This window comes from Nonomuraea longispora (genome assembly GCF_004348345.1).
GTDB lineage: Bacteria > Actinomycetota > Actinomycetes > Streptosporangiales > Streptosporangiaceae > Nonomuraea > Nonomuraea longispora.
Window position 1 is genome coordinate 1 of record NZ_SMJZ01000020.1, and the last position, 57,204, is coordinate 57,204.

Here is a 57,204-nt window from a genome sequence, read left to right on the forward strand (position 1 = left end):
ACCGCGATCTTCGTCGCGCCCCACCCTGGCCTGCTCGCCATGGCGCTGCCCAAGTTCTCCAGGATCGCCTCGGTGTGCCTGTTCATGGTGGCGCTGTCCGGGCTGATCACAGGGCTCGGCACGATGGCGCTCACGCCCGGGGTGAGGCTCCCCGACGCGCTCCTGACCAGCGACTACGGTCTCCTGGTCGTGGCCAAGGCGGCGCTGGTGACCCTGCTGGTGCCGCTGGCGGCGCACATCCGCTTCCGCCTGCTGCCCGCCGTGCGCAAGGGCCGGGCCACCGCCCTCGTGGGATGGGCGGCGGCCGAGGTCGGCGTGATGGGGCTGGCGTACGGCGTGGCGGTGGCGCTCACCCGCGCCTCGATCGTCTGACCGGCGACGCCGCCCCGCCGGGCGCCACAAGGGTAGGGCGGACGCGCTAGTGGGTGGCGGGAGCGATCACGGGTGAGGCGGCTCGGCCCGGGCTCGCGCGGCGCCTGTGTGCCAGCCATTCGACCGCCAGCCAGGCGGCCAGCAGGCCGAGCCCCGACCAGACGGCCGACGACGTGACGAGCGGGGGTGCGCCGAGCAGGCCCTGCCGGCCGATGAGCAGGTCGTACACACCGCCCATGACCGCGTTCTGGGCCGCGAGCGCGGCGTACGCGCCGGCCGTCGCGACCGCGGCGCCGAGCAGGGCGCGCAGGGCGGGCGGCCGCACCAGGAACGCGACGTCCACCAGCAGCCCGGCGATCACGAGGAAGAACGGCACCGCCGACGGCGGGAACCCGGTGTAGGTCAGCAGCGGCCAGATGAGCGTGCGCACCCCGACGTAGGCGACGGCCACCAGCGTGGCGGCGCCGAACCTGCCGATCAAAGTCCTCGCCACCACCAGCACCGAGACTCCGACGACCACCGCGTAGACGGGGTAGAGGAAGTCGGGCACGGGCAGAGCGAACCCGGTCATCATCGTGCGGTCGATCGGCCGCCCCATCTGGTCGGCGGCGAACTGCAGCAGGATCGGCTCGGCGTAGACGGCGCCGTTGTCCCAGGCGCCGATCGACAGGATGCCGTATTCCTGGTGCTGCTCGGGGAAGTGCACGTTCTCCAGGAAGAAGGCGAGGAACGCGCCGAGCACGACCACGCGCTCCCTGCCGGGCGGCGCTCCCATGAACCAGCCACGGATCACGCCCGCGATCATGAAGAACGTTCCAAGGTAGAGCATGAGGTGGGACGGGCTCCACGAGGTGATGTCGAGCCCGTTGACGCGGTGGTTGATCAGGTCGAGCGGGACCGCGACGAGGAAGATGCCGGTGCCCCACTGGATCAGGCGCAGCGCGGCCTTGTCGACGCCGTAGCCGGTGTAGCCGTGGATGATGGTGAGGGCCAGGGCGAGGGCGGTGCCCGCGGAGTTGAGCACGTGGGGCGGGGCGAGATCGTCACGCAGCCACTTGAAGTGCCACGAGACGTCCCACGCCGACCCGAGCAGCTTGAGCGTGAACGCCGCCAGCCATCCGAAGTAGAGCACCCTGAACAGGTCGTGCGGCGTCTCGCGCCCCGCCTGGCCTCTGGTCCAATAGGGCAAGGCCCACTGCGCGGCCTTTTTGATCGACGCTGGAGACTTCACGGAAGCAAATCTTACGGTCACCGTTCCCGGTCAGTCGCCGGGAGTGGCCGCCGGTGAGGGTTCGCCGGCGGCGCAGGCGCGCAGGGAGTACATGAGGGGCAGCCTGGGGGCGCCGCCGGGGACGCGATACGTGCCGCCGGCGGCCTCCAGCGTCGAGAAGCGCTGGAAGAGCGTGAAGTCGTGCTCGTGGAGGAACTCCACCCGCAGCCCCGCCGCGCCCACCGCGCTCACGACGTCGCCGAGGCCGTGCAGGAACTGCACGGACGTCTGGTGTTCGAGCTCCTCGCCGCCGGTGTAGGTGTGCGGTTCGACCCAGACCTGCGGCTCGCGGTCGAAGTAGTCGTGCGTGACGGTGGTGCCCGTGGCTTCGTCCAGGATGTCGGGGAAGGGGTGAAACTCGGCGAGATAGAGGAAGCCGCCCGGTTTGAGCAGCGCGGCCACGGTCTGCGCCCACCGTGTCAGGTCGGGCAGCCAGACCAGCGCTCCCACGCCGGTGTAGACGATGTCGTACGCGGCCCGGCCGAGCTTCTCGGCGGCGTCGTACACGTCGGCCGTGACGAACCTCGCCGGCAGGCCGCACTCGGCGGCGATGCCCTCCGCCTGGGCGACGGCGGCCGCGGAGAAGTCGAGGCCGGTCACCTCCGCCCCGAGGCGGGCCCAGGCGAGGGTGTCGAGCCCGATGTGGCACTGCAGGTGGGCCAGGCGGCGGCCGGACACGTCGCCGACCTCCTCACGCTCGAACGGCCGCAGCGGGCTCCGGCCGGCGACGAAGCCCTCGACGTCGTAGAAGTCGCTGCCGACGTGGACGGGCACCCTGGAGTTCCAGTTGGCCCTGTTGGTCTCCAGATAGTCCATGGTGTCCGAGCGTAGAGGCGGACGGGCCGTCTCAGCGATCTCTCAGGTGTGGTCAGTAGGCTCGCCGCATGAAGCGTGTGGCCGCGTCTGCGGCGGCGCTCGCCCTCATCGCCGTGACGACGTGGCTGGTGTGGCCGTCGGGTGCCGAGGTGCGGGGCCAGGATCAGACCATCACCGTCGTCGACGGACCAGCCGACGACCAGCGGGTCCAGCTCGACACGACGTTCTTCCCGCCTCCGGGCGGAGGGAAGGCGCCTGCCGTGCTGCTCGGCCACGGTTTCGGCGGCAGCAAGCGGAGCGTCAGGGATGAGGCTGTCCGCATCGCCAAGGAGGGCTACGCCGTACTGACGTGGTCGGCGCGCGGTTTCGGCCGCTCGACCGGCGAGATCGCGCTCAACTCGCCCGACTACGAGGTCAAGGACGTCAAGCAGCTCATCGACTGGCTGGCCGAGCGCCCAGAGGTCCTGCTCGACGCGCCGAGCGACCCACGCGTGGGCATCGCGGGCGGCTCGTACGGCGGCGCCATCGCGCTGATGACGGCGGCCCATGACCAGCGCGTCGACGCCATCGTCCCGCGGATCACCTGGTCCGACCTGGCCGACGCGCTCTTCCCCAACACGGCGGCCCCGCTTTCCGCGACCGGCGACGCCGGCACCTCCGCCGCCGACGGCCTGCCGGAGGCGGAGAACGGTGTGTTCAAGCGCATGTGGGCGGGCATCTTCTTCGGCCAGGGCGTCTCGCTCGACAGCCTCGCCCTGGGCGGACGGCCCGAGGCCACCCGCCCGCTCACGCCCGAGCAGGCCAGGTGCGGCAGGTTCCGTCCCGAGATCTGCAACGTGTACGAACAGGTCGCCAAGACGGGCAGGCCCACGCAGGAGGCCGTCGACCTGCTGCGCAAGTCGAGCCCGATCACCGTGGCGGGCCGGATCAAGGCGCCGGCCCTGCTCATCCAGGGCCAGCGCGACTCGTTGTTCCCCCTCAGCCACGCCGACGCCAACGCCAGGGCGATCGCCGCCGGCGGCACGCCGGTCAGCCTGGCCTGGTTCGACGGGGGGCACGACGGCGGCGACGGCGAGGTCGACTGGGTGTTCGAGCAGTCGTCGGCCTGGTTCGCCCGCTACCTGAAGGGCGAGGGGGCCGGACAGGCGGCGCCGCCGGTCAGCGGGTTCACGGTGACCCGCGACGGCGGCCGCGACCCCGGCACCCGCCAGCGCGTGCGCCTGCACCCGGAGACCGGCTCCTACCCCGGTCTCGGCGGCACCGCCACCAGCGCCGTCGAACTGTCGGGCCCCGCCCAGAACATCGCCAACCCGCCCGGCGGCGCACCCGCCTCGATCTCGTCGGTGCCCGGCGTCGGCGGCCTGCTCGGCGGCCAGAACACGCCCGGCGTCGCGATCGACATGCCCGGCCAGAGCGCCGCGTTCGAGTCCCGGCCGCTCACCGAGCCGCTGCAGCTCACCGGCAGCTCGACGGCCACGATCAGGGTGTCGGGGCAGGGCGGGACCGAGGCGACCCTGTTCGCCAAGCTCTACGACGTGGCCGACAGCGTCCAGCCGCCTTCCCTGCCCGCCGGGCTGGTGGCGCCGATCCGGGTGGCCATCCCCGAGGGCGCGACCAGCGCGGAGGTCGCGGTCACACTGCCCGCCGTCGACCACAACTTCGCCGTCGGCCACCGGCTGCGGCTGGTGCTGACGACGACGGACATGGGATTCGCGACGCCCGCCGAGCCCGCCACGTACCAGGTGTCGCTGGTCTCCCCCAAACTGACCGTCCCGACGGTCGGCACGCTGGCCGCCGCCCCTGGCGGGGTGGCGTGGTGGGTGTGGGCGATGCCGCTGGCCGCCGTCGTGGCCGCGGCGGCGCTGCTGGTGACCGGCCGCACCCGGGGCCGCCGCCCCACGGCTGTGCCGGCGGGCGACGGGCCGGCGGGCGAGGCGCCCGGCCCGGCCGTGCCGCTGGAGATCAGCGGGCTGACCAAGGCGTACAGGAACGGCGAGCTCGCCGTCGACGACCTGTCGTTCCGCGTCGAGCAGGGCCAGGTTCTGGGCCTGCTCGGGCCGAACGGCGCCGGCAAGACGACCACGATGCGGATGATGCTGGGGCTCATCCAGCCCGACGGCGGCGAGGTCCGCATCTTCGGCGAACGGGTGACGCCGGGCGCTCCCGTGCTGTCCCGGCTGGGGTCGTTCGTCGAAGGTCCGGGCTTCCTGCCGCACCTGTCGGGGCGGGACAACATCGAGCTCTACTGGGCCGCCACCGGCCGGCCGGCCGCCGACGCCCGCTTCGACGAGGCGCTGGAGATCGCCGATCTCGGCAAGGCGCTCGAACGGGCCGTACGCACCTATTCGCAGGGCATGCGCCAGCGGCTCGCCATCGCCCAGGCCATGCTCGGGCTGCCCGACCTGCTCGTGCTCGACGAACCCACGAACGGGCTCGACCCGCCCCAGATCCGGGAGATGCGCGAGGTGCTCAAGCGCTACGCGCGCGACGGCCGTACCGTGATCGTCTCCAGCCACCTGCTGGCCGAGGTCGAGCAGACCTGCAGCCACGTCGTGGTCATGCACCGCGGCAGGCTGGTCTCCACCGGCCCGGTGTCGCAGCTGCTCAGCGCGGCCCCACGACCGGCCAGCGCCGGCAACGGGCACGCCACGCGCCTGGAAGACGTGTTCCTCGACCTCATCGGAGACACCTCATGACCGCCGCGCCCGGTTACGCGCCCCGCCGTACGCTGCCGTTGCGGGTCGAGATCGTCAGGCAGTTCAAGCGCCGCCGCACGATCGTGATGTTCGGGCTGCTGCTCGCGCTGCCGTGGATCCTCGTGATCGCGTTCCAGTTCGGGCCGCAGGGCAACGACAACGGCCAGGCGCTGCGCATCTCCGACCTCGCGACCGAGAGCGGCCTCAACTTCGCGGCCTTCGCGCTGTCGGTGTCGGCCAGTTTCCTGCTGGTCGTCGCGGTGGCGCTGTTCTGCGGCGACACCGTGGCCGGGGAGGCCAACTGGTCGTCGCTGCGCTACCTGCTGGCCGCGCCGGTGCCCCGCGACCGGCTGCTGCGGCAGAAGCTGATCGTGGCGCTGGGCTATTCCGCGGCGGCCGTGATCTGCCTGCCCGTGATGGCGCTGCTGGCGGGCACGCTGGCGTTCGGCTGGAACGACATCCAGGTGCCCGGCACGGGCGAGAGCATCCCGGCGCTCGACGTGCTGCCGCGCTTCGGCATCGTGATCGCGTACGCCCTGGTCAGCCAGCTCGTCGTGGCGGCGCTGGCCTTCCTCGTCTCCACGATGACCGACTCCCCGCTGGGGGCGGTCGGCGGGGCCGTCGGCCTGTGGATCGTCTGCACCATCCTGCAGGCCGTCGAGGCGCTGGGGGTGCTGCGCGAGTTCCTGCCGACGTTCTGGAACAACGCCTGGCTCGACGCGCTCGCGCCCGAGCTCGAGTGGAGCGGCATGATCAAGGGCGCTTCCGTGTCGATCACGTACGCGGCGATCCTCGTCGCCGTGGCCTTCCGCCGGTTCCGCCGCAAGGACGTGGTCAGCTAGTCTCCGCCCAGTCGAACGCCTTGGTCACGGCCTTCTTCCAGCCCGCGAACCCCTTCTCCCGTTGCTCCTCGCTCCAGCCGGGCTCCCAGCGGCGGTCCTCCACCCAGTGGGCGCGCAGCTCGTCGGTGTCCTGCCAGAAGCCCACCGCCAGCCCCGCGGCGTAGGCCGCGCCGAGCGCGGTGGTCTCGGCGACGACCGGCCGGCTGACCGGCACGCCGAGGATGTCCGACTGGAGCTGCATGCACAGGTCGTTGGCGGTGACGCCGCCGTCCACCCGCAGCACGTCGAGCACCACGCCCGAGTCATGCTGCATGGCCTCCACGACGTCCCTGCTCTGGTAGCAGATGGCCTCCAGCGTGGCGCGGGCGAGGTGGGCGTCGGTGTTGTAGCGCGACATGCCGACGATGGCGCCGCGGGCGTCGGCCCGCCAGTAAGGGGCGAACAGGCCGGAGAAGGCCGGCACGAAGTACATGCCTCCCGAGTCCTCCACCTGCCTGGCCAGGGTCTCGCTCTGCGGCGCGGAGGTGATGATGTGCAGCTGGTCGCGCAGCCACTGCACCGCCGAGCCCGTCACGGCGATCGAGCCCTCCAGCGCGAACACGGCGGGCTGGTCGCCGAACTTGTACGCGACCGTGGTGAGCAGCCCGCTCTGCGAGCGCACCCGTTCGGTGCCGGTGTTGAGCAGCAGGAAGTTGCCGGTGCCGTAGGTGTTCTTGGCCTCGCCCGGCGAGAAGCAGACCTGCCCGACGGTCGCGGCCTGCTGGTCGCCCAGGATCGCGGTGATCGGCACCTCTCCCGCGGCCGCTCCGAACGGGGTCGTGACGCCGTAGGCGGCGGGGTCGGACGACGGCCGGATCTCGGGCAACATCGGGCGCGGGATGCCGAAGAAGGACAGCAGCTCGTCGTCCCAGTCGAGGGTGTCCAGGTCCATGAGCATCGTACGGCTGGCGTTGGTCACGTCAGTGGCGTGCACGCCGCCGTCGACGCCCCCGGTCAGGTTCCACAACGTCCAGGTGTCGGTGGTGCCGAAGACGGCCTCGCCCCGGTCGACCGCCTCGCGGACGCCGTCCACGTTCTCCAGGATCCACTGGATCTTGCCGCCGGAGAAGTACGCGTCCGGATGCAGCCCCGTACGGTCGCGGATGACCTGACCGCGGCCGTCCCGCTCCAGCGCGGCGGCGATCCTGTCGGTGCGCGTGTCCTGCCAGACGATCGCGTTGTAGTACGGACGGCCGGTGCGCCGGTTCCACACGACCGTGGTCTCGCGCTGGTTCGTGATGCCGATCGCGGCGAGGTCGGTGGGCTGGAGGCCGGCGCGCTGGAGGGTGCTCTGGATGACGGCGGCGGTCCGCGTCCTGATCTCGATGGGGTTGTGCTCGACCCAGCCCGCCCTGGGCAGGATCTGCTCGTGTTCGAGCTGGAACTTGGCGACCTCGCCTCCGTCGTGATCGAAGATCATGAAGCGGGTGCTCGTCGTGCCCTGGTCTACCGCCCCGACGAAATCGGGCATGTCATTCTCCTTCGTTCTTGTCAGGGTCCGCAGGTCTGACGATGTCACGATCCTCGGGCCGCGGCAGGAACCTGGAGATCAACGCCTGGTAGAGGCCCGCGCCGAGGAGGCCGCCGAGCAGGGGCCCGATGATCGGCACCCAGAAGTACAGGTCTCCGTACTGATCACGCCACGCGCCGTGGTAGCCGGTGAGGAAGCTCGCCAGGCGCGGCCCGAAGTCGCGCGCCGGGTTGATGGCGTATCCGGCGTTGGTGCCGAACGCCATGCCGATCGCGACGACGATCAGACCGATGACGAAGGGCCCCATGTTGGCGTCCGGCGCCATGTTCCGGGTGTCGATGAGCGCGAAGACCAGGAAGAGCAGGATCGCGGTGCCGATGATCTGGTCGCGGAACCCGCCCCACATGTCCACCGGCAGGGTGCCGTTGCCCGGCAGGGTGGAGAAGACGATCTGGGTCTTGAGCGTGTGCCCGGGGTCGGCCATCGCCAGGATCTCGGTGAAGTTCCAGCGTACGATCAGCGCGGCGACGAAGGCCCCCGCGGTCTGCGCGAGGACGTACGGCAGGACCTTCCGCCAGGGAAAGCCCTGGAAGACGGCGAACCCCAGCGTGACCGCGGGGTTGATGTGCCCGCCGGAGGTCCTGGCCGCGGTGTAGACGCCGAGCACCACGCCGAGCCCCCAGGCCCAGGCGATGCTGTCGTGGTCGCCGACCTCCGCGGCGACGACCGAGGCGACCACGCCGCAGCCGAACAGGATGAGCACCGCTGTCCCGGCGAACTCGGCGAGCAGCTCGCCGGCCAGCCCTCTGCGATCGAGACGCCCGGCCACGGCCATCCCCTTCCTCTCGCGTACCCGTTGTGTGCCATTCCCGTAATCAGGCAATGCATACGGTCTGTATATGACACATAACGCTAAGCGAGGGAAAGGTGCGCTTCAGGTCAGAGCGTGCGTACGAAGGCGACCAGGCTCGTCCCCGGGCCGTTGTGGCCGGGGACAGGGCCGCCGACCTCGAAGCCCATGCGGCGGTGGGAGGCGACGGAGCGCTGTTGACCGGTGCGGTGACGGCCCTGACGACGTGCCGGCCGTGGTCGCGGGCGATGCCGAAGAACCGCTCGTACACCGAGCGGGCGAGCCCGCTCTTCCTGGCGGCGGGCGCGACGCCGACGAAGTGGATGTACGCCTCGCGGGGCTGCGACGGCGAGACGAACCCGATCAGGAACCCCGCCATCCCCCCAGGGCCCTCGGCGACCAGGCTCGTCCGGTGGAAATGGTCGAGGAACAACCGGGGCAGCGAGGCGAGGATCGGCCGCCCCCACCAGTCGTCGACGACGGCGGCGATGGCGTCGTCGTCGCCGGGGGTGGCGGGGCGCAGCGCGTGGCCCGTTGTGTGGCCCGTTGTGTGGATCTTCTCGCGCTAGCCCCAGTGCGGCGGTCTGTTCTCGAGGTAGAAGGCGTCGGGGTCGTCGGAGCGCCACTCGCCCCAGCCCTCGTCGGTGTCGTCCGCCGTCTGGTCAGGTAGGAAATCTTTCACACCCGACATGCTATCCAGGCGTACAAACCCCTACCCGGCCTGTGCGCGGGCTTCGAGACAGGTGGGAGGCACGGCGGTACGATGCGTAGGCAGGTGTCGCCTACCCCCCGTGAGGCTGCCCATGGCCACCCCGACAGGTTGGCGGCGAGAAGGGAATCTGCCGGCGGAGCTCACCAGCTTCGTCGGCCGTACGCGCCTGCTCGCCAACCTCAAACGGCACCTCGCCGAGTCGCGCCTGGTGACCGTGACGGGCATCGGCGGTGTGGGCAAGTCGCGCACGGTGCTGCGGCTGGCGCACCAGGTGCGCGCCCACTACCCCGACGGGGTGTGGTTCGCCGACCTGGCCAGGCTGCAGGACGCGGGCATGGTCAAGCACACGATCTCCTCCGCCCTCGGCATCGCCGACCAGTCCTCGCGGGCGGAGTCGGAGTCGCTGTCGGAATGGGTGGGCGAGCGCGACATGCTGCTCATCATCGACACGTGCGAGCATCTGATCCAGGGGTGCGCCGAGCTCGTCCACGAGCTGCTGGAGGCCGCGCCCAACCTGAAGGTGCTGGCCACCAGCCGGCAGTCGCTGCACCTGCCGTACGAGCACGTGGTGCCCGTGCCGCCGCTGCAGGTGCCCGGCGAGGACCCCGCGGAGAGCCTGTTCACCAACGAGTCGGTGCAGCTGTTCGCCGTCAGGGCCGGGGCCAGCGTGCCCGACTTCCAGCTCGACGAGGACAACATCGAGGCCGTGGCCGAGCTCTGCCGGCGGCTCGACGGCATCCCGCTCGCCATCGAACTGGCGGCGGTGCGGCTGCGCGCCCTGTCGGTGGAGCAGATCCTCGGCCTGCTGACCGACCGCTTCAGCCTGCTGGCCGGGGCGAGCCGCACGGCCCTGCCCCGCCACCAGACGCTGCGGGCGGCCATCGGCTGGAGCCACGAGCTGTGCGAGCCGGCCGAACGCCTGCTGTGGGCGCGGCTGTCGGTCTTCGCCGGCGACTTCGAGCTCGACGCGGCCCGGTTCGTCTGCTCCGACGGGCGGCTGCCGGCGGAGGACATCACGGATCTGGTCACCGGGCTGGTGGAGAAGTCGATCCTGCTGATCAGGAGCAACCACGCCGGTGTGCGCTACAAACTCATCGACACCCTGGCCGAATACGGTGAGGAGTGGCTCGACAAGCTCGGCCAGTCCGAGCAGCTGCGGCGACGGCACTTCGACTACTATCTGAGCCTGGCCCAGCGCGGCGAGGACGCCTGGTCGGGTCCCCGACAGATCTACTGGTTCGTCCGCATGCGCCAGGAGCACGACAACGTCAGGGTGGCGCTGGAATACGCCCTCAAGACCCCGGGCAAGGAGCCGCTGGCGCTGGTCCTGCTGTCGTCGTTGTGGTTCATGTGGGTCTGCTGCGGGTTCGCCCGCGAAGGGCGCCTGTATCTCGAGCGGGCCCTCGAGGCCAACCCGATGCCGAGCAAGGAACGCTGCAAGGCGCTCTGGGTGCTGTCGTACCTGAAGAGCGCCCAGGGCGACAGCGTCGGTGCGCAGCGCACAGCCGAGATGTGCAGCACGGAAGCCGTCAGGGTGGGCGATTCCAGAGCGGTGATCCTGGCCTCCAAGATGCAAGGGACGGCGGCGCTGCTCCAGGGCGACCTGCAGAAGGCCAGCGCGCTCCTGGGCGTGGCGATCGAGTTCAACACCGACAACAAGGAACTGAACCCAGGTCTGCTGCCCGCCATCGTGGAGCTGGCGATCGTGTTGACCTCGCAGGGCGAGTTCTACGAGGCCGAGTCCCTGCTGCAGGACTGCCTGCAGGTGTGTACTGAACGAGGCGAGTTGTGGGTCAGCTCCTACGCACACTGGGCGCTGTCGGTGACCAGACTGCATACGACGCGGCTTGACCTGGCGCTGGACAACGCCCGGGAGAGCCTGCGAATCAAACGCCACTTCCACGACAAGCTGGGCACACTCATCACGCTGGAGACGTCCGCGAGAATCTACGCCGCGCAGAAGAAGGTGGAACTGGCAAGTCGGCTGCTCGGTGCGCTGCACCAGAACTGGAGGTCGGCAGGCCTGCCGATGTTGGGGGCTCCGTTCCTGACGGTCGACCATGAGAAGTGCGTCAAGGAGTGTGAGCGAAGCCTGGGCATCGACGCCTACAAACAGGCGTTCGTGCGTGGCACCGAGCTCGATCTTGACGAGGCGACCACGCTCGCGCTTGGCGACATGGACGCCCCGTCGTAGGCCACGGACGAGTGGATCAGGACGTCTGGAGCCACTGAGTGCCGCTCGGCCACGCGTGCACGTAGCGCGCGCTGCCGAGTGAGTATTCGATGTGGCCTCGCACCCAGTGTTCGAGACCCTGCACATAGGCGAGCACCGCCGGCGAACCCCATTCTTCGGCCGACTTGCGCAGTCGCACCATCTCCGCGACGGCGTGGTCGTGCATCGACGCCACCTCGTCGAGAGCCTCCTGCAGGGTGCATTCGCGGTGGGTGACGAGCACGTTCACCAAATTGTGCCGAGCCCTGTCGTGCTTACGTTCCTTTGCGTACGAGAAAAGGTCGTTGTCCCAGACCACTAGATCGTTGGCGTGCTCCGTGAGAGCTCTGACGTCGGGATGGTGCCATTCTTCGGGCGTGAGCCGCTGGCGCCCCGCGATGTCGATGAGGGCGTACACGGGATACATGGCGCCGGTACGCCGACGCATGAAGACGTAGTCCTCCGGCGTCGGCACCACATCCGACTCTCTGTTGGCGGCCTCCCAAACCTGAGCGAAGATGTACTCCTTCGTGGCGGTGCACCAGCGGTCGAGTTGGTCACGCTCGGCGTGGGCGGAGATGCGGTCCTTGAGCCCCTGCAGGGACTTGGCGAAAACGTTCGTCACGGGCTGCTCCCACTCAAGGTCGTGCAGGACCTTGAACATCTCCGGCAGCGCTCTGGCGATGAGAGCCGTGTGCTTGCTGAGGTCCTCGGACTCGCAGAACCCGTCGTCGAAGGCGAAGAGCCAGATGCACCAGTCCATGAGCAGCTTGAGCATCTCCCGGTCGACGAGCGGGTAGGCCCGGGCGGTGAGCCAGCCAAACCGTGCGCTTCGGTATCGTTCGAGCATTTCCGGTTCCTGGAGCATGCCCGACTCGAGCAGCCAGCTGAAGCTGTCCTCACTGGCCTCGGTGACGTGGGGATTTACCTGGCTTGCGAACGGACAGCGTAAGGCAGGGATTCGGGGGGGTGTGGCTTGCGCATGGGTAATAGCCATATAGGCATGGTCGACTGCCTAGCGGATATTGGCTATATGGCGCGATGTAGTCTCTTCGTTACCCTTCGGGGTATACCGCCCTAAGGAGTCGCCCATTCCTCCATGTTGAACCTCTTCGCAGTGTCCGCCGCCGACGGCGTGCCCACATGGGGGTCGGCACCTGCCTCGACCAGTGCCTTGACCACCTCCAGTTCCTTCTCGAAAACGGCGCTCGCGAGCGGTGTCTGGCCGCGGTCGTTGGTGCGGTTCGGGTCGGCGCCGCTTGTGACGAGCATCGTGACGGTCCCGGCGTGACCGTAATAAGCCGCCGGCATCAGGAAAGTGTCACCTTTGCCGTTGGTCGGGTCGACCGGAACCCCGGCCCCGGCGTACGCGCGCAAAGTCGCGGTGTCACCCGCTCTGACCAGGTCGGAACAGCTTCGTGGCGAACGGCTGCGGCTCCGGGCCCTCGTCCGTACGGCCCGGTCTGCCTCGATAGGGTGCCGTGCACGGAATCGTTCTGTCCCGCCGTAGGTTCTGGAGAGAGTACCTAGGGAAAGGCTGTCCAACCGTGTTCGACCCGAAGGATCTCTACAAGCTCGCAGACGACGCGCCCGAGCTGCCCGATCCGGTGTTGCTGTACCACTTCGACGGTTTCGTCGACGCTGGTGGTGCCGGACGTCTTGCGCTGGGCCACCTGCTGGCCGAGCTTGAGCACCGGGTCGTGGCGACGTTCGACGTCGACCGTCTGCTCGATTACCGGTCGCGGCGGCCCATCATGACCTTCGACACCGACCGCTGGGTCGAGTGTGAAAGCCCCGAGCTGGCCGTTCATGCGGCCAGGGACGTGACGGGAACGCAGTTCCTGGTGATGAGCGGCCCCGAGCCGGACAGGGAGTGGGAGCTCTTCACCAAGGCCGTGGCCGATCTGGTGGCGCGGCTGAAGGTGAGCAAGCTGGTGACCGCCCACGGCATCCCGATGGCGGTCCCGCACACCCGCCCGCTGGGCGTCACGATGCACGCCAGCCGACCCGAGCTGATCAACGCGCAGACGAGCGCGTTCGGGCGTGTCCAGGTGCCCGGCAGCGTCGCGGCGCTGCTGGAACTGCGGCTGGGCGCGGAGGGCAACGACGCGGTGGGGTACGCGGTGCACGTGCCGCACTATCTGTCGCAGGCCGAATATCCGACCGCCGCCGTGGCCGCGCTGGAGGCCGTGACGAAGGGGACGGGGCTGGTGTTCCCGACGGAGTCGCTGCGCGAGGCGGCCCGCCGTACGAACACCGAGATCGAGGAGCAGATCCAGGCCTCGGCTGAGCTGTCCACCGCCATCAAGGGGCTGGAGCAGCAGTACGACGCCTTCGCGGATGGCAGCGAGCGCGAGAATCTCATCGCCGAGTCGACGCCCATGCCCACGGGTGACGAGCTCGCCGCCCAGTTCGAGCGTTTTCTGGCCGAGCGCGACGACGAGTGACCCGCGCCCGCGGCGATACGCTGGGGCGATGAGCGACATCCGGGTCGGGCTGGTCGGCTACGGCACCGCCGGGGCCTTCTTTCACGCCCCGCTGATCCACGCCACGGCCGGCCTGGCGCTGGCGGCCGTCGTCACGCGCGACCCCGCCCGGCAGGCGGAGGTGGCCGCGAAGTACGGCGCGGCCGCGGTGGGCGACGTCGACGCGTTGTGGGGTCTGTGCGACCTGGTGGTGGTCGCCTCCCCCAACAGGACCCACGTGTCCACGGCCGGCGCGGCGCTCACTCGCGGCCTGCCCGTCGTCGTCGACAAGCCGCTGGCCAGGACCGCCGAGGAGGGCCGCGAGCTCGTACGCCTGGCCAAGGAGCGCGGTCTCATGCTGACCGTGTTCCACAACCGCCGCTGGGACGGCGACTATCTGACCGTGTGCCGGCTGGCCCGCGAGGGGCGGCTGGGCGAGGTGCTGCGGTTCGAGTCGAGGTTCGAGCGGTGGCGGCCGCGGCCCAAGGGCGGCTGGCGGGAGAGCGGCGGTCCTGAGGAGGTGGGCGGCGTCCTCTACGACCTGGGCAGCCACCTCATCGACCAGGCCCTGCACCTGCTCGGCCCGGCCACGCAGGTCTACTGCGAGAGCGACGTCAGGCGGGCGGGGGTGGCCGCCGACGACGACACGTTCGTGGCGCTGGCACACGCCGGCGGCGCCCGTTCGCATCTCTGGATGAGCTCGATGGCCGCCAGGCTTGGCCCTCGGTTCCGGGTGCTGGGGTCGGCGGGCGCCTTCGTGAAGTACGGGATGGACGTCCAGGAGGAGCGGCTGCGGGCCGGGGCCGCGCCCGGCACGCCCGGGTTCGGGGACGACGAGGAGTCACGCTGGGGGCAGCTCGGCACCGAGCCCGACCACCGCACCGTGCTCACCGAGCCGGGCGCCTACCTCGACTTCTACCGGGGTGTGGAGGCGGCGCTGCGCGAGGGCGGCGCGCCGCCCGTCGACCCGGAGAGCGCGGTCGACACGCTGGCCGTCATCGAAGCGGCCCGCCTGTCGGCCACGCAGGGGATCGTCGCCCACCTGAGCTGATGGCCGGCTCGTCGCCTGAGCCGGCGGGCGCAGGGGGTCGGCGTCCATCCGGGCTTACGGCGGCCGGGGCCGTCAGTCGCGCAGGCGGGAGCGCATGGCCTCGGTGTCGGCGCCGGTCCAGCCGCGCCCGGCCAGCCATTCGAGCGGCCCGCCGAACCGGTCGTCGAGCACCCCGAGGAACTGCTCGATGTACCCGGCCCGCGGCATGTGGTCGTCGGCAGGGCGCGAGTCGAGGTCGCCGCGGTAGGTGTCGCTGCCACGGAGCCGCTTGAGTACGAGCTCAAGCCGTTCCCCCGTGGCCACGTAGTCCTCGACGATCGCCTCCCTGGTCGCCCCCGCCACCTCCAGGGCGAGTGCCGACAGCACACCCGTGCGGTCCTTGCCGGCCGCGCAGTGCACCAGGGACGCGCCGTCGCCGAGCGCCATCGCGCGCAGCGCGGCGACCACGGCGTCGGGCCGGTCACGCAGGTAGCCGAAGTAGAAGCCGGTCACCCGCAGCTCCTCGTCCAGCCCGCGCTCCGCCCACGGCAGCACCCGCTCCCCGTCGATGGCGTCGGCCTCGACGTCGGTGTGCCGGCCTCCCTCGGCGAACAGGGTCAGGTGGTGGTGCCGCACCTCGGGCACCCGCGTCAGCGGCCCGGGGCCCTCCAGCGACACCTCCGCGTTCGAGCGGAGATCCACCACGTGCCGCAGGCCCAGCTCGTCGACGAGCAGCGTCACGTCGCCGGGCGTGAGCCCCTGCAGGTTGTCGGCACGGAAAACTCGCCCGCGACGCGTGCGTCCGCCGTCTCGGGTGGGCAGTCCGCCCAGGTCACGCGCGTTCACCGCGCCTTCCAGGTCTATCCACCTCGTCATCTCGTCCATTATCGCGACCCTATATGTCCGTCATGATGAGCAGAATCGCCGTCCATAACGCAGCATGAACATATGGATCCGCGAGCTCTGCCTCCACGGCTGGTCATCGATCCGACGCTGCCCCCGGCGATCTCGATCGAGCTGCGGTCGAGCCCGCACCTGCTCCGGATGGCGAGATCCGGCCGGCAGCCCGACACCACGGGCCATCCCGCCCTGATCTTCGTGCTGCCCGGCTTCCTGCTGGTGCTCTCCCTGCTGACCAGATCACCGTTGTTGTTCCTGGCGGGCACCGGCGTGGGGATGATCGTGCTGTTCCGCTGGATGGCCCAGGACACCTACAGCAGATCGACCAGGCGGAAGCTCCGCGTCGCCCAGGCCCACGCCGACCGCTACGTCCTGCCGGAGGACCTCGACCATCCCTGCCAGATGTTGCTGCGCAGGGCGCAGAACGCCGCCGAGGCCGTCCTGGGTTCCCGGGTGCACGCGGCGGGTCTGATCGACACGGTCGACAACCGGGTGTCACTGCCGGAGGAGGTCTGGCAGATCGCGCACCGGCTGCGGCGGCTGTCGGCCATGCACGCCGAGCAGGGCAGGATCATCCCCCGCGAGCTGCCGGCCGGCATGGAGGACGCGTTCAGGCCCTACACCAAGGCGCTCGACGCCGCGTGGACGTCGCTTGCGCGGCGCGTACGCCACCTGGAGAAGTACGCCAAGCAGGTGCGCAAGGCCGACAAGGCGTACTCCGCCCACCGGCGGCTGGAGGCGCTGGCCGCCAGAACCCCCGAATACCAGGCGCTGATCGCCGACACCGTGCGCGACGAGATGGCGTACGAGCGCGTCAGGGAGCTGACCGACCATGCGGCGCACGTACGCAAGATGTTCGAGGAGAGCATCCTGCAGGCGAGGCAGGCGGCGGGCGAGCTGATCAGGGATCCGCTCACCTGAGCCCTGTCCGGGCCCTCGCGGGTGATGCGAGCGGATGGGGTACGGCCTGGCCGGCCGTACCCCATCGTTCGCCTACAGGCCGATCACGTGGCAGGTGGCCGTCATCGTCTTGCCGGGATCGCTCTCCGAGGTGGCGGTGAGCTTGACCCTGGCCAGCCGGGCGCCACCGGAGTCGCGTACGGCGTTCACGGTGACGAGCTCGTGCTTGCCGAACGCGACGGAGGCCAGGACGTTCGGCAGCTGGACGGTCCAGCCCTTGCCCTGCACCTCGGCCTTGAGCCGGTAGACGTCGGCGTTCAGGTAGGCGCTGACGTCCTCGGGGTGCTGCCCCTGCGCGGGGGCGGCCCTGCCGGTGTTGAACAGCGGGAACTTGCAGGTGGACAGGTTCTTGCCGGTGGGGATGCCGGCGGCGGGCAGCACCTTGACGCCGCGCCGCTGCGGGCCGGAGCCGTCGAGCGAGCGGATGGCGACCGTGTACGACAGGGTGCCGTCGCGGCGGCGCTTGAGGTCGGTGACGTAGAAGTGCAGCCGGTTGGCCTCGTCCACGTACTCGTACTCGCTGCCGGAGTCGGTGCCGGCGTGGAAGAGGGCGTCGGAGAGCTGGCGGTAGTCGCCGATCGTGATGGGCACCTTGGTCCCGTCGGGCATGACGTAGTCGGTCATGCCGATGTCCTGCGGGTTGGCGTCGATCACCCACTCGAACGGCGCCCGGTCCTCGTTCTTGGTCTTGGCCAGCAGGACGCCGGAGTCGGGTGTGAAGGAGTCGGAGCCCATGCGGTCCACGACCTCGACCGTGTAGTTCTCGTAGCCGCCGCCGTCGCAGAGGGGGTCGGTGCGCGGGTCGCAGGCAGGGCTCTTGTCACCGGTGTCGAAGGAGACGTTGACGCCCGACAGCTCCTTCTTGCCCGGCTGGACCGCGCGGGCCAACACCTCGGCGGTGACCAGGCCAGACTCGTCGAGCGCCTCGCGTGACAGGCGCAGCACGTTCCGCTCGTCGATCATCTCCAGCTTGATCTTGTTGCGGAGCATGTGCTGGGCGCCCATGGACGCGCCGGCGGTCGGGGGGATCAGCCAGCGCGAGTGCGGGCCGCCGGGCCCGTTGAAGCTGCCGCGGCTGAGCATCTCCCACACGCCGGTGTACGCCCTGCGCGGCGGCACGCCGTACGGGTTGTTGTAGTTGTCGGCGATGCCCATGATGTGGCTGAGCTCGTGGGCGTAGACGGCCATGCCGGAGCTCTCGGCCTGCACCGAGTCGATGCCGAAGCGGGCGTTGGGCCAGAAGGTGGAGCCGGCCTGCCACGAGGTCCAGTCGACGTAGCGGGTGTCGACCCAGTTGGGCAGGGCGGCGTCCGGCGGGCCCCACTCGTCGGGCACGTCCTCTTTTGTCGGGAATTTCATCATCCCGAACTCCTGCCAGGTGGACGACTCGTCCTGGCCGGCGCTCAGGTAGAAGACGAAGTCGAACTGCTCGGCGGTCTTCTGTCCGACGTCGGCGATCCAGGCGGCGTTGCCCTCGGTGCGCAGGTTCCTGTTGCACGAGTCGCCCGCGGGGCACCCGTTGCCGCCCTGGAACTCCATGGCGTACTCGTGGTCCTTTCCCGACATCATGTAGGGCCCGAACCCGGTCAGCTCCACGCCGTACCTGCCGCCCGAGTCCTCCATCCAGTACTCGTGGATGGTGTGTCCCTTGTTGAGCTTGTTCGGAGTGTTGAGGAAGTCCCGGTAGAACGTGGCCACCTCGTCACGGGGGATGTCGTGGGCCTCGGCGCTCGGGTTCCCGAAGATCGTCGAGCCTTGGGCCTGCGTCGCCACGAACGGCTGGTTGGGGTAGTCGAGCAGCACGAGCGCGCCCTTGAAGGTGCGCGTCGACCCCTTGACGGAGGGATCGGCCCAGTTGGTGCCGGGCGGCTTCTTGTAGTCCGCCCACGTCATGTGGTCGGGGTTCTTCCAGTTCTGCGGGTCGATGGGCTTGATGCCGCCGGGCGGGCGGGTGCGCCGGGCCTCGGCGTCGTCGGGTGCGTCGACCTGCCAGGGCTGGGTCTTCGGCCAGTGGTCCTGGCGCCAGGGGTACTCGGGATCGGTGGGGGGTGCTGCGGAAGCAGGGGTCGCCATGAGGCTCACCGGGATCATCACGATGATCGCGGGTAAACCCGTCAGCAGCTTCTTCAGGGCGTTCACGGATTGACGGTATAGAGGGAATTGTCGGAGATCAACGATCAGACGACTGCCGTTGGGCGACTTCGCCGACCGAGCGATTCGCACTGTTCGTCCTGATTGCGGGCATATACTGCCTTCACGTTTAATGCCTGGAGGGGAAGTCTCGCCAGGAGTCCTGATGCCGTCTGCCGAACGTGCCGGTCCAGCCCTGGGCAGGCGCGCGCCCGCCGCCGTCCTCCTCCACTCCGCCCCGCTCGTCGTGCCCGTCAGCACCGGGCCCGTCCGCGACGGCGCCGTGGTGACCAAGGGCGAGCGGGTGCTCGCGGTCGGCCCGCGAGCGGAGCTGCTCGCCTCCCACCCTGCCGCGGAGGAGTTCCGGTGGCCGGGGATGATCGTCGCGGGCCTGGTCGACGCGTGCTCCGCCGGCCCGTCGGACGTCCCGGGGGTGACCGCGCGGGGCGGCGTGCTCTCCGACCTGGCCGACGGCCCGGCGCTGCCCGGGATCTCGTACGTCGAGGTGACCAGCGCCGGCGAGGAGGAGTGGGAGGAGCACGACAGGGACGCGGTCATCACCGCCATCCGCGAGGTGGACCGGCCGCCCTGCGTGGTGGGGATCGCCGCCCACGCCCGCGACCCGCAGGTGCTGGAGGACGTGGCCGTGCTGGCCAGGACGTTCGGGCTGCGGCTGCTGGTCCGCCTGGACCGCCACTCCCCCGCCGAGCTGGACGAGGCCGGGGTGCTCGGCCCGCTGTGCCACGTCGCGAGCGCCAGGTCGCTGGACCCGGGCGAGCGCAAGCTGCTGCGGCTACGCGGGACCGCCGTGGCGCTCTGCCCGCCGGAGCCGTCACAGGTGCAGGACGTGCTGGCCCTGCTCGACGAGGGCAACACCGTAGCCTTCGGCAGTTGCGCCCCGCCCGGCACACCGCCGACCGGGCCGCTGGGGCTGGCCGGGGCGATCAGGAGCGAGGCGAGGAAGCTCGGCCCGCGGCCCAAGGAGCTCGACCGCCGGCTGGTCGAGGCCGCCACTCTGGGCGGCGCCGCAGCGCTGGGCATGGACGGGGGCAGGGGCAGGATCGGGTCGCTGGCCGCCGGCGCCCGCGCCGACTTCGCCGTCTTCGACGCCCGCGGACGTTACCCGTACGCGGCCCTGCTCTCCCAGCCGCCCTGTCTCGGCACCGTCGTCGGCGGCGTGATCACCCGCGGGCACTGAACCGCCGGCTCACCTGAACTGGGCGTCCACCAGGCGGAGCAGCCCTCGCAACCGCTCGCGCTGCTCCTTCGACAACACCGCGAACAACTCCTCGCCCGCCTGCCCGCGCGCCTCGCGCGCCCGCTCGGCCAGGTCGCGTCCCTCCGGCGTGATGACGACCAGTGTGGAGCGGCGGTTGGCCGGATCGACCTGCCTGAGCGCCAGGCCCGACTCCTCCAGCGCGTCGACGACGGGCGTGAGCGAACGCGGCACGATCCGCAGCTCGTCGGCGAGGTGCACCATCCGCAGCGGCCGTTCGGCGTCGGCCAGCACCCGCAGCGCCCGCGCCTGACCGGGGCTGAGCCCGAGCGGCTCCAACCGGCGCGCGTAGCCGTGCCGGAGCCGCCTGCCGACGAGCTGGAAGAGCTCCGCGAGCTCCGTGTCTGCCATACCGACAAGCTTAACGGGAACAACTATGAGCTAACCTCTGTTTGAGCTGACATCAGAAAGGAGTCTCCCTTGGCGGACGAACCACGCGCGCCGCTCGGGCGCATCGCCGCACTGTTCCGCGCCTATCGCGGCCGCCTCGCCATGGTGGGCCTGTTCATCCTGCTGTCGTCCCTGGTGTCGCTGGCCTCGCCGTTCCTTTTGCGCGAGGTTCTCGACGTGGCCATCCCGTCGAAGGACACCGGGCTGCTCGCGCTGCTGGCCCTCGGCATGATCCTCGTGGCGGTCGCGACCAGCGTCTTCGACGTGCTGCAGACGCTGATCTCGACCACGGTCGGCCAGCGCGTGATGCACGACCTGCGCATCGCGGTCTACGGGCACCTGCAGCGCATGTCGCCGGCGTTCTTCACCCGTACGAGGACCGGCGAGGTGCAGTCGCGCATCGCCAACGACATCGGTGGCATGCAGGCGGTGGTCACCTCGGCAGCCACCTCGATCATCTCCAACCTCACCACCGTGATCGCCACCGTCGCCGCGATGCTCGCGCTCGACTGGCGGCTGACGGCGATCTCGCTCCTGCTGCTGCCGGTGTTCGTGTGGATCAGCCGCAGGGTGGGCGCGGAGCGCAGGCGCATCACCGCCGAGCGGCAGCGCAAGCTGGCCGGCATGGCCTCCATGGTGCAGGAGTCACTGTCGATCAGTGGCATCATGCTCGGCCGCACCATGGGCCGCTCGGACCAGCTCACCGAACGTTTCCGCAAGGCCTCCGACGAGCTGGCCGACATCGGCGTGCGGTCGGGCATGGCCGGACGCTGGCGGCAGTCGTCGATCCAGATCGTCATGGCCGCCATGCCCGCAGTGACCTACTGGGCCGTGGGTCACACCGGCGTCATCTCGGTGGGCACGCTGGTGGCGTTCACGACGTTGCAGACCCGCCTGTTCCGCCCGGCGGTGTCGCTGCTGCGGCTGGGCGTCGAGGTGCAGAGCTCGCTGGCGCTGTTCGGGCGGATCTTCGAATATCTGGACCTGCCGGTGGACATCCATCCGGGCACGCGCACGCTCACCGGCGTACGCGGGGAGGTGCGCTTCGAGAATGTCGGCTTCTCCTACGGCGACGCGCCCACGCTCACCGACGTGGACATCACCGTCCCGGCCGGCTCGTCCCTGGCGATCGTGGGCGAGACGGGCTCGGGCAAGACCACCCTCAGCTACCTGCTGCCCAGGCTCTACGACGTGACCGGCGGGCGGGTCACGATCGACGGTGTGGACGTGCGGGAGCTGACGTTCGAGACGCTGAGCGACGCGGTGGGCGTGGTGTCGCAGGAGACGCACCTGTTCCACGCCACTGTCGCCGACAACCTGCGCTTCGCCCGGCCGTCCGCCACGGACGAGGAGCTGGAGGAGGCCGCGCGGGCCGCCCGCATCCACGACCACATCGCCACGCTGCCCGACGGTTACGACACGCTCGTGGGCGAGCGCGGCTACCGCTTCTCCGGCGGTGAGAAGCAGCGCCTGGCCATCGCCCGCACCCTGCTGCGCGACCCGCCGGTGCTCGTCCTCGACGAGGCGACGAGCGCCCTCGACACGCGGACCGAACGGGCCGTGCAGGAGGCGCTCGACGCCCTCGCCCGGGGCCGCACCACGATCACGATCGCCCACCGCCTGTCCACGGTTCGCGACGCGGACCAGATCGTCGTGCTCGACCACGGCCGCGTCGTCGAGCGCGGCACCCATGAGGAGCTGATGGCCCGCGCCGGCCACTACGCCGCCCTCGTCAGCCGGGACCGCCCGCTCGAACTCGCCTGAACAACCCAAACAGTGTCTTGCCTCACATTCCGGTCTGATCGGAATCCGCCTCCCGGAACGCCGTGTTCAATCCCCCGGATCATCGTCAAGGCAAGGATCGTTCGTGTCTCCCTCCTCCCCCACGTTCAGGGCCCTGCGTCACCACAATTACCGGCTCTGGGCGGGAGCCGACATCGTCTCCGTGACCGGCACATGGATGCAGGTGCTCGGCGTCAACTGGCTCATCCTCACGCTGACGGGCTCGGCGACCAGCGTCGGGCTGAGCCTCGTCATGCAGGCGCTGCCGACCGTGCTGCTGGGCATGTGGGGCGGAGCGCTGGCCGACCGCCTGCCGAGCCGGCCCGTGGTGATCGTCGCGCAGCTCGCGCACGCCGCGCTCGCGGCCACGCTGGCCGTGATCGCCCTGACCGGCGCTGAGTCCGTACTGCCGATCTACGGGGTGGCGCTGGCCGGGGGCGTGGTCACCGCGCTGGGCGGGCCCGCGCTCGGCCGGTTCGGCGCCCAGGTGGTGCCGCCCGCCGACCTGCCCAACGCGATGGCCCTGGGCTCCATCCTCAGCTCCGCCGGCCGCATCCTGGGCATGAGCCTGGCGGGGGCGCTGCTCCCGTTCACCGGCAACGGCGGGCTCTTCGTGATCAACGCGGCCAGCTTCTTCGTGGTGATCGCGGCGGTGGCGGCCATGCGCCGCGCCGAGTTCCACCCGCTGGCCACCGCAGAGCGGCAGGCCGGCGCCGTACGCGACGGCCTGCGGTACGTGCTGCGCACGCCGTGGCTGCTCGTGGTGCTGGCGCTCTGGTTCGTCTCGGGCAGCGTGGGCCGCAACTTCCAGGTCACCATGGCGGCCATGAGCGCCGGCCCTCTGGACGCGGGCGCCGGCGGCTACGGGCTGCTGTCCACCGTGTTCGCCGTCGGCACGGTGCTCGGCGGCTTCGTGGCCGCCTCCCGGCCCCACCTGACGATCCGGCTGCTGCTGGTCACGGCGTTCGTGACAGGGGTCGCGCAGGCGGTGAGCGGGCTGATGCCGGAGTTGTGGACGTTCGCGGCCCTGATGTTGCCGATCGCGGCGGGCGCGGTGACCGTCGACACCACCGTCTCGGCGCGGGCGCAGCTCGACAGCCCCGAGCCGATGCGCGGCCGGATCATCGCGGCGCTGTCGATCGTCAGCGCGGGGGCGGGCGCGCTCGGCGGGCCCCTGCTCGGCCGGCTCAGCGACACCATGGGGCCCAGGGCCGCCCTGGAGATCGGCGGGGTGGCCTGCGTGGCGGCGACGCTGCTCGCCGCGGCGGCGCTGGCCCGGCTGTCGGGCCGGACGATCAGACAGGCCGCCGGGCTGCGGCCGCGGCTGGAGAACGCCTGACCGTCCTGGCAAAAATCCGGATCGCTCCACTTGCCTACATCTTCTGATGGAGTTAACCTATAACTGCAGTTGGAGGTTAGCTCCATCGAGAGAAGCAATGAGGAGGTTCAGAAATGCTCTTGACCTCAATCGACCCGTTCTTCCAGGAGTTCGAGCGGCAGTTCAGCCGGCTCGCCGGCCGGACCTTCGACAACGGCAGCGCCGTGATGCCCATGGACGGGCTGCGCCGCGACGACGATGTGCTGCTCCGCTTCGATCTCCCCGGCATCGACCCCGAATCCATCGAGGTCACGGTCGACCGCGGGGTGCTGAGCGTGAGCGCCCGCCGCGAGGAGGAGATCGGGGAGAACGAGCGGCAGTTCGTCCGCGAGCGCCCGATGGGCTCCTTCACCCGCCGCGTCTACCTGTCCGAGCACCTCGACAGCGAGAAGATCGACGCGGGCTACGCCAACGGCGTGCTGACCGTCCGCATCCCGGTGGTCGAGCGGGCCAGGCCTCGCAAGGTGGAGATCCAGCGAGGTGAGACGAGGGCCATCAAGGCCTGACACGCGGTCCGGGGGCGGGCTCCCCGGCCCGCTCCCGGATCACGAGGAGGGCCATGATGTCCGAGCTTCCTTTCGACGACGAACACGCGCCGCTCTACTCCCTCGGGCAGGTGGCGGAGATGCTCCAGGTCCAGCACGCCTTCCTGCGGCGGCTCGACCAGCACGACGTCATCAGCCCGAGCCGTTCCAGCGGCGGGCAGCGGCGTTATTCCCGCCGCGACATCACGATCGTCCAACATGTCACCCGCATGACGGAAGAGGGCATGACGCTCATCGCCATCCGCCGCATCCTGGAGCTCGAACGCGAGCTCGCCGACGTGCGCCGGCAGCTCGACGAGACCCGTTCCCGGCTGAACGGCGAGCGGCGGTGACGTGACGCCCGCCTCCCGGGGCGGTCCGTAAAGGAGCATTCCGGACCGCCCGCCGGGTAGGGGCTGAGTATGACCGAACAACCTCCGGACCGATACGGCTACGCCGACGAACAGGAGATCGAGGTCGAGGAGTGGACCGACGACCTCGGTCTGCACCACGAGGTCGTCGGGGACGACCCTCAGCACAGAGACACGCTCGACGAGCGGCTGCGGCGGGAGGCGCCGTCACGGCTCCACGGGCCCCGGCCCCGGCATCGGCTGACCCAGCCGGACGAGGGGCTCGGACCCGACACGGACGACGAGGAACTCGGTGGGGACCGGAGCGGCGACACCGACGACCTCTCGGCGGAGGAACGCGCCGTCCGCATCGACCTCGACGAGGACCTCCCCTGAGACGGAAGGCGGCGTTCCGGGTCAGGCGAGACGGTGCAGGACGGGCAGCAGGGCGTGCAAGTCGCCGGCGACCACGTCTGCGGCGGCAGCCTGCGGGCGTTCGGCGTGCAGGTGGCCCCATGGGCCGCGCCTGAGCAGCGCGGTCCGCATGCCGGCCGTCCTGGCCGGCAGCACGTCGTTGTCGAGCCGGTCGCCGACGTAGAGAATCTCGGCGGGCTCGCGGCCCGCGACCGCGGCGACCTTGGCGAAGAAACCGGGCTCCGGCTTGGCGACCCCCCACCCGTCGGAGGTGTGCACGGAGTCGGCGGGCAGATCCATGGCGACGAGCGCGTCATAGGCGCGCTCCGGCTGGTTGCCCGCGATGACCACCTGGTATCCGGCCCCTCGGATGGCCGCCAGAGCCTCGCGCACGTCGGGGTAGAGGTCATCGGCGTCGAAGGTGTTGCGCATGCCATGGGGGTCGTCGCGCTCCCATGCGGCTTCCTCCCGGGCGAGGTCGAAACCGGGGCGTACGAGCTCGAAGGCGTCACTGTGCGGACGGTCCAGCGCGGCCATCCCCCCGAGCGCGCCCATCAGCGTGAACGGGCTGACGCCCAGCCGTTCGGCCCAGCGCGACCAGATGCGCGTCTCGCTGATCAGCGTCTCGCCGACGTCGAACACCACAGTCTTGATCATCGAACCCCCCGTTGCGCCACATAGACCACGGACCACGTCAGAGGGGATTTTTCCATGGATACGTAGCGTGGCACATGCGGCATCATGCCGTGAGCTTCTCCATCGCCTTGGCGATGCGTTTCTCCGACACGGGCGTCGGCGTGCCCAGCGTCTGGGCGAAGAAGCTCACCCGCAACTCCTCGATCATCCATCCGATCTCCACCACGTCGGAATCTTCGCGCCGGGCCGGATGGAGCTTCTGCCGCAGGTCGTGATAGTCGTCCTCGACCTTGTGCACGCGGTCCATCCACTCCTGGTCGCGCCACGGGTCCTCGGGCAGCTTCGTGAGCCGGCGGTCGATCGCGCGAAGGTAACGCAGGACGTCGGACAGCCGCCGGTGGCCCGTGGCGGTGACGAAACCCGGGTGCACGAGCCGGGCGAGTTGGTCGCGCACGTCGTCGGTCGCCGCGCCCGGCCGCAGCGAGCCCAGGCGGACGCCCGCCGCGTGCCAGACGCTGAGGATCTGCTCCACCTTCCCCAGCACGTCGGCAGAGGTGTCGTAGAGGTGGGCGCGTACGTGCTGGTAGAGGCGGTCGAAGCCGGCAGGGTCCCAGGCAGGGCCGCCCATGTCGTCCATGAGCTTGTCGACGGCCGCGTTGACCACGTCGTCGAACAACGCCACCGCCCCGCCGTGCGGGCTGCGTGAAAGGGCCAGCTTGGCCTGGTTGGACAGCCCGCCGAGCAGCGACTTGGCCGGGTTGGTGACGTTGAGCAGGAGCAGGCGGCGCACACCGGGCCAGTGGGAGCGGCGCTGCTCCGCCTCCGTCTCGAAGATCTTGACGGACACGGAGTCGCCCGCGTCGACCAGCGCCGGATAGCCCTTCATCCGGCCCTGCTCGAACACCTTGGGCAGCGTGCCGAAACTCCAGGTGTGCAGGCCCGCACGCTCCAGGTCGTCGCCCGCCTCCGACAACGTCCGGCGCAGGCGCGGCGCGAGGCGGCGCTTCAGCGCGTCGAGGTCTTTGTCCTCGGCCACCGTGCGCTTGCGCTCGTCGATCACCCGGTAGGTGATGCGCAGGTGGTCGGGCACCTGGTCGAGCTGCCAGGCGTCGCGCGGCACCCGGATGCCGGTCAGGCGCAGCAACTCGCGCTCGACGGCCTCCAGCAGCGGCTCGCCTCCCGGTTCGGCCCCCTCCAGCACCTGCTTGGCGTAGTTGGGGGCGGGCACGAAGTTGCGTCGCAGGTTTTTCGGCAGCGACCTGATCAGCGCGGTGATCAGGTCTTCGCGCAGGCCGGGGATCTGCCAGTCGAAGCCGTCGGAACTGACCTGGTTGAGCACCTGGAGCGGCACGTGCACGGTCACGCCGTCGGCGTCGGCGCCCGGCTCGAACTGGTAGGTCAGCTTCATCCGCTGGCCGAGCTGGCGCCAGGTGTCGGGGTAGTCGCGCGTGCTGACGTCGGCGCCCTCGTTGACCAGCATGTCGGGCGAGAACGTGAGCAGGTCGGGCTGCTCGTGCCTGGCCTTCTTCCACCAGGAGTCGAAGTGGCGGGCGGAGACGACGTCGGCGGGCACCCGCTGGTCGTAGAAGTCGAACAGCGCCTCGTCGTCCACCAGGATGTCGCGGCGCCTGGCGCGGTTCTCCAACTCCTCGACCTCTTCGAGCAGCCGGCGGTTCTCCTTCAGGAACCTGTGGTGGGTGTCCCAGTCGCCCTCGACGAGCGCGTGCCTGATGAACAGCTCGCGCGACAGGTCGGGGTCGATGCGGCCGTAGTTGACCTTGCGCCCGACGACCAGCGGCACGCCGTACAGGGTGACCTTCTCCAGAGCGATGACGGCGCCCTGGTTCTTCTCCCAGTGAGGCTCGGAGTAGGTGCGCTTGACGAGGTGCTGGGCGAGCGGCTCGACCCAGCCGGGCTCGATCCTGGCGTTGACGCGCGCCCACAGGCGGGAGGTCTCGACCAGCTCGGCCGACATGAGCCACTGCGGCTGCTTCCTGGCCAGGGACGAGCCGGGAAAAATGGCGAAACGGGCGTTGCGGGCACCGATGTACTCCTGGATCGGCCTGCGGCCGTCCTGGCCGCGCTTCTCCATGACGTCCTTGACGCCGATGTGCGACAACAGCCCGACGAGCAGTGACGCGTGCACCTGCTGGGGGTCGGCCGGCCGGCTGCCCGGCTGGGCGCCCAGCGCCTGGCGGAGCTGGCTGTAGATGTCCTGCCACTCGCGGACCCGCAGGTAGTTGAGGAACTCCGCCTTGCACAACCGCCGGAACGCGCTGGACGACAGCTCCTTCTGCTTGTCGCGCAGGTAGTTCCACAGGTTGAGGTAGGCCATGAAGTCGGACTCGGGGTCGGCGAAGCGGCGGTGCTTCTCGTCGGCCTGCTGCTGCTTGTCTGCGGGCCGCTCGCGCGGGTCCTGGATGGACAGGGCGGCGGCGATCACCATGACCTCGCGAAGGCAGCCGTTCTTCTCCGCCTCCAGCACCATGCGGCCCAGGCGGGGGTCGACGGGCAGGCCGGCCAGCTTGCGGCCGATGGGCGTGAGCTGGCCGTGGGCGTCGAACGCGCCCAGCTCGTGCAGCAGGTTGACGCCGTCCTTCACCTGCCGGCGGTCGGGCGGCTCGACGAACGGGAACGCCTCGATGTCGCCCAGCCCGATGGAGGTCATCTGGAGGATGACCGAGGCGAGGTTGGTGCGCAGGATCTCGGGGTCGGTGAACTCGGGCCGGTTGAGGAAGTCTTCTTCCTCGTAGAGGCGGATGCAGATGCCGTCGGAGGTGCGGCCCGAGCGGCCCTTGCGCTGGTTGGCGCTGGCCTGCGAGATGGCCTCGATCGGCAGGCGCTGCACCTTGGTCCGGTGGCTGTAGCGGGAGATGCGGGCGTAGCCGGGATCGACGACGTATTTGATGCCGGGGACCGTGAGCGAGGTCTCGGCCACGTTGGTCGCCAGCACGACGCGGCGGCCGGTGTGGCGCTGGAAGACGCGGTGCTGCTCGGCGGCGCTCAGCCGGGCGTAGAGCGGCAGGACCTCGGTGCTCCTGAACTCGGCCTTGGCCAGCGCGTCGGCGGCGTCGCGGATCTCCCGCTCGCCCGACAGGAACACAAGGATGTCGCCGGGGCCCTCGCCGATCAGCTCCCTGCAGGCGTCGACGATGCCCTGCGTCTGGTCGTCGTCATCGTCGAGCGGGCGGTAGCGCACCTCGACCGGGTAGGTGCGGCCGGAGACCTCGATGATCGGCGCGTCGTCGAAGTGACGGGAGAACCGCTCGGGGTCGATCGTCGCGCTGGTGATGACGACCTTGAGGTCGGGGCGCTTGGGCAGCAGCTGTTTCAGGTAGCCGAGGATGAAGTCGATGTTGAGGCTACGCTCGTGGGCCTCGTCGATGATGAGGGTGTCGTACTGGTCGAGCATGCGGTCGTGCTGCAGCTCGGCCAGCAGGATGCCGTCGGTCATCAGCTTGACCAGGGTGCGGTCGCCGGCCTGGTCGGTGAAGCGCACTTTGTAGCCGACCACGCCGCCCACCTGGCCGTCGCCGGTGCCGAGCTCCTCCGCGATGCGCTCGGCGACCGTGCGGGCGGCGATGCGGCGGGGCTGGGTGTGGCCGATCAGCCCGCGCACCCCCCGCCCCAGCTCAAGGCAGATCTTGGGGATCTGGGTGGTCTTGCCGGAGCCCGTCTCGCCGGCGATGATCACGACCTGGTGGTCGCGGATGGCCTCGAGGATGTCGTCCTTGCGCTGCGCAACCGGCAAATTCTCCGGATAGGCCACCTTCGGTACGGCTTCGCGGCGGCGTACCAGCCGCTGCTCGGCTCGCTCCAGGTCGGCGAGGATGTCCGCGACGATCTTGTCGCGGGCGTCGCGCGAGCGCACCCGGCGCATGCCGTCGAGCCTGAGCCGCAGCCGCCGCTCGTCGCGGGGCGCGAGGCCGGGCAGGCGGGACTGGAGGTCGGCGAGTGGAGAGGAGGACAACGAAGACGTTCCCATACTGCTTTCAGGATATTTGAGCCCCGCGTCCCCGGAGCCAACCGCCCATGGTGCCCGACCTCGCCCGCCCGCGCATCCCAATATCCCCGGCGCGCCTCAGGATCGGAGAGGTGCGGCGGCGCAGGCCGCGCCGATGATGCCGGCCTCGTTGCGGAGGTCGGCGGGCACCACCGGAGTGTCGAGGGTGATGTGCGGCAGGAACTTGCCGGCCTTCTTGCTCACGCCGCCCCCGATCACGATCAGCGAGGGCGTGAAGAGCATCTCGACGTAGCGCAGATATTCCTCCACCCGCCCGGCCCACGCCTTCCAGCTGAGGTCCAGGTCTTCCCGGACCTTCGCCGACGCCCGGTGCTCGGCGTCCTTGCCGCGCACCTGCAGATGCCCGAACTCGGTGTTGCGGACGAGCCGCCCGTCGGTGAACAGGGCGCTGCCGATGCCCGTGCCGAAGGTCAGCACGAGCACGGTCCCCTGACGGCCTCTGCCCTGGCCGAACGTCATCTCCGCCATGCCGGCCGCGTCGGCGTCGTTGAGCACGGTGGCCCCGCCGAAGAGCACGGCCGCGTCGACGCCCTCCCAGGAGTGGTCGACGTTGGCGGCCGTCAGGACGACGCCGTCCACCACCACGCCGGGAAAGGTGATGCCGACGGGGCCGCTCCAGCCGAAGTGTTTGACGATCGACGCGACCACGTCGGCCACCTCGCCGGGCTTGGAGGGCCGGGGCGTCGGAATGCGCAGACGCTCTTCTGTCAGCTTGCCGGCTCCCGTGTCGACCGGCGCGCCTTTGATGCCGGAACCGCCGATATCGATGCCCAACACGTCCATGTTCATTCTCTCCCCGCGTGTTGCGGGAAAACTCCCGCGCCGCCATTTTCCGGACCTGACTGAACCCGTTTCCCGCCCCCCGCGTATCTCGCGTCACAAGCGCTAACTAGGAGGCAACGGATGCGGCCACGCATCATCACACTCTGCGCTGTTGCGGTCGTTCTGGGAGCGACTCTCACCACTCCCGCACACGCCACCACCAGGACGCGTTTCGACGTCATCAACCTTGTGTCGGACGTCAAGGGCAAAGCCCCTGTCACCGACCCCAAGGTCGTCAACCCGTGGGGCCTGGCCATGGGCAAGACTCTGTGGGTGTCCAACACCGGCACCGGCACGGCCACCGTCTACTCCGGCACGGGCAAGAAGGAGAAGACGGAGGTGGCCATCCCGGGCGGGGCCCCGACCGGCCAGGTGTTCAACCCCGGCGACGGCTTCACCGTGAAGGGCAAGCCGGCCACGTTCATCTTCTCCAGCCCGAGCGGCGCCATCACCGGCTGGAACGCGGATGCCGACCCGGCCAACGCGGTCATCGCGGCGTTCACCCGGGGCGCCGACTACAAGGGGCTGGAGCTGGCCGAGACCGACGACGGAGCCTTCCTGCTGGCCGCCGACTTCGCCGGTGGGCGCGTCCACGCCTTCGACGAGGACTTCGAGCGCATCCGGCTGTCGCGCTGGCAGTTCAGGGACAAGGCGGTCCCCTCGACCTACAAGCCCTACAACGTCGCCGTCGTCAACGGCAACGTCTGGGTGTCCTACGCCCTGCGCGACAAGGCCACGGGCAAGCCCGTGTTCGGGGAGGGCAAGGGGTTCGTGAGCCGCTTCGACGGCAACGGGCGCCTCACCGGGCGCATCTCCAGGGTCGGGCTCAACGCCCCCTGGGGGCTGACCGCCGCGCCGAAGGGCTGGGGACAGTACGCCGGGGCGCTGCTGGTCGGCAACTTCGGCGACGGGACCGTGCACGCCTACAAGAGCGGCCGTCACCTGGGTGCCCTGCGCCTGTCGAACGGCAAGCCGCTCGTCCTGCCCGGCCTGTGGGACCTCGAACCCGGCACCGCCGCCACCGGCGGCGAGAAGGCCCTGTGGTTCTCCGCCGGCATCGACGGCGCCAAGCACGGCCTGATCGGCGTGATCGCGCCGCAGGGCACGAAGGTGTCCTCGTCCAACGCGTCGAACGGCCCGTCGAAAGGCCCGTCGAAAGGCTCGTCGGGCACCCCTGCCCCCGGGTCGTCCAAGAGCCCGTACGGCGGGTACTGACCCGGCGCGCGCCCCCGCCCCCGCCTGAACGGTCGCGCAGGTCGCCGGCATGGGCGGGGGCGGCCCCGCCTCAACCCAGCACGGCCGCAAGGTCGTGGAAACCGCGGTAGTGCACGGCGGTCATGCCGAGCGCCCTGGCGGCCTCCACGTTCTGCAGCCGGTCGTCGACGAACAGGCAACGTCGGAGCTCGGCCCCGGCGCGCTCCGCGGCGACCTCGTAGATGCGCCGGTCGGGTTTGGCCACGCCGAGCCTGGCGCTGCTGACCACGTCGTCGGCGAAGCCCGTGAGACCCAGCTGGTCGAGGTGTTGTTCCAGGGTGTCCATCGCGTTGGTCACGATGACGACGGGCACCTTCTGCCGCGCCCTGGACAGCAGCGCCCTGACCTCCTCGTCCACCCAGAAGCGGATGCTCATGAACTCCCGGACGGCCTGGCGGGCCCGCTCGTCCCCGCCGAGCGCCACGACGATCGACTCCGCCCACTGGGCCTCGGTGACGTGCCCGAGCGTCGGCGGCATGATCAGCTCCGGGCAGAAGGCCGTCTTCATCAGGGGCAGGCCGTAGCGGGCCTCGATGTCGGCCTGAGCGGCGTGGTCGAAGTGGCGCAGCACGCCGTCGAGGTCGGACAGAACAGCGGCGAAGGGGAACACAGTCCCTCATTGTGCCGTGTACACCCTCCTGGCCAGTACCCATGACTTTCCGGCGCCGCCGAAGGTGCTCGGGTAACGGTCGGCACTACCATCTCCGAGACAGGATTCGGTATCGGAACGGTAGGGCATGGACGATCACCGGCTGCCACGCGAGCTGTGCGCACTGTTCGCCGACGGCGGCGGGGGGCGCGGGCTGCCCGCTGGGCTGCCGCCTGGCGACGTGGTCTGGCCCGACCCCGGCTACACCCGGCAGGGCGAGGCCGCGCGCCCGGCGTTCTGGATGAGCGACGACCCGGCGACGGGCGAGGACTGGGCGCTGCTGCGGGCGTGGCACGCGCACAGCGGCCTGTGGCCGGTGCTGCTGGACGAGTCGGCGCAGCCATGGGCGGTCGGGCAGGTCGTGCCGGACGATCCCCGCCAGATCGATCACTTCACCGCCGAGGGGTTCATGACCGAGGTGTGGGAGGAGTGGGTGGCGCAGATGCCGAAGGAGGCGCTGGACGAGTTGGAGCCCTACGGCGCCATCTGCCCGGGTCCCGCAGCGCCCGGGGTGCTGAAGGCCGAGCCCGGGGCGGTCGCCGACTGGCTGGCGGGCGAGCTGGCGGCCAAGGGGATGCCGCTGGGCCTGGTCGCCGCCGGCCGGGGCGCGGACGCGCTGGCGGTCATGGGCTGGCAGGGCGCGCTGCACCACAACGAGTGGATGGTCCCGCTGGCGGCGGTCGTACGCAGCTGGGAGGACCGGTTCGGGGCGCGCGTGGTCAGCGTCGGGTTCAACACGCTCGACCTGAGCGTGGCTGCGCCGCCGGACGACCCCGAGCACGCGTTACACGTGGCGGCGGAGCACTGGGCCTTCTGCCCGGACAACGTCGTCCAGGGGCCGGGCGACCTGCAGGGCTATGCCGAGCAGATCATGGGACGGCACGCGTGGTCCTTCTGGTGGGACTGAGCCGGCGTCACGGTCATTCCCGCACCGCCGGGTTCACGCGGAAAAGGAACCGGCGCGGGGCCGGCCCGATCGAGGGTGCGGCGACATCGCCGCGGCGCCCCCTGACGGGGTGCGGCGGCCCTCTGGTCCGGCGAGGCGGCGCGGCCCGTGCCGGCGCCTTTCGTGCCCTCGGCGCCGTTGTCCGGCGCCGAGCCGTCCAAGGGCCCGGCCGGCGAAGAAGCCGGGCCCTGTGTGGCCGCCGCCGTGCCGCCGTCGCCGCTCTCACGGCCGGCTTCACGGGATGCGCGCCACGGCGCCGTAGGTGCCGGACGAACTCGGTTGGTCAACGCAGGCGCTCTCGTGGCCGTCGGGCCGCCATTCCGGGACCCACACCAATCCCGGATCCACCAGCACCAGACCTTCGAGCAGCGCCTCAACCTCCTCCCTCGTGCGAATCGCGTGCCCGGGCAGCGTCATCGCCAACAGGTCGTGTATGGCGGGCAGCAGTTCCGGGGGGATCGCGTCGAACGTGGTCTGCAGCAGCGACAGGTAGCTCCGTTCGGGAACGGCCTGCCGGATCCGCTTGATCACGTAGTGGAAGAACTCGTCGTCGTTCAGGCTGTGGGTCGACAGCAGCAGCACGGCCATGGGCCGGTCCCAGTCGAGGAACGTCTGCAGGACCCTGTCATCGAGGATGTCGTCGATCTCGCGTACGTCGCCCTCTACGACGCGTACGAGGTCGGTGACGGGCTCGATGGTCGCCCTCGCTCCGGCGAGCACCATCGGGTCGTTCTCGACGTACACCACACGCGGCGCCGAGACTTCCAGGGCGTCGCGGGCGATGTCGTGCAGTTGCCTGCCGGGCGGCAGGCCGCTGGGGACACCACTTCCGACGATCACGAACTGGTCCACACCCACGCTCGCCAGATGACGGACCACACGGCACAGATAGTGGAGCACGGCCCGTGCGGCCGTCGTCGTGATCGGGGCTGCCTGGTCGTACCGGCGTACCGCGTCACGGTCCGCCACGAAGTTGTTCTTTCCACCTGCGGCGGCGTCGAGAATACGGGTGATCCTTGCTTGGGTCGGCTCCAGCTTCGCCAGGTTTCGGATGGCACGCTGACGCATTGAGTGTTGCCCCTTTCCCCTCGCCCACTATCTCGGGAAAAGCTGTCCTTTCGGACCCCACTCGATGACCCACACCATATGATCCTCGCTACGGAGCAGATGACAACACGAAAAGCCATTAGTTTTCGGTATATATGCGTTACCCTGCCTCGCGCATAATGATCATTTACGCGGGAAAGAGATCATTTTCCCAGCGAACGCGAAAGTCGTTCGCGATGGGAATTCAACACCTCGACGGTCTCTTCGCGGGTGGTCGTCGTCACCGACAGCTTGGTGAAGGCCTGGTGGTACGACTCCACCGCGTCAGCCTCGGTGACCAGCTCGTCGGACTCGATGCCGTGGGCGCACGCGATGTCCGCCTCGAACTCCTCGGCGAAGCGCCAGATGGTGAACGGGCCGGTGCGCGGCACGTACGCCGGCTCCTCCATCGGCACGACGTGCAGCGAGACGTTGGGCCGCTTGGCGTGGTCGAGCAGCAGGTCGAGCTGGCGGAGCTGGACGTGCGGCCCCGCGATGGAGCGGGCCAGCACGCTCTCGTCGACGATCGCCCACACCACCGTGCCGCTCTGGTCGGCCATGGCCTCCTGGCGGGCCAGCACGAGGGCGAGCGCCTCGTCGACCGTCCGCTGCCCGAGGATCGCCGGCCCGGCCGCGGCGATGGAGGCCCGGGCGTAGTCGTCGGCCATCAGCAGCGGCGGGACGAACTGGTTGTGGTAGGTGCGGATCACGGTGGCGCGTTGTTCGAGCGCGTACGCGGCGGCCAGCCAGACGGGCACCGAGTGCGCGTCGTACCAGGCGGTCTCGCGCTCGCCCCTTGCCAGCGACATCACGTAGTCGCGGACGGGCGGGGCCGTGACGCCGTAGACGGTGAGCAGGCGCTCGGCCGTGATGGGCGCCGGCGCGATGCGGCCCTCCTCGATGGCGGGGATCGCGGCCGCGCCCTTGCCGAGCGCGGTCTCCACCTGCTCGACGGAGAGCCTGGCGGCCTTGCGCAGGGCGTGCAGCCGCTTGCCGAGGGCCCTGCACTGCGGATCGCTCAGCGGCGCCGCCGCGTCGGGGATGCCGGTGGCGGGCGCGGGCTCGTCGGACAGGCCCTCGGCCCTGCGGGCGAGCTCGACCACGCCGTGCAGCACGGCGAGCGAGCTCTCCGACAAGCCCGAGACGGACCGGCCGAGGGTGGCCGCGCGCACCTGGAGCTCCTCCACGGTGCCCGACTCGAGGTAGTCGTCGCCCACCAGCCAGCCGACGCTCACCTGCAGGCATGACGCCAGCGCCCTGAGCACCTGGAGCGTCGGGTTGGTCTGCTTGCCGGTGCGCAACTGGCTGACATAGGCACGCGTGATCGGAATGCCCGCCTCCGTCAGAGTGGAGGCGACCTGCGCGCCGGTGAAGCCGCGCTTGGTCAGCGCGAGATCGAGCCGTTCGGCGAAGTTCGCCACGGCACACCTCCTACCGCCCGTGAACTTTTCCAGCGTAAGGGACGGGGACCTCACTGTCCCCTGCCACGCGGGCAAGCTCTGCCCAGCGAGCAGGTATCAACTTATGCGCAAACTGTCAGTTGACACAGCCCCCTTCGTCAGCAGACTATCGGAGCGTATGGAAAGTGTGGCTTAACAGCCGGATGGTTCTGGAAGAAAGTCCTCGACGAGGAGGTGGCCGGACGTGACCATGGATACCTCGGGCAGTTCCTGGTTCCAGGAGGATCCGGCCCCGAGCAGGCAGGAGCAGGTGGTCCAGCGCATCTGCGTGCGCGTCGCCGGTTCCGGCGTGCACGTCGCGAGCCTGCCGCTCGGCGGTGTCCAGGTCTGGCTCGACAGCCCTCGTCACCGCTGGCGCTTCTACCACCGGATGGCCCGCGAACTGCGGCTGGCCGGCTGGCACACGGAGACGGGACCTGATCGGCTGCTGTTGCTCGGGTGGAGTGCGGTCTGCCTGAGCCACAGGGCCAGGATGCTGAGGGCGGCCCTGGCGGGACGGCTGACCGACTTCGACAGGACGGCGTTCACCGCCGTCATGATCGCCACCAGCCTGAGCCACAGAGGTTTCCCCGCCGGCGACCTTCCCGGCGAGGTGGAGGCCCGCTGCGGCGACGCGCTGCGCTGGCCCGCCCGGCTGGCCGATCTCGACGGGCTCGAACGCGGGTCGTCCCTGGAGCCGCTGCGGCTCAGGCTGGCCCAGGTGGCCGGGCTGGAGGCCAAAGTGGCCCGGCGTTGCGGCGAACATCTCGCCCTCGCCTCGAAGGTCGCGCGTACGGTGGCCGGCGGTGCGGCGCCGGCCGGAGCACACACATGGGAGCCGGCCGACTCCGGCTCCTCCACGGCGGGACTGACGGAGCGCATGGTCGGCGTCAGCGTCCCCAACAGCGTCCCTGATGGGGCCCTGAGCGCGGGAACGGCCCGATGAGGCGGGCCTTCCCTTCCGGCGGGCCGGGCGCGACGGCGCTCGGCACGCACCGTTACTGCCAGGACGCGGCGGTGGTCGTCACGACCGCGTCCCGGCAGGCCTTGACCGGTGGGCGGCCGGTCAGAGGCACCTATGCGCCGGCCCCGGCGCTTCCTCGCCCCTCCGGCATCGTGCGGCACGTGCCCGACCTAGTCGGCGCGGTGCTGTTGACCAGCGCGGTAGCGGCTGGCGTGCTGGTCAAATCGAGGGGTTGCGCCTGGGGTCGGTATACGTCGCGTGCGCCGGACCAGGCGGACGCATCCGCGGTGCCGCGCGTGAGGTCGTCCACGACCTCACGCCGGCACCGCGCGAACGCGGCAGGCCTGCCGGCGAAGGCGGCGACCCAGGTCGCCCGGCCCCGCCGGCGAGCCACCGCGCTCGCCACCGGCACGGAGGCGGTGCGGGGTGGGGAGATCGGCGTGACGGGCGCCACGGTACTGATCGACCGGCCGTTTCTGGGGCCGGCGCCCAGGCACGCCTCCGTGCGGGTGGCCGTTCCACCGGCCGCCGTCTTGCTCGCCGCCACGGCGCTGGTGCGGGTCGCCGTGGCGTCGGGCCGTGAGACCGAACCTCGATCTCCACGCGCGGCGGAAGAGGGGCCGGCGATCAGCCGCCGGCTCCTCGACCGGTCGCGCGCCCCAATCGAGCGAGTACGGAGCGCCGCCGGCCGACGACCGGCGGGCCGCCGAGTTTCCCGGCATGTCCCCTTACAGGGTCGTCGACCCGCGAACGACAGGAGCGATCATGCTCACCGATGAACTGCGCAGGCCGCAGCCGCACGAAGTGCACGCCCGGGGCGTCCGGCCCGGCGCGCCGCCACCGTCCTGGGGCGAGGACCAGAACGGCGATCCGCCGCCGCCGGAGCCGGCGCGCAGCGTGCACCGGCTGCGCCGCATCCGGCAGGTGTCCGTCCAGGCCATCACCGAGATCGACCAGGCCCTGAGGCATCGCGCCCAGTGACCTTCCCGCCTTCACCTCGCAGGAGGAACCCCATGCGCACCGTCGTCGCCCCCGGACCCGCACGTCGCGGGGGGGTGCAGTGAGCCGCGGCAGGGTCGGGGTGATCGTGGCGCCCGCGAACCCCTCCGCGGAGCCCGAGCTGACCCGTCTGCTCGGGTCGCGTGCCGACATGCACGTCACCCGCTTCCCCGTCCAGAACCCGATCCCGGCGGCCCGGCCCCCGCTGTCCGCGCGGCGCCCCGGGCCCGCGCTGGCCAAGCGGCTGGAGGGCTACAACGAGGCCCTGCCCGCCATGGTGCACGCGTTCGACGGCCTGCCGCTGAGCGCGATGGTCATGGCCTGCAGCGAGCCGCGTTACCTGCTCGACCCCGACCAGGACCGCGAGCAGTGCGACGAACTGACGGCCAGGACCGGAGTGCCGTTCGCCTCCGCCACGCTGGCGGCGCGGGAGGCGATGGAGCACCTCATGGTGAGCGACATCGTCCTGGTCTCGCCCTACCAGCCGTGGTTGACGGAGCTGGCCGAGCGGTTCTGGAAGAAGGCGGGGATCACCGTCACCCAGGTGGTGCAGGTCCGCGCGGCGGGCGGCTACTCGCCGTACACGGTGACGCCGGCCGATCTGATCAGGCAGGTCGAGCTGGCGGACCCGCCGGGCGACGCCGCGCTGCTGTTCACCGGCTCGGGAACGGCCACGCTGCCCGTGCTCGGGCCGCTCAGCACCGGGAACGACCGCGTCCTGCTGACCTCCAATCTCTGCACGGCCTGGTGGGCGCTGTCGCGGGCCATCGGCCGACCGGTGACGCTCAGCCGCGTCCCCTACCGCCGCCACATGGCCGCCTCGAACGGGGCGCGCGTGGGAGGCGTGGCATGAACGGCGTCATCGTGGTCGGCGCGGGCCCCGCCGGGCTCACCGCGGCACTCTCCCTGGCCAGGGCGGGCATCCCGGTCACCGTGCTGGAGAGCGGGAACGAGCTCAACAGGCAGCCGCGGGCGTGCACCTTCCATCCGGCCACGCTCGACCTGCTCGAAGGCCTCGGCGTGGCCTCCAGGCTCGTCGCGGAGGGCCGCGTCGTCGACCGCGTGCAGTGGCGCGACCGGTCCGGGATCGTGCTGGCCGAGATGGGCATGAACCGGCTCGACGGCCTGACCAGGCACCCGTTCAGGATCCACGCCGACCAGGCTTCGCTGACGCGGCTGCTGCTGTCCGCCCTCAGCGCCCACCCCGACGTGGACGTGCGGTTCGGCACCCACGTGGACGGCGTGGCGGAGGGCGGGACAGGGATCCGGGTCCGCGTCGGCCACACCTGGACGCGGGCCCGGTACATGATCGCCGCCGACGGCGCGCACAGCACCGTGCGCGGCTCGCTCGGGCTGCCGTTCCCCCGGTCCACCTATCCGACGCAGGCGCTGCGGGTGTTCAGCGACTCGCCGCTCGACCGGCTGCTGCCGAGCCTGGCGCCGCTGACGTACGTACGCGACGTGCAGCAGTCGTGCACCCTGCTCGGGCTTCCCGACCACTGGCGCATCATCTTCAAGATCCCCTGCGACACGCACGAGCCCCTGTCACAGGCCAACCTGTCCCTGCTGGTCCGGCGGGCGCTGCCGGGCGCCAGCGAGCCCATCCGCGTGACGGGCGCGGACCGGTTCGCCCTGTCGAGGGGGGTGCTGACCTCGTACCGGTGCGGGCGGGTGCTGTTCGTGGGCGACGCCGCGCACCTGACCTCGACGGTCGGCGGGCTCAACATGAACGCCGGCATCCACGACGCCGTCGAGCTCGGCCAGGTGGTCGCGGCGGTGATCCGCGGCTTCGCCCAGCCCGCCGCGCTGGAGGCGTGGGCGTGGCGCCGGCGCTCGGTGCTGCTGCAGCGGGTGGTGCCCCGCGGGCAGACACGGGCGGCGGGCGTGCGGGAGCACGACAGCGCCCGGCTGGAGGCGGCCATGGCGGGGCTGCGGGCCATCGCCGGCGACCCGGAGGCCACCCGCGCCTACCTGGCGCAGGCCTCATTGCTGGACACGGTCCCCAACTCCGCCGGGAGGACGTGAGCGTGCCCCTGTGACCTCGTGCTCCCGCGTACCGACCGAGGAGGTGTGACACCGGATGTGGCGAACCCTGTCAGACGACGCGCGCCAGGCCGTACGCGACCTGTGCGACAAGCACGGAGCCCGTCTCTACGACTACTGCCGCACCGAGCTCGCCGCGGGCGACGCCGAGCAGGCGGTCGCGGGCGCGGCGCTGACGGCGCACCTGTACGCGGACCGTGTGGGCGATCCCGGCCTGCGCCGCCCCTGGTTGTACGCGGTGGCCCGCGCGCACCGCGCGGTGGTCGCCAAGCCAGCCAGCATCGGCTCGTGGTCGCGTCCCGGCCGCATGTCCGAGCTGCTGCCCGAGGCGCTGCTGTCCCTGGAGCGGCCGCAGCGCGAGCTGCTCGACCTGTCCGTGCGGCACGGCCTGTCGGACACCGAGCTGGCCGTGCTCTTCGAGATGGGCGAGAGCGAGGTCCGCGCCACCGTGGCGGAGGCCGGGGCCGGCCTGGAGGAGTGGTTCGCCGCGATCATCGCCGCGCGGGCCCCCGACGGCTGCCCCGATCTGACCTCGCGGGTGGCGGACTGGGTCAGCGCGCCCGGCCGCCGCGCCAGGGCCAGGATCGGCCGCCACATCCTGTCCTGTGCGACCTGCCGGGCCGCGCCCAGGACCGTGACGGCCGCGGCGCTGCTGCGCCGGCTGCCGATCGCGGCGCTGCCCGGCACACTTCCCAGCCGGCTGGCGTCGGCGCAGCCACTGCCTGGCGAGGGGCCTATCTGGCGGGCGGACGGCTTTCCTGTGCAGGCCCGCACACTGGTGGAGTCCGGCTCCTCGCCGCCTCCCCCGGTCGCCGACGCCACGCCATCCCTCCCGGTCGCCGACCCCACGACGGCGACCTCGGGAAAGCCCTGGTCGGCGGCGGGCGCGGCCGCCGCCGACCAGGAGCCTCCCATGGGCGGCCTGCCACCCGCGCCGGCCGTGCGCGGGCGGCACCCGTTCACCCCGCCGAGCCGTACGCGGGCCTTCCGCGGCGGCGCGGGCAACGACAAACTGGTCTACAGCGCGATCATCAGGGGCGACGCCAACGGGTCGTCGCACGGCGACGGCGCGACCATCAGGTACGGCGGGATCCCCCTCAACGGCGCCGTGCACGGGCCTGCCGTCGATTCTGCCGGCGACCCTGCCGGCAACCCTGTGAACGGGCACACGAACGGGCGCGTGAACGGCTTCGTTGACGGGCGCGTGAACGACTTGGGCGGGGACGGCGCCCAGGAGTTCTGGCGCGACCCGCCCGAGGACGACGATCCCGAAGCGGGCGCGCCGGTCAGGGCGGTGGTCAGGCTCGCCCTGCTCGCCGGCGTGGGACTGCTGACGGTGGGGCTGATCTGGGCCCTCATGAACGCGGGCGGGCAGCGGCAGGCGGTGATCACCAAGGCCGCGGCGCAGCCGGACGTGCACCTCGTGGAGTCCGGCCACCCGGATGCCGGCACGCAGCCGAGCCCCTGACCCGGGGCGGGGCCACGGTCGTGCCGGCGGGCCTCGGGATCCCGCGGGAGCCCGAGGCCGGCCGGAGGGTCAGAAGAAGTGGAAGCCGGGCTCGGGCTCCGGCAGGTCCACCCGCTCGGGACCACGGAACCTGACGGTGTCCTTGGGTACGTCGGTCAGCGGCGTGCCCAGCACGAACGGCACGACGACGCGGCTGCCCGCCAGGTCGACGGTGACGTTGGCGCCGGTGCCGCTCTCGCCGCTGTAGGTCGAGTCGGTCCCGGCGATCACCAGGCCGATCCTGTGGCCCTTCCTGAACGTGTAGTCCTGCGGCAGCGTCAGCCACTTCACCGTGCCGTACGTACCGGCGGGCAGCGGCTTGGCGTGGCTGAGGGAGTGGCGGTTCTGCACGTCGATCCAGCCCCGGGCGACGATCTCGAGCGGCCGGGTGGCCACGTTCGTGACGGTCTTGCGGTAGCAGGCGTCGTCGGCCTCGGTGCTCTCGCCGTGGCAGTCCTCCTCGGTGAGCGTGGTGATGCCCTGGCCGCGCCGCCAGTCGATGCGGCTCCGCTCGCCGAAGTCCACGAGCAGGGCGGTCAGGTTGGAGGTGGGCTTGTCCAGCTTGACCCGCAGGTCGGCGGTGGGCGTGCCGGACAGGCGCAGATCGAGCGGGAGCGGCCCGGTGGTGAACGCGACCCGGCCGGGGTTCGCCGTGCCGATCTCGGCCACCATGTCGTTCTCGCTCATGGCGACGTCGGTGAAGGAGGCGGTGCTCTTCCTGGGGGCGGGCCTGAGCCCCAGCGTGCCGTCGGGGGCGGGCCGCAGCGACGCGTTGAGCGCGAACGGCGCCGGCCAGTCACGCTGGGTGATCCACCGCGCCGGGCCGATCTCGACGTCGGCGCGGGGCTCGCGGGTGATCCCGTTGCGCACGCCGTGCAGCCAGTGGTCGAACCAGCGGTGCAGCGTCTCCACCCACAACGTCCTGCGGCCCTCGAAGTCGAACGGGTCCACGTGCTGGGTCTGGCCGACCCAGATCTTGCGCGGCACCTTCCTGTCGGCCAGCGCCTTCCACCAGACGGAGAAGTTGTCGGGCTTGACGTTGAGGTCGTTGACCGTGTGCACGACGAAGACGCTGGCCCTGACCTTGGAGACGTCGCCGAGCAGGCCGTCGATGTAGTCGCGCTCGGCCCAGAACCGGTTGTGGTTCCCGGTGTCGTCGCCGTCCTCGGCGTCCATCCGGTCGCGCACGGCCTGGCATTTGGCGGCGGGGTCGGTGTCGATGTAGGCGGCCAGCCAGGAGGCGTAGTCGTAGTTGTAGATGACCCCGTTGGAGCGCTGGTACTTGTACCAGGAGGAGATCGCCGAGATGGGCACGATCGTCTCCAGGCCCTTCACGCCGGTGGCCGCGACGGCGTTGGCGAGGGTGCCGTCGTACGACTTGCCGATCATGGCGGCCTTGCCCGTCGTCCAGTCGGCCACGGCCGGCGTTCCGTCGGCTCTGAACGCCTTGGCGCGGCCGTTCAGCCAGTCGATGACGGCCTTGCCGCCCAGCACGTCGGCCTTGCCTCCGATGTCGGGGCAGCCCTCGGAGCGGGTGGTGCCCAGCATGTCGACGTTGAGCACGGCGTAGCCGCGGGGGACGAAGTAGTTGTCATAGAAGAGCGGGAATTTGACCACATTTCCGGCTTCGTCGTATTCCTTGCGCTCCCCTTCGTTGCCACGGCCGGAGTTGTCGTAGTACGGACTCTCGTCGATGACCACCGGCACCTTGAGCCGGGGACCGGACTCCTTGGGCCTGATGATGTCCACACGGACCTTGTCGAGGGCGCCGTCCTGGTCACTGTCGACCGGGGACTCGACGTACACGTGCTCGCGGACGGCGTCCGCGTAGGAGAAGACCGGTTGCGTACGGCCGTTCTCGACGGTGATCGCGGGAGTGGCGGCCGCCTGGGCCGGGGTCGCGACCGCCAGGGTGAGGGCGACGGCGACGAGGGCCGGGCGTAATTGTGACACGCGTGACCTCCGGGGAAGTTGACCAAACAACCTGCAATGTCGCAGACCGCGGGGAACCTGACAAGATCTCCGAAGATCGTGTCCGGATCCCGCCTGACAGGAAAGGCCGCCGGCGCTTCGCCCGGCAGCGATCACATCGTTACCGGGCCGCTGAACGGCACCCCGCCGGGCGTGGCCCACGCAGCGTCTAGGGTGGATGGTCAACAGCCGGTGAGGAGAAGGTGCATGCGAAACGTCGCCCGGACCTCGCTCGTGGACTCCGCCATCGAGGAGTTGCGCCGCGAGATCGCCAGCGGGGTGTGGCCGGTCGGCACCAAGATCCCGTCCGAGAGCCAGCTCGCCCAGAGCCTGGGCATGAGCCGGCTGTCCGTACGCGAGGCGGTGCGCGTGCTGGCGCACGCGGGGCTGCTGCACACCCGGCAGGGTGACGGCACCTACGTGACCGCGACCGACGAGTCAAAGATCGCCCTGCGCCGCCGGCTCGACACCGCGGCCGCCATGGACATCATCGACGTACGCCGCGGGCTCGACCTCGTGGCCGCGAGGCTGGCCGCGGGCCGGCGCACCGAACAGGACCTCGCCGCGATGCGGGAGGCGCTGGCCCGCAGGGACGCGGCCGGCACGGAGGGCGACCTCGACGGGTTCGCCGACGCCGACGTCGACTTTCACCTGCGGGTCGCCGACGCCGCGCACAACGCGCTGCTCGGCGACCTCTACCGCAGCATGGGCGACGCGCTGCGCGACAGCGTCAGAGACCAGGAGCAGGCGGCACTCGAGCCCGACAGCTCCCATGCCGACCTGCTCCAGGCGATCGCCGACAGCGACGCGGCGCGCGCGGTCGCGGTCTGCGTCGCCATCCTCGACCGCCAGGAACGCGGCCTGTAGAACGCCCCGGCCGCCCTGTGTGGTCAGGGGCCGGGCGCCACGGGCGTGCCACGCGCGCGACCACCACCGCGCCCGGCGCGCCACCGGCGGCGGCGAAGAGCAGCGTGTACGCGGGCACCCCGCCGGCGCCCCTGCCCGGAGTCCGGCGCCCGCGCCGCCGCCTGTCCGGCGGGGCGGTCGGCCGGAGTGGCCGTAGCCGCCGCGTCGGAGCCGCCATAGCCGGGCTTCGCAGCGCCGCCTCTCGCCGTCGTCGCGGGTGATCAGGCCGACAGCGCGGCCGACAGCGCGGCCAGAACGGTCCTCATGGAACCACCTCCGGGGTGATTACACCACGGGCGCGGGGCGAGGTACCGCCGGCGGGTGTCACGCGTCCGGGTTGCGCGCGCGGCCGAGGATGTGCGGCAGCGCCGGTGTGGACGCCACCGGCCTGTGCGTGAAGCGGGTGATGTCCTCGATCACCAGGCCGCTCCCGGTGATGGCCCGCGCGGTGTCGCGATTGGGGTGGCAACCGCCGGCCGCCAGGCGCCACAGCGGGGTGACGAGGTCCTGCAGCACGCCGAGCGCCGGACCGCTGGAGCGTACGTGTTCGTAGAAGCGCAGCTCCCCGCACGGCCTGAGCACCCTGCGCACCTCGGCGAGGGCGGCGGCCTGGTCGGGCACCGAGCACAGCACCAGCGACACGACGGCCGCGTCGAACCCGTCGTCCTCGACCGGCAGCGCCCCGTCGTGCCCGGCCACCACGCTCACGGGCACCATCGCCCCACCCGCGGCCCGCTGCGCCGCCGAGCGCAGCCGGTCCTCCGGCTCGACCGCGACCACCTCGCGCACCTCGGGTGGGTAGTGGCGGAAATTCATCCCGTTGCCCGCGCCGATCTCCACCACCCGCCCGGACAGCCCGGCCAGGAGCCGCCGCCGGTGCCCTGCCGTCCCCGACCGTTCCGACTCGGCGCTCATCCGTTCGTACGCTCGCGCGAACCGCGGGCGCTGAAACCTCGACAGATCCTGCATGCCTCCACGCTAGGTCCCGCAGGCGCCGGAAGCGTGGGATCACTGTGCGTACCGGCCCGTGGCCGGCCACTTACGCCGGCCGTCCGCCGGGCTCGCCCCGCCGGCGGGGTCACGGCCAGGGCAAACGCTCCTCCAAGAGAAATCGATTGACCGCGGCGTCGCCCCACCGCGTGTCACTCACAGTCACGCTTCACTGATACTCATGAGACCGTTCAGAGCTTCGATCGTTGCCGCCCCGAGACCAGCGCACAGGGCGGCGCCTATAGCGTCCCTCCAGTGCCGTTACTTGACGCGAACCCCGAGCCCCTCCCGCAGCGCGAGGACGCGGAGCGCTGCGACCATGTCGAGTCAGGACGGCGTTGCGTGCTCCCGGCGATGCACCGGAGCCCGCACGTCTACGCGCCGGTGGACGCCGGCGTGTAGCCGCCGTCCCTGCGCCGCGGCCAGTACGCGAGCACGGGACGCCCGCGCAGCATGGGGATCCAGCGCGGGAACACCTCGCCCCATCTGCCGATGAGGCCCAGGGTGAGCACGCGGTGCCGGGCCGGCGACACTCCCGACGTGCGCGGGCCCCAAGGCGGCGCACGTGCCCGGCCTCGCACCGAGGAAGCTCGACGCCGTACGCCTGCTGGCCAGAGGGCTGAACAACGCCGAGATCGCCGCCACCCAGTACGTGACCAGGGCGCACGTCGGCAACGCGCTGGACAAGCTCGGCGCCAGGGACCGCACGCAGGCCGTCGTCCGCGCCTACGACCTCGGGATCGTGGTCGCGGGTGAGAGCGCTCAGCCCTGGGGCAGTTGACCGGCATGCGAGATCCCGTCACCGTGACGACCTGCGCCGACGGACCCCTGCTCCTCAGGGGCGACTTCGAGCTGCTCACCCAGGACGGCGAGCCCATCGACGCCGGCCGGACGACGGTCGCCCTGTGCCGCTGCGGTCTGTCCTCGGTCAAGCCGTTCTGCGACGGCTCGCACAAGGTCGGCAATTTCCGGGCCGCGAGCGAGCCCGACCCGCCGCCGTAGCGTGCGCACGGAGTGGGCGGCCCGCCTGATCCGGCCGCCCGCGTACGGCACGCCGCCGGTCAGCGCGGCCCCGAGCGCCAGCCAGCTGCACACGGCCCGCTCCAGCACCCACGCGGGTGCGGCCAGCGACGTCGTCGCGGGGAACACCCGGCGCCCGCCCGCGCGCCGCCGTCCCGCCTCGGCCACGCCCACGGCCAGCACGGCCAGCGCCGCGCCCGCCGGCAGCCTGTGGGGGCGCCGGAGCCCGCCCAGGGCGGGCAGGACCGACAGGAAGGCGGCCATCCGTACGGGCTGTGCGAGGTCGTCGTACGCCTGGCGGACGCGCTGCGACCAGAACCGGCGCGCGTCGCACGGGAGCCGGCGGACGTACAGGCCGGGGGCGCGCAGCTCGCGGCCTCCATGAGCGCGCACGGTGCGGATGAGCTCCAGATTCTCGAACAGAACATCGCCGTCGTAACCGCCCATCCGCACGAAAAGACCGCGCCGTACGCCGAAGGTGCCCGGATAGTCGGCTCCGAAGGCGCGGTTGAGCAGCGTGCGGGCGGTGTCCCAGCGGGCGTGCCAGGGCAGCGGGTCGAAGTAGTTCTGCGGCCTCACCAGGTCGGCGCGGGCCAGCAGGTCGTGCACCGCGGCCAGGGCGGGCAGGTCGTAGCGCACGTCGTCGTCGGCGATCACGACGCGCTCCCCCTCGGCCAGGAGCAGGCCGGTCGTGACGCCCGTGACCTTGCCGTTGGCGAAGCGCAGCCCGGCCGCCGGGCGCACATGCCGGGCCAGGCCGCGCCACCGGTCGGCGTGGCGGGCGAAGAGGTCGCCGGGGCTGCCGTCCACGACGATCACCCGCACGTGCCGGGTGAGCCGGGCCAGGTAGCCGGTCAGCTCGTCGAGCCCGTCGTCGTCGTTCCAGCGCAGCGGGAGCACGTAGTCGAGGTCGAGATCGGTGCTCACGCCGGGACCCGCTCCTCGATCAGCGAGCCCGTCCCGCGCCGCCAGCAGCCGAGGACGTGCTCGGCCCACCGTCGTTCGAGCTCCAGCACGCACGCGGCGCCGTACAGGATGTCGCACGTCAGCTCGGGGTGGGCGGCCGCGAAGCCGCCGCACATGTCGTGGGCCGCGATCTGCTCGTGGACGGCGTCGGCCTGCACGTGCTCGTCGTAGAAGCGGGCGGTGTCCTCGTCGGCGCCGAGCCGGCGCAGGCCCGTGGCGCAGCGGCGGCTGGGCAGCGACGAGGTCATCTCGATCGCCGCCAGGTGGCCGAGCAACGCCCCGCGCAGCCGCCTGTGGAGCCCGAACAGCGACATCACGTTGGACAGGGCCAGCGTGATGCCGGGGACGCGGTGCAGGTAGGCGCCGTAGGAGTCGTCCAGGCCGAGGCCTCGCATGGTGGCGCGGAACAACTCGGCGTGCATGCGCTCGTGCCTGCCCCCGCCGTACTCGTCGGCCTGGATCTCCACCAGGGCCGCCTTGGGCCCGCCGCTGAGCCGCGGGATGGCCCAGGTGTGCGGGTCGGCCTCCTTCAGGTGGTAGATCGACCGGTGGACGACGAACTCGCGGAAGGTCGGCAGGTCCGCGTCACGCTGCAGGTACGCGGCCACGGACGGCCCTTCGGCGGAGGAGGTCAGCGTGAACAACGCTTCCCGCACCTCGCGCGGCGGCACCGGCTGCGGGCACGGCACGGCGGCCCGCAGAGCCTCCTCGAACCACCGTTCCAGCCCGGCCCTGAACCGCAGCAGCGCCGGATCCCACTCCCACCGGTCGTCCACCTCGTCGAACCCCTGGTAGTGCAGTTCGTAGCAGGCGAACAGGGCGAGCTGGAGGTCGTCGTCGTCCAGCCCGCCCGCCACGCCCACGACAGGGAACGGCGCCCCCGGAGCGCCGCAAAGCCGCTCGAACAGCACTGACGTGATCGAACCACGAGCAGATGGCAGCCGCATCAGGCACCCCCGCAACAGCACTCGCAGAACAAGGAGTCGTCAGCAGTCAACCGGCACCCCCGCGTTCCCCGTGCTCCCCGCGACTCAAACAGGGGGGCTGCCCGTGGCCCGGTGCGCTAAACGCTGACCTCCACGCGGCCCCGGGCCACCCGTACGGGATAGACGGGCACCGTGACCGCGCCCTCCACCGCGCCCTCCGCCGCGCCCTCCACTGGGTCCTCCACTGGGTCCTCGTCGAGGCACCTCCCGGACACCAGGGAGAACACCTGCTTGTGCAGCGGCGAGGCGACGGTCGGCTCGCCCTTCCTGGTGCCTACGATGCCGCGGGAGAGCACGTACGCCCCGCTGAACGGGTCGCGGTTGGCCAGCGCGTGCAGGGCGCCGTCGTGGGTGCGGAAGACGGCCACCTGCACGTCCCCGACGAGGGCGCAGACGCCGCGTTCCGGCAGCAGGGCGTCGTAGTCGCAGACCGGCGTCCAGCTCTTCACGCCATCACCGGCCTGATCTGGCCGCGCTCACTGCCGAACACGATCGACGGGTCGGGCACGCCGGGCGCGTTCACGAAGCTGACGAACCTGCTGATTTTGTCCGGGTCGTCGAGCGTGGCCTGCCATTCGTCGGCGTACGTGGCGATGTGATGCTCCATCTGGGCGTCGAGGTCGGCGCAGAGGCCGAGCGTGTCTTCCATGATCACCTCGCGTAGGTGGTCGAGGCCGCCGTCCAGCGACTCGATCCAGGCGGCGGTCCGCTGCAGCCGGTCGGCGGTGCGGATGTAGAACATGAGGTAACGGTCGATGGTCCTGATCAGCTCGTCGGTGGTCAGGTCCTTGGCGAGCAGGTCGGCGTGGCGGGGCCGGAAGCCGCCGTTGCCGCCGACGTAGAGGTTCCAGCCCTGCTCGGTGGCGATGACGCCGAAGTCCTTCGACCTGGCCTCCGCGCACTCGCGGGCGCAGCCGGAGACGGCCGACTTGATCTTGTGCGGGGAGCGCAGCCCCCGGTAGCGCAGCTCCAGGGCGATGGCCATGCCCACGGAGTCCTGCACGCCGTAGCGGCACCAGGTCGAGCCCACGCACGACTTCACCGTGCGCAGCGCCTTGCCGTACGCGTGGCCCGACTCGAACCCGGCGTCGACCAGCCGGCGCCAGATCTCCGGCAGCTGCTCGATCCTGGCTCCCAGCAGGTCGATGCGCTGCCCGCCGGTGATCTTCGTGTAGAGGCCGAAGTCGCGGGCCACCTCGCCGATCACGATCAGCTTGTCGGGCGTGATCTCGCCGCCGGGGATCCGCGGCACGACCGAGTACGTGCCGTTCTTCTGGATGTTGGCGAGGAACGCGTCGTTGGTGTCCTGCAGCGCGGCCCGCTCGCCCTCCAGCACGTGCCCGTTGTGCAGGGAGGCCAGGATCGAGGCCACGGCCGGCTTGCAGATGTCGCAGCCCCTGCCCTGCCCGTGCTCGGTGATGAGCTGGGAGAACGTGGTGATCTCGCGGACGCGTACGATGTCGAACAGCTCGGCCCGCGAGTACGTGAAGTGCTCGCACAGGCTCTTGCCGACCTCGACGCCCGCCTTCTCCAGCAGCTGTTTGAGCATCGGCACGCAACTGCCGCAGGTCGTGCCCGCCCTGGTGCAAGCCTTGAGGCCGGGCACGTCGGCGGCGCGGCCCGAGGCGATGGCGGTGCGGATGCCGCCCGCGCACACGTTGTTGCACGAGCACACCTGCGCGTCGTCGGGCAGGTCGAGGTCCGCCGCCCCCGCCCCGGTGAACAGCAGGTCGGACGGAGGGGCGGGCAGCGGCCTGCCGACGTACGGCCGCAACGTCGTGTACGGCGAGGCGTCGCCCACGCAGATGCCGCCGAGCAGCGTCCGGGCGTCGTCGCTGATGAACAACTTCTTGTAGACGCCGGCCACCGGGTCCATGTAGGTGACGTCGAGCGCGCCGTCCATCGCCCCGAACTGCGCCACCTCGACGCCCAGCAGCTTGAGCTTCGTCGACAGGTCGGCGCCCTCGAACGCCGCGCTGCCGCCCATGACCTGCTCGGCCGCCACCTCGGCCATCGTGTTGCACGGCCCGGCGAGCCCGTAGACCATGCCGCCGGCCAGCGCGCACTCGCCGACGGCGTAGATGGAGGGATCGGAGGTGCGCATCGCGGAGTCGACCACGATGCCGCCGCGCTCGCCCACCGCCAGCCCGGCCGACCTGGCCAGCTCGTCGCGCGGCCTGATGCCCGCGGAGAACACCACGACCTGCGCGTCGAGCAGGCTGCCGTCGGGCTTGCGCAGCCCGGTGACCCGGCCCTGGGCGTCGGTGACGATCTCCTGGACGCCCGCGCCCGCGTGCACGCTCAGCCCGAGCCCCTCGATGCGGGACTTCAGCACCGAGCCGCCGCCCTCGTCCACCTGCCGGGGCATCAGCCAGGGGCTCATCTCGACGATGTGCGTTCTGAGCCCGAGCGACCGCAGCGCGTCGGCGGCCTCCAGCCCGAGCAGGCCGCCGCCGACGACGACGCCCTCGGCGGCGTCCTTGGCGGCCACCCTGATGGCGTCGAGGTTCTCGATGGTGCGGTAGACGAAGGCCTGCCCGGCCCCCGGCACCGGCGGCACGAACGGCGCGGAGCCGGTGGCCAGCACGAGCACGTCGTACGGCTCGGCGCCGCCGTCCTCGGTGACGACGTGCCCGGCCCTCCGGTCGATCGCGGTGACACGGGTGTTCAGCCTGGTCACGACTCCGCCGGGAACGGGGTAGGTGAGGTCCTCCGCGGTCGTGCCCGACAGGTACGAGGTCAGCGCCACCCGGTCGTAGGCCGGGCGCGGCTCCTCCCCGATCACGGTGATCCGGCCGTCGAAGCCCCTGGCCGTGAGCGTCTCCACGAACCGGTGCGCGGCCGGCCCGTACCCCACGACGACGATTCTGCTCATACCGAAACCCCTTCCTGCTCGCACAGCCAGTCGACGATGCCCTCCACGGCGTCGCGGCAGGTGCCGCATCCGGTGGTGGCCCGGGTCGCCGCCGTCACCGCGGCCACGTCCCGCGCTCCCGCCTCCCAGCACGCCCTGATCTGGCCCTTGGTCACGTTGTTGCACTGGCAGACCTTGGCCGCGTCCGGCATCAGCGTCGGGCTGTCGGCGACCGGCGTCGCCGACGATCCCGGGAACAGCAGGCCGGCCCGGTCGCCGGGCACCGGCCCACCGCGGTCGTAGAGCTGGGTGAGCGTGCCGACCACGTCGCTCTCGCCCAGCAGGATCGCGCCGACCAACCGGCCGTCGCGGATCACGAGCTTGCGGTAGGTGCCACGGGCCCGGTGGCTGAACCGCACCACCTCGGCGTGCTCCTCGCCGAGCTGGGTCTCGCCCATCGCGGCCAGCTCGACGCTCCTGGCCTTGAGCCGGGTGACCAGCCGGGAGCCGCGGTAGCGGGCCTTGCCGCCGGCGATGACGTCGGCGGCCACGGCGGCCTGCTCCCAGGCCGGAGCGACCAGGCCGTACACGGTGCCGTCGTGCTCGGCGCACTCGCCGATCGCGAAGATCGACGGATCGTCGGTACGCAGCTCGTCGTCCACGACCACCCCGCGCCGCACTCGCAGGCCCGCCCGCTCGGCCGGCCAGGTCACCGGGCGCACGCCGCAGGCCAGCACCACCAGGTCGCCCTCGACCAGCTCGCCGCCGGCCAGCCGGACGCCGTCCTCCAGCACCGCCTCGGCGCTGACCCCCGTGCGGATCTCCACGCCCAGCCCGGCCAGCGTCTCGCCGAGCACCTCACCGGCCTCCACGTCGAGCTGGCGCTCCATGAGGTGGCCCGCCAGATGCAGCAGCGTCACCGGCAGGCCGCGCCCGGCCAGCCCGCGGGCGGCCTCGACGCCGAGCAGGCCGCCGCCGACGACCACGGCCCTGCGGGCGTGCCCCGCGGCGGCCACGATGCGCTCGCAGTCGCCCAGCGTGCGGAACGGGATGGCCCGCTCCACGCCGGGGATCGGCGGCACGATCGCGTCGCTGCCGGTGGCGAGGACCAGCAGGTCGTACGGCTCGCGCCGCCCGCAGGCGGTCACCACGTGCCCGCCCTCCCTGTCGATCCCGGTGACCGTGGCGCCGAGGACCGCCTCCACGTCGTGCGCCTCGTACCAGGAGGCGTCCACCAGCCGTACCTGTTCCGGCCGCGAACTGCCGGCCAGCACGTTGGACAGCAGCACCCGGTTGTACGGCCGGCACGGCTCCGCGCCGAACACCGCGATCCTCATGTGGGGATCACGGGCGCGCACCTCGCTGACCAGCCGCGACCCGGCCATCCCGTTGCCCACGACGACGAGTCTCATGAGTCCCTCTCCACTCTGACCGCGCAGACCTTGAACTCCGGCATCCTTGACACCGGGTCGAGGGCCGGATTGGTGAGCCGGTTGGCGCCCTCCCAGTGGAAGGGCATGAACACGGTGTCGCGCCTGATGGCGTCGCTGATCCTGGCCACGGCCCTGGCCTCGCCCCGCCGGCTGCTGACCCGCACGACGTCCCCCTGCGCTATGCCGAGCTGTTCGGCCAGGTCGGGATGGAGCTCGGCGTACGGCTCGGGAGCGGCCCGCACGAGCGGCGCTATCCTGCGCGTCTGCGCGCCGCTCTGGTACTGCGCGAGCACCCGGCCGGTCGTCAGGTGCACGGGATAGTCGTCGTCGGTCTCCTCGGCCGGCGGCCGGTGCTGGACGGGCACGAACCTGGCCCGGCCGTCCGGCGTGGCGAAGGAGTCGAGGAACGGCCGCGGCGTGCCCGGGTGATCGGCCGACGGGCACGGCCAGAACACCCCGGTCTCGCCGGCGATGCGCTCGTACGTGATGCCGGAGTAGTCGGCGAGCCCGCCGGCGCTGGCCCGGCGAAGCTCGTCGAACACGGCGGCCGGCTCGCTGTCGAAGTGGTGGCCGAGCCGCCCGGCGAGCCCAGCGATGACGTCCAGGTCGCTGCGCACGCCCGGGGGCGGGTCGACGGCGCGGCGGCGCAGCAGTACGCGCCCTTCGAGGTTCGTCATGGTGCCGCTCTCCTCGGCCCACTGCGTGACCGGGAACACCACGTCGGCCAGCGCCGCCGTCTCGGACATGACGACGTCGCAGGCCACGAGCAGGTCGAGGGCGCCGATGCGCTCGGCCACGTGCTCGGCCGCCGGCGCCGAGACGACCGGGTTGGAGCCGAACAGCAGCAGCGCGCGCGGCCCCCGCGGGGTGCCGAGCGCGTCCAGCAGCTCGTACGCCGAGCGCCCCGGCCCCGGCAGGTCACCGGGGCGCACCCCCCACACGGCGGCCACGTGCTCGCGGGCCGCCGGGTCGTCGATGCTGCGGTAGCCGGGCAGCTGGTCGGCCTTCTGCCCGTGCTCGCGCCCGCCCTGCCCGTTGCCCTGCCCGGTCACGCACCCGTACCCGGAGCCGTGCCTGCCGGGCAGGCCCAGCGTCAGGGCCAGGTTGACGAACGCGCTCACCGTGTCGGTGCCTTTGGCGTGCTGCTCGACGCCGCGCCCCGTCAGGACGTAGGCGCTGCCGGCGGCCGCCAGCGCCCTGGCCGCGTGCCGCATGTGGTGGACCGGCACGCCGGTGATCCGTTCGACCCGCTCGGGCCACCAGCCGGCCAGCGACGTGCGCAGATCCTCGAACCCGGTGGTCCGCGCGGCGACGTACTCCTCGTCCACGAGCTCGTCGGCGAGGATCAGGTGTGTCATCCCGAGGGCGAGCGCCAGGTCGGTGCCGGGCGCGGGCTGCAGGTGCAGCCAGGCCTCCTTGGCCGTCCTCGTCCGCCGCGGGTCGATGACGATCAGCCGCGCCCCTGACAGGTGCCGCAGGAACGGCGGCATGGTCTCGGCCACGTTCAGCCCGGCGAGCAGCACCACGTCGGCCCCGGTCAGATCGGTGACCGGGAACGGCATCCCACGGTCCATGCCGAACGCCCTGGTGGAGGCGGCCGCCGCCGACGACATGCAGAAGCGGCCGTTGTAGTCGATCTGGCCGGTCCCGAGCGCGACTCTGGCGAACTTGCCCAGCGCGTACGCCTTCTCGTTGGTCAGCCCTCCGCCGCCGAACACGGCCACGGCGTCGGGGCCGTGTTCGGCGCGTATGCCGGACAGCCGGCCGGCCACGTGGTCGAGCGCGACCTCCCATGCGACTGGCTCGCCGTGCAGGAGCGGGGTGGTCAGGCGTTCGCCGTTGGTGAGCAGTTCGGCCGCCGTCCACCCTTTCTGGCACAGCGCGCCGGAGGCGTTGGCCGGGATGTCGGTCCTGGGGGCGATGGACAGCTCGCGGCCGAGCTCCATGCCGCACTGCAACGCGCAGTACGGGCAGTGCGTCCTCGTCGCGTCAGACCCGGACATGGGCGAGACTCCCGATCGCGGAGACGCCGACCTTGCGCATGTAGCACCACCAGGTCAGAGCGCCGCAGCACACGTAGAAGGCGCCGAAGGCGAGGAACGCCGGGGCAGGGCCGCCGGCCGCGGCGAACGACATCCCGAACGCCCGGTTGATCAGGAACCCGCCGAGCGCGCCGACGGCCGAGATGATGCCGATGGCGGCCGAGGCCTGGCGTTTGCCGTACAGCAGGGCCTCCTCGCCCTCACCGCGCTCGGCCACCGCCTTGGCCTGGAAGATGGCCGGGATCATGCGGTACGTGGAGCCGTTGCCGATGCCGGAGGTCAGGAACAACGTCTGGAAGGCCAGGAAGAACAGCCAGAAGCCGCCCGACGCGCCGGCCTGCCACACCAGCAGCACCCCGCCGCCCATCGCGGCGAAGTTCCACAACGTGACGGGTGCGCCGCCGAACCGGTCGGCCAGCCAGCCGCCGACCGGCCTGACCAGCGAACCGATCAGCGGCCCCGCGAAGGCCACCGCGGCGTACGGGGCGTCGGCGAACAGGCTCGCGCTCAACAGCGGGAAGGCCGTGGAGTAGCCGATGAACGAGCCGAACGTGCCGACGTACAGGAACGACATGATCCAGGTCTGGGCCCTGCCGGCGACGGCGAGCTGCTCGCGGGGTCTGGCCCTGGCGCTGGTGAGGTTGTCCATGAAGAACCAGGCGCAGACGGCGGACACGACGATGAGCGGGATCCAGAACCATCCCGCGGCGGCCAGCCCGAACGAGCCGATCACCAGCGGCATGACGAGCTGGACGGAGCTGACGCCGATGTTGCCGCCCGCCGCGTTCAGCCCGAGCGCGACGCCCTGCTTGTCGCGCGGGTAGAAGTAGGTGATGTTGGCCATGCTGGAGGCGAAGTTCCCGCCGCCGACCCCGGCCAGGGCCGCGATGACCAGGAAGAGCCAGTACGGCGTGCCCGGGTCGCTGACCGCCACGCCGAGCAGCGCCGCCGGGATGAGCAGCAGCAGGGCGCTGACCACGGTGAACGTCCGCCCGCCGAACCTCGCGGGGCCGAACGTGTAGGGGACGCGCAACACCGAGCCGATCAGGTTGGGCAGCGCGACCAGCCAGAACAGCTGGTCGGTGGAGAACTCGTACGAGCCCATCCGCGTGGCGACGATGCTCCACAACGTCCACACGGTGAAGCCGAGGTGCTCGGCGACGATCGAGAAGATCAGGTTGCGCCGCGCGACCCGTCTGCCTGATCTCGCCCAGAAGGCTGGGTCATCGGGGTGCCAGTCGGCGATCCAGCGCGCCATCGGCCTCTCCTACGCTCGGCGTCCGGGATCACCAAGCTAGGAAGGGCGCGTTACGCACGTTGACGGTCCGTGGCCGTGCGTTCGTTACGGGTGACGCACTGCGGTAACAAGCCACGCACATGTGTCACGGCGGAAACATGCCGGAAATGATCGCTTATCACGTCCCCCTCCGGGTAACAGCACTCCAGCAAGGGGGGAGAAAAATGATCAAGAAGCTTCATCATATGGGGATCAAGTCAGGTCACATGTACACCGCGGGGGTGGCGTCGATCGCCATGTCCTTCGCGACCTGGCTCATGTCGAAGAAGATGGAGGCGGCGGGCATCGACCGGGCCGACCGCTGGGGGATCTTCATCGGCGAGTGGGCGCCGTCGTTCTTCGCGCTCGGCGTGGCGCTCCGCATCGAGGAGACCCACCGCGAGCTCGAAGGCCCAGAGTCCGAGATGTACGACCAGGCGGACACCCGCGCGAGGGCGCACGCCGGCGTGTGAGGCGGAGGTCACGCAGGTCACGCACACTCCGTGACCTGCGTGGCCGCGCCCTCCTCAGTAGGGGCCGCTCAGGAGGGCCGGTCCGCCAGGCGCCGCAGCGGGGCGTCGCTCAGGCGGTAGTGCGGCCACTCCTCCTGGCGTACGGCGCCGAGGTTCTCGTAGAAGCCGATGGCCGGCTCGTTCCAGTCGAGCACCGCCCATTCGAGCCGCTCGTAACCGCGTTCGGCGCAGATCCTGGCCAGCTCGCCCACCAGTGCCCGGCCGTGGCCGCCGCCCCGGTGCCCGGGGCGTACGTACAGATCCTCCATGTAGATGCCGTGCACGCCCTTCCACGTCGAGAAGGTCAGGAACCACAGGGCGAACCCGGCGACCTCGCCGTCGTGCTCGGCGATGTGCGCGAACACGGCTGGCGCGTCGCCGAACAGCGCCGCGCGCAGCTGCTCCTCGGTCACCCGCACCTCGTGCTCGGCCTTCTCGTACGTGGCGAGCTCACGGATCAGGGTGGCGATGACGGGCACGTCGGCGGGCGTGGCGGGGCGAATCATGAGTGTCAGCGTAGCGAGGGGTCACCGGTGGCCCATGCTCGCGTCCTGCCATGCGGCCGCCATACGGGACACTGGATCACAGGCACCCGCAAACGGAGGACGCTACATGGAACACCGCGTGTTGGGACGTACCGGTCGGCAGGTCGGCGTGGTCGGCCTCGGCGCATGGCAGCTCGGCGCCGACTGGGGCGAGGTCAGCGAGGAGGAGGCCCGCGCGACCCTCGAGGCGGCCGTGGACGGTGGTGTCACGTTCATCGACACCGCGGACGTCTACGGCGACGGGCGCAGCGAGCAGATCGTCGGCCGTTTCGTCAAGGATCGTCCCGGGCTGACCGTGGCCACCAAGATGGGGCGGCGGGTGGAGCAGGTCCCCGCCAACTACGTGCTGTCCAACTTCCGCGCCTGGAACGACCGCTCCCGCCGCAACCTGGGCGTCGACACGCTCGACCTGGTGCAGCTGCACTGCCCACCGACGCCCGTCTACTCGACGGACG

The 57,204-nt window shown here is 71.1% G+C and carries 51 protein-coding genes (1 of these 51 only partly in view); 25 read left to right on the forward strand and 26 right to left on the reverse strand.

Translation table 11 applies throughout. The features are described from left to right. The coding region (locus tag E1267_RS08140; protein ID WP_132331393.1) for a CopD family protein at nt 1–372 on the forward strand (372 nt) is incomplete at its 5' end. Nucleotides 373–418: 46 nt separating this feature from the next. Here E1267_RS08140 and E1267_RS08145 read toward each other — a convergent pair. Beyond that, a complete protein-coding gene (locus E1267_RS08145) occupies nt 419–1,603 on the reverse strand; it encodes a hypothetical protein (protein WP_246063607.1) in 1,185 nt (394 codons plus the stop codon). Nucleotides 1,604–1,633: 30 nt separating this feature from the next. Beyond that, nucleotides 1,634–2,458: a class I SAM-dependent methyltransferase gene (locus E1267_RS08150; protein ID WP_132331395.1), complete on the reverse strand. Its 825-nt coding sequence runs from the start codon at nt 2,456–2,458 to the stop codon at nt 1,634–1,636. Between the two features lie 68 nt (nt 2,459–2,526). On the opposite strand from E1267_RS08150, the gene E1267_RS08155 reads away from it, so the two are divergent. Next, nucleotides 2,527–5,154, forward strand: a complete 2,628-nt coding sequence (locus tag E1267_RS08155; RefSeq protein ID WP_132331397.1) for an alpha/beta fold hydrolase — start codon at nt 2,527–2,529, stop codon at nt 5,152–5,154. Beyond that, the gene (locus E1267_RS08160; RefSeq protein ID WP_132331399.1) at nt 5,151–5,996 is read left to right on the forward strand and encodes an ABC transporter permease; all 846 of its coding nucleotides are present in this window, start codon (nt 5,151–5,153) and stop codon (nt 5,994–5,996) included. The genes E1267_RS08155 and E1267_RS08160 overlap by 4 nt, the downstream gene beginning before the upstream one ends. Here E1267_RS08160 and glpK read toward each other — a convergent pair. Genes glpK through E1267_RS08175 form a run of 3 tightly spaced genes read right to left on the reverse strand, consistent with a single transcriptional unit; the run spans nt 5,989 to nt 8,789 of the window. After that, on the reverse strand, nt 5,989–7,506 hold the full coding sequence (glpK, locus tag E1267_RS08165) for a glycerol kinase GlpK (protein WP_132331401.1): 1,518 nt from the start codon (nt 7,504–7,506) through the stop codon (nt 5,989–5,991). The two genes, E1267_RS08160 and glpK, sit on opposite strands and share 8 nt — an antisense overlap. A gap of 1 nt (nt 7,507) precedes the next feature. Then, nucleotides 7,508–8,335 carry an MIP/aquaporin family protein gene (locus E1267_RS08170; RefSeq protein WP_132331403.1) on the reverse strand — a complete coding sequence of 276 codons (828 nt, stop codon included), beginning with the start codon at nt 8,333–8,335 and terminating at the stop codon, nt 7,508–7,510. 46 nt (nt 8,336–8,381) lie between these two features. Next, a complete protein-coding gene (locus E1267_RS08175) occupies nt 8,382–8,789 on the reverse strand; it encodes a GNAT family N-acetyltransferase (protein WP_425465070.1) in 408 nt (135 codons plus the stop codon). Between the two features lie 358 nt (nt 8,790–9,147). Here E1267_RS08175 and E1267_RS08180 point away from each other — a divergent pair, with 358 nt between their 5' ends. Further along, complete coding sequence (locus E1267_RS08180) at nt 9,148–11,262, forward strand: ATP-binding protein (RefSeq protein ID WP_246063609.1); 2,115 nt, start codon at nt 9,148–9,150, stop codon at nt 11,260–11,262. A 16-nt stretch (nt 11,263–11,278) separates the two neighbouring features. Here E1267_RS08180 and E1267_RS08185 read toward each other — a convergent pair whose 3' ends face one another. Together E1267_RS08185 and E1267_RS08190 are read right to left on the reverse strand one after the other, a co-directional pair. Beyond that, nucleotides 11,279–12,130 carry a terpene synthase family protein gene (locus tag E1267_RS08185; RefSeq protein ID WP_165959511.1) on the reverse strand — a complete coding sequence of 284 codons (852 nt, stop codon included), beginning with the start codon at nt 12,128–12,130 and terminating at the stop codon, nt 11,279–11,281. A gap of 227 nt (nt 12,131–12,357) precedes the next feature. Continuing rightward, on the reverse strand, nt 12,358–12,657 hold the full coding sequence (locus E1267_RS08190) for an ankyrin repeat domain-containing protein (protein WP_342774778.1): 300 nt from the start codon (nt 12,655–12,657) through the stop codon (nt 12,358–12,360). Between the two features lie 170 nt (nt 12,658–12,827). On the opposite strand from E1267_RS08190, the gene E1267_RS08195 reads away from it, so the two are divergent. Further along, nucleotides 12,828–13,727 carry a proteasome assembly chaperone family protein gene (locus E1267_RS08195; protein WP_132331407.1) on the forward strand — a complete coding sequence of 300 codons (900 nt, stop codon included), beginning with the start codon at nt 12,828–12,830 and terminating at the stop codon, nt 13,725–13,727. Between the two features lie 28 nt (nt 13,728–13,755). Next, on the forward strand, nt 13,756–14,796 hold the full coding sequence (locus tag E1267_RS08200) for a Gfo/Idh/MocA family oxidoreductase (RefSeq protein ID WP_132331409.1): 1,041 nt from the start codon (nt 13,756–13,758) through the stop codon (nt 14,794–14,796). A 72-nt stretch (nt 14,797–14,868) separates the two neighbouring features. On the opposite strand, the gene E1267_RS08205 is transcribed toward E1267_RS08200, so the two are convergent. Then, a complete protein-coding gene (locus E1267_RS08205; protein WP_342774779.1) occupies nt 14,869–15,651 on the reverse strand; it encodes a tyrosine-protein phosphatase in 783 nt (260 codons plus the stop codon). A 72-nt stretch (nt 15,652–15,723) separates the two neighbouring features. On the opposite strand from E1267_RS08205, the gene E1267_RS08210 reads away from it, so the two are divergent. Then, the gene (locus E1267_RS08210) at nt 15,724–16,596 is read left to right on the forward strand and encodes a hypothetical protein (protein WP_132331413.1); all 873 of its coding nucleotides are present in this window, start codon (nt 15,724–15,726) and stop codon (nt 16,594–16,596) included. 72 nt (nt 16,597–16,668) lie between these two features. Here the strand turns inward: E1267_RS08210 and E1267_RS08215 are convergent, their stop codons facing one another. Further along, nucleotides 16,669–18,774 carry a M6 family metalloprotease domain-containing protein gene (locus tag E1267_RS08215; RefSeq protein ID WP_246063611.1) on the reverse strand — a complete coding sequence of 702 codons (2,106 nt, stop codon included), beginning with the start codon at nt 18,772–18,774 and terminating at the stop codon, nt 16,669–16,671. A gap of 157 nt (nt 18,775–18,931) precedes the next feature. On the opposite strand from E1267_RS08215, the gene E1267_RS08220 reads away from it, so the two are divergent. After that, complete coding sequence (locus E1267_RS08220) at nt 18,932–19,963, forward strand: amidohydrolase family protein (protein ID WP_165959512.1); 1,032 nt, start codon at nt 18,932–18,934, stop codon at nt 19,961–19,963. A 9-nt stretch (nt 19,964–19,972) separates the two neighbouring features. On the opposite strand, the gene E1267_RS08225 is transcribed toward E1267_RS08220, so the two are convergent. Next, on the reverse strand, nt 19,973–20,392 hold the full coding sequence (locus E1267_RS08225) for a MarR family winged helix-turn-helix transcriptional regulator (RefSeq protein ID WP_132331417.1): 420 nt from the start codon (nt 20,390–20,392) through the stop codon (nt 19,973–19,975). Between the two features lie 69 nt (nt 20,393–20,461). Here E1267_RS08225 and E1267_RS08230 point away from each other — a divergent pair, with 69 nt between their 5' ends. The 5 genes from E1267_RS08230 to E1267_RS08250 all read left to right on the forward strand — a co-directional run bounded on the left by E1267_RS08230 (nt 20,462) and on the right by E1267_RS08250 (nt 24,861). After that, a complete protein-coding gene (locus E1267_RS08230; RefSeq protein WP_281283603.1) occupies nt 20,462–22,195 on the forward strand; it encodes an ABC transporter ATP-binding protein in 1,734 nt (577 codons plus the stop codon). Between the two features lie 103 nt (nt 22,196–22,298). After that, nucleotides 22,299–23,552, forward strand: coding sequence for an MFS transporter (locus E1267_RS08235; protein ID WP_132331421.1), 1,254 nt, complete (start codon nt 22,299–22,301; stop codon nt 23,550–23,552). 113 nt (nt 23,553–23,665) lie between these two features. Continuing rightward, nucleotides 23,666–24,097 carry an Hsp20/alpha crystallin family protein gene (locus E1267_RS08240; protein WP_132331423.1) on the forward strand — a complete coding sequence of 144 codons (432 nt, stop codon included), beginning with the start codon at nt 23,666–23,668 and terminating at the stop codon, nt 24,095–24,097. A gap of 53 nt (nt 24,098–24,150) precedes the next feature. Next, the gene (locus tag E1267_RS08245; protein ID WP_132331425.1) at nt 24,151–24,468 is read left to right on the forward strand and encodes a MerR family transcriptional regulator; all 318 of its coding nucleotides are present in this window, start codon (nt 24,151–24,153) and stop codon (nt 24,466–24,468) included. 69 nt (nt 24,469–24,537) lie between these two features. Beyond that, nucleotides 24,538–24,861, forward strand: coding sequence for a DUF5709 domain-containing protein (locus E1267_RS08250; RefSeq protein ID WP_132331427.1), 324 nt, complete (start codon nt 24,538–24,540; stop codon nt 24,859–24,861). A 21-nt stretch (nt 24,862–24,882) separates the two neighbouring features. Here the strand turns inward: E1267_RS08250 and E1267_RS08255 are convergent, their stop codons facing one another. The 3 genes from E1267_RS08255 to ppgK form a co-directional block, all read right to left on the reverse strand. After that, nucleotides 24,883–25,536, reverse strand: a complete 654-nt coding sequence (locus E1267_RS08255) for an HAD family hydrolase (RefSeq protein ID WP_132331429.1) — start codon at nt 25,534–25,536, stop codon at nt 24,883–24,885. A gap of 82 nt (nt 25,537–25,618) precedes the next feature. After that, a complete protein-coding gene (gene hrpA, locus E1267_RS08260) occupies nt 25,619–29,500 on the reverse strand; it encodes an ATP-dependent RNA helicase HrpA (protein WP_132331431.1) in 3,882 nt (1,293 codons plus the stop codon). A 96-nt stretch (nt 29,501–29,596) separates the two neighbouring features. Next, nucleotides 29,597–30,322, reverse strand: a complete 726-nt coding sequence (ppgK, locus tag E1267_RS08265; RefSeq protein WP_132331433.1) for a polyphosphate--glucose phosphotransferase — start codon at nt 30,320–30,322, stop codon at nt 29,597–29,599. A 120-nt stretch (nt 30,323–30,442) separates the two neighbouring features. Here ppgK and E1267_RS08270 point away from each other — a divergent pair, with 120 nt between their 5' ends. Continuing rightward, complete coding sequence (locus tag E1267_RS08270; RefSeq protein WP_132331435.1) at nt 30,443–31,576, forward strand: TIGR03118 family protein; 1,134 nt, start codon at nt 30,443–30,445, stop codon at nt 31,574–31,576. A gap of 70 nt (nt 31,577–31,646) precedes the next feature. Here E1267_RS08270 and E1267_RS08275 read toward each other — a convergent pair whose 3' ends face one another. After that, nucleotides 31,647–32,225: an HAD family hydrolase gene (locus E1267_RS08275; RefSeq protein WP_132331437.1), complete on the reverse strand. Its 579-nt coding sequence runs from the start codon at nt 32,223–32,225 to the stop codon at nt 31,647–31,649. Nucleotides 32,226–32,352: 127 nt separating this feature from the next. On the opposite strand from E1267_RS08275, the gene E1267_RS08280 reads away from it, so the two are divergent. Continuing rightward, nucleotides 32,353–33,171: a DUF4253 domain-containing protein gene (locus tag E1267_RS08280; protein ID WP_132331439.1), complete on the forward strand. Its 819-nt coding sequence runs from the start codon at nt 32,353–32,355 to the stop codon at nt 33,169–33,171. Nucleotides 33,172–33,444: 273 nt separating this feature from the next. Here E1267_RS08280 and E1267_RS08285 read toward each other — a convergent pair whose 3' ends face one another. Further along, the gene (locus E1267_RS08285) at nt 33,445–34,278 is read right to left on the reverse strand and encodes an SAM-dependent methyltransferase (protein WP_132331441.1); all 834 of its coding nucleotides are present in this window, start codon (nt 34,276–34,278) and stop codon (nt 33,445–33,447) included. Between the two features lie 182 nt (nt 34,279–34,460). Next, nucleotides 34,461–35,717 carry a helix-turn-helix domain-containing protein gene (locus tag E1267_RS08290; protein ID WP_132331443.1) on the reverse strand — a complete coding sequence of 419 codons (1,257 nt, stop codon included), beginning with the start codon at nt 35,715–35,717 and terminating at the stop codon, nt 34,461–34,463. A gap of 223 nt (nt 35,718–35,940) precedes the next feature. Between E1267_RS08290 and E1267_RS08295 the strand changes: the two genes are divergently transcribed. From E1267_RS08295 to E1267_RS08315, 5 genes are all read left to right on the forward strand, one after another. Further along, on the forward strand, nt 35,941–36,681 hold the full coding sequence (locus E1267_RS08295; RefSeq protein WP_132331445.1) for a hypothetical protein: 741 nt from the start codon (nt 35,941–35,943) through the stop codon (nt 36,679–36,681). A 783-nt stretch (nt 36,682–37,464) separates the two neighbouring features. Next, nucleotides 37,465–37,680, forward strand: a complete 216-nt coding sequence (locus E1267_RS08300; protein ID WP_132331447.1) for a hypothetical protein — start codon at nt 37,465–37,467, stop codon at nt 37,678–37,680. A gap of 79 nt (nt 37,681–37,759) precedes the next feature. After that, nucleotides 37,760–38,551 (forward strand): maleate cis-trans isomerase family protein, encoded by a 792-nt coding sequence (locus E1267_RS08305; RefSeq protein ID WP_132331449.1) that lies wholly within the window; start codon nt 37,760–37,762, stop codon nt 38,549–38,551. Further along, entirely contained in the window at nt 38,548–39,723 is a 1,176-nt protein-coding gene (locus E1267_RS08310; RefSeq protein ID WP_132331451.1) for an FAD-dependent oxidoreductase, read from the forward strand. The genes E1267_RS08305 and E1267_RS08310 overlap by 4 nt, the downstream gene beginning before the upstream one ends. Before the next feature lie 55 nt (nt 39,724–39,778). After that, nucleotides 39,779–41,209, forward strand: coding sequence for an RNA polymerase sigma factor (locus E1267_RS08315; protein ID WP_132331453.1), 1,431 nt, complete (start codon nt 39,779–39,781; stop codon nt 41,207–41,209). Nucleotides 41,210–41,278: 69 nt separating this feature from the next. Here the strand turns inward: E1267_RS08315 and E1267_RS08320 are convergent, their stop codons facing one another. Then, on the reverse strand, nt 41,279–43,201 hold the full coding sequence (locus tag E1267_RS08320; protein WP_132331455.1) for a Xaa-Pro dipeptidyl-peptidase: 1,923 nt from the start codon (nt 43,199–43,201) through the stop codon (nt 41,279–41,281). Nucleotides 43,202–43,426: 225 nt separating this feature from the next. On the opposite strand from E1267_RS08320, the gene E1267_RS08325 reads away from it, so the two are divergent. Then, complete coding sequence (locus E1267_RS08325; protein ID WP_132331457.1) at nt 43,427–44,086, forward strand: FadR/GntR family transcriptional regulator; 660 nt, start codon at nt 43,427–43,429, stop codon at nt 44,084–44,086. 363 nt (nt 44,087–44,449) lie between these two features. Here E1267_RS08325 and E1267_RS08330 read toward each other — a convergent pair whose 3' ends face one another. Further along, nucleotides 44,450–45,094 (reverse strand): class I SAM-dependent methyltransferase, encoded by a 645-nt coding sequence (locus E1267_RS08330; protein ID WP_132331459.1) that lies wholly within the window; start codon nt 45,092–45,094, stop codon nt 44,450–44,452. A 395-nt stretch (nt 45,095–45,489) separates the two neighbouring features. Continuing rightward, entirely contained in the window at nt 45,490–45,627 is a 138-nt protein-coding gene (locus tag E1267_RS44135; RefSeq protein WP_165959510.1) for a hypothetical protein, read from the reverse strand. Between the two features lie 53 nt (nt 45,628–45,680). On the opposite strand from E1267_RS44135, the gene E1267_RS08335 reads away from it, so the two are divergent. Together E1267_RS08335 and E1267_RS47835 are read left to right on the forward strand one after the other, a co-directional pair. After that, nucleotides 45,681–45,896 (forward strand): response regulator transcription factor, encoded by a 216-nt coding sequence (locus tag E1267_RS08335; RefSeq protein ID WP_132331460.1) that lies wholly within the window; start codon nt 45,681–45,683, stop codon nt 45,894–45,896. Between the two features lie 5 nt (nt 45,897–45,901). Further along, a complete protein-coding gene (locus E1267_RS47835) occupies nt 45,902–46,117 on the forward strand; it encodes a CDGSH iron-sulfur domain-containing protein (RefSeq protein ID WP_132331495.1) in 216 nt (71 codons plus the stop codon). 941 nt (nt 46,118–47,058) lie between these two features. On the opposite strand, the gene E1267_RS08350 is transcribed toward E1267_RS47835, so the two are convergent. The 6 genes from E1267_RS08350 to E1267_RS08375 form a co-directional block, all read right to left on the reverse strand. Beyond that, nucleotides 47,059–48,012: an iron-containing redox enzyme family protein gene (locus E1267_RS08350; RefSeq protein ID WP_246063615.1), complete on the reverse strand. Its 954-nt coding sequence runs from the start codon at nt 48,010–48,012 to the stop codon at nt 47,059–47,061. A 152-nt stretch (nt 48,013–48,164) separates the two neighbouring features. Beyond that, a complete protein-coding gene (nirD, locus tag E1267_RS08355) occupies nt 48,165–48,536 on the reverse strand; it encodes a nitrite reductase small subunit NirD (RefSeq protein WP_132331464.1) in 372 nt (123 codons plus the stop codon). Next, a complete protein-coding gene (gene nirB, locus E1267_RS08360; protein ID WP_132331466.1) occupies nt 48,533–50,962 on the reverse strand; it encodes a nitrite reductase large subunit NirB in 2,430 nt (809 codons plus the stop codon). Before nirB ends, nirD begins: the two co-directional genes overlap by 4 nt. Next, a complete protein-coding gene (locus E1267_RS08365) occupies nt 50,959–52,353 on the reverse strand; it encodes an FAD-dependent oxidoreductase (RefSeq protein WP_132331468.1) in 1,395 nt (464 codons plus the stop codon). The genes nirB and E1267_RS08365 overlap by 4 nt, the downstream gene beginning before the upstream one ends. Continuing rightward, on the reverse strand, nt 52,350–54,377 hold the full coding sequence (locus E1267_RS08370; protein ID WP_132331470.1) for a molybdopterin oxidoreductase family protein: 2,028 nt from the start codon (nt 54,375–54,377) through the stop codon (nt 52,350–52,352). The genes E1267_RS08365 and E1267_RS08370 overlap by 4 nt, the downstream gene beginning before the upstream one ends. Continuing rightward, nucleotides 54,364–55,674, reverse strand: coding sequence for an MFS transporter (locus E1267_RS08375; protein WP_132331472.1), 1,311 nt, complete (start codon nt 55,672–55,674; stop codon nt 54,364–54,366). The genes E1267_RS08370 and E1267_RS08375 overlap by 14 nt, the downstream gene beginning before the upstream one ends. Before the next feature lie 224 nt (nt 55,675–55,898). Between E1267_RS08375 and E1267_RS08380 the strand changes: the two genes are divergently transcribed. Continuing rightward, nucleotides 55,899–56,165 (forward strand): hypothetical protein, encoded by a 267-nt coding sequence (locus E1267_RS08380; protein ID WP_236666919.1) that lies wholly within the window; start codon nt 55,899–55,901, stop codon nt 56,163–56,165. Nucleotides 56,166–56,233: 68 nt separating this feature from the next. Here the strand turns inward: E1267_RS08380 and E1267_RS08385 are convergent, their stop codons facing one another. Then, nucleotides 56,234–56,710 (reverse strand): GNAT family N-acetyltransferase, encoded by a 477-nt coding sequence (locus E1267_RS08385; RefSeq protein ID WP_132331476.1) that lies wholly within the window; start codon nt 56,708–56,710, stop codon nt 56,234–56,236. Between the two features lie 106 nt (nt 56,711–56,816). Here E1267_RS08385 and E1267_RS08390 point away from each other — a divergent pair, with 106 nt between their 5' ends. Continuing rightward, a protein-coding gene (locus tag E1267_RS08390; protein ID WP_132331478.1) for an aldo/keto reductase crosses the window boundary here: on the forward strand, nt 56,817–57,204 show its 5' portion. The gene runs 590 nt beyond the window's last position; only the first 388 of its 978 coding nucleotides appear in the window; its start codon is at nt 56,817–56,819; its stop codon lies beyond the right edge, outside the window.

Excerpts from the sequence above, each read along its gene's own strand:
- E1267_RS08225 (WP_132331417.1), bottom strand. The coding sequence starts at position 20,392 with ATGGCAGACACGGAGCTCGCGGAGCTCTTCCAGCTCGTCGGCAGGCGG.
- E1267_RS08270 (WP_132331435.1), top strand. The coding sequence starts at position 30,443 with ATGCGGCCACGCATCATCACACTCTGCGCTGTTGCGGTCGTTCTGGGA.
- E1267_RS08385 (WP_132331476.1), bottom strand. The coding sequence starts at position 56,710 with ATGATTCGCCCCGCCACGCCCGCCGACGTGCCCGTCATCGCCACCCTG.
- E1267_RS08150 (WP_132331395.1), bottom strand. The coding sequence starts at position 2,458 with ATGGACTATCTGGAGACCAACAGGGCCAACTGGAACTCCAGGGTGCCC.
- E1267_RS08250 (WP_132331427.1), top strand. The coding sequence starts at position 24,538 with ATGACCGAACAACCTCCGGACCGATACGGCTACGCCGACGAACAGGAG.
- E1267_RS08210 (WP_132331413.1), top strand. The coding sequence starts at position 15,724 with ATGGATCCGCGAGCTCTGCCTCCACGGCTGGTCATCGATCCGACGCTG.
- E1267_RS08185 (WP_165959511.1), bottom strand. The coding sequence starts at position 12,130 with ATGCTCGAACGATACCGAAGCGCACGGTTTGGCTGGCTCACCGCCCGG.
- ppgK (WP_132331433.1), bottom strand. The coding sequence starts at position 30,322 with ATGGACGTGTTGGGCATCGATATCGGCGGTTCCGGCATCAAAGGCGCG.
- hrpA (WP_132331431.1), bottom strand. The coding sequence starts at position 29,500 with ATGGGAACGTCTTCGTTGTCCTCCTCTCCACTCGCCGACCTCCAGTCC.
- E1267_RS08255 (WP_132331429.1), bottom strand. The coding sequence starts at position 25,536 with ATGATCAAGACTGTGGTGTTCGACGTCGGCGAGACGCTGATCAGCGAG.
- E1267_RS08375 (WP_132331472.1), bottom strand. The coding sequence starts at position 55,674 with ATGGCGCGCTGGATCGCCGACTGGCACCCCGATGACCCAGCCTTCTGG.
- E1267_RS08245 (WP_132331425.1), top strand. The coding sequence starts at position 24,151 with ATGATGTCCGAGCTTCCTTTCGACGACGAACACGCGCCGCTCTACTCC.
- E1267_RS08365 (WP_132331468.1), bottom strand. The coding sequence starts at position 52,353 with ATGAGACTCGTCGTCGTGGGCAACGGGATGGCCGGGTCGCGGCTGGTC.
- glpK (WP_132331401.1), bottom strand. The coding sequence starts at position 7,506 with ATGCCCGATTTCGTCGGGGCGGTAGACCAGGGCACGACGAGCACCCGC.
- E1267_RS08310 (WP_132331451.1), top strand. The coding sequence starts at position 38,548 with ATGAACGGCGTCATCGTGGTCGGCGCGGGCCCCGCCGGGCTCACCGCG.
- E1267_RS08220 (WP_165959512.1), top strand. The coding sequence starts at position 18,932 with ATGCCGTCTGCCGAACGTGCCGGTCCAGCCCTGGGCAGGCGCGCGCCC.
- E1267_RS08240 (WP_132331423.1), top strand. The coding sequence starts at position 23,666 with ATGCTCTTGACCTCAATCGACCCGTTCTTCCAGGAGTTCGAGCGGCAG.
- E1267_RS08205 (WP_342774779.1), bottom strand. The coding sequence starts at position 15,651 with ATGACGAGGTGGATAGACCTGGAAGGCGCGGTGAACGCGCGTGACCTG.
- E1267_RS08380 (WP_236666919.1), top strand. The coding sequence starts at position 55,899 with ATGGGGATCAAGTCAGGTCACATGTACACCGCGGGGGTGGCGTCGATC.
- E1267_RS08200 (WP_132331409.1), top strand. The coding sequence starts at position 13,756 with ATGAGCGACATCCGGGTCGGGCTGGTCGGCTACGGCACCGCCGGGGCC.
- E1267_RS08300 (WP_132331447.1), top strand. The coding sequence starts at position 37,465 with ATGCTCACCGATGAACTGCGCAGGCCGCAGCCGCACGAAGTGCACGCC.
- E1267_RS08325 (WP_132331457.1), top strand. The coding sequence starts at position 43,427 with ATGCGAAACGTCGCCCGGACCTCGCTCGTGGACTCCGCCATCGAGGAG.
- E1267_RS08280 (WP_132331439.1), top strand. The coding sequence starts at position 32,353 with ATGGACGATCACCGGCTGCCACGCGAGCTGTGCGCACTGTTCGCCGAC.
- E1267_RS08285 (WP_132331441.1), bottom strand. The coding sequence starts at position 34,278 with ATGCGTCAGCGTGCCATCCGAAACCTGGCGAAGCTGGAGCCGACCCAA.
- nirB (WP_132331466.1), bottom strand. The coding sequence starts at position 50,962 with ATGAGCAGAATCGTCGTCGTGGGGTACGGGCCGGCCGCGCACCGGTTC.
- E1267_RS47835 (WP_132331495.1), top strand. The coding sequence starts at position 45,902 with ATGCGAGATCCCGTCACCGTGACGACCTGCGCCGACGGACCCCTGCTC.
- E1267_RS08315 (WP_132331453.1), top strand. The coding sequence starts at position 39,779 with ATGTGGCGAACCCTGTCAGACGACGCGCGCCAGGCCGTACGCGACCTG.
- E1267_RS08330 (WP_132331459.1), bottom strand. The coding sequence starts at position 45,094 with ATGCAGGATCTGTCGAGGTTTCAGCGCCCGCGGTTCGCGCGAGCGTAC.
- E1267_RS08370 (WP_132331470.1), bottom strand. The coding sequence starts at position 54,377 with ATGTCCGGGTCTGACGCGACGAGGACGCACTGCCCGTACTGCGCGTTG.
- E1267_RS08155 (WP_132331397.1), top strand. The coding sequence starts at position 2,527 with ATGAAGCGTGTGGCCGCGTCTGCGGCGGCGCTCGCCCTCATCGCCGTG.
- E1267_RS08160 (WP_132331399.1), top strand. The coding sequence starts at position 5,151 with ATGACCGCCGCGCCCGGTTACGCGCCCCGCCGTACGCTGCCGTTGCGG.